The 55,274-nt window shown below is 71.9% G+C and carries 58 protein-coding genes, 1 tRNA gene and 1 pseudogene (1 of these 60 running past the window's edge); 28 read left to right on the top strand and 32 right to left on the bottom strand.

The window, feature by feature from the left end:
• Positions 1–572: the 3' end of an FAD-dependent monooxygenase gene (locus AB0M46_RS18350; RefSeq protein WP_363337354.1), read on the top strand. The gene continues 793 nt to the left of window position 1, outside the view; 572 of the gene's 1,365 nt are visible here — the last part of the coding sequence; its start codon lies beyond the left edge, outside the window; it ends in the stop codon at positions 570–572.
• Between the two features lie 190 nt (positions 573–762).
• Here the strand turns inward: AB0M46_RS18350 and AB0M46_RS18345 are convergent, their stop codons facing one another.
• Entirely contained in the window at positions 763–2,205 is a 1,443-nt protein-coding gene (locus AB0M46_RS18345) for a multicopper oxidase domain-containing protein (protein WP_363337352.1), read from the bottom strand.
• Positions 2,206–2,346: 141 nt separating this feature from the next.
• Between AB0M46_RS18345 and AB0M46_RS18340 the strand changes: the two genes are divergently transcribed.
• Positions 2,347–3,018, top strand: coding sequence for a permease prefix domain 1-containing protein (locus AB0M46_RS18340; RefSeq protein WP_363337350.1), 672 nt, complete (start codon positions 2,347–2,349; stop codon positions 3,016–3,018).
• An 8-nt stretch (positions 3,019–3,026) separates the two neighbouring features.
• Here AB0M46_RS18340 and yidD read toward each other — a convergent pair whose 3' ends face one another.
• Both yidD and AB0M46_RS18330 read right to left on the bottom strand, forming a co-directional pair.
• Positions 3,027–3,437, bottom strand: a complete 411-nt coding sequence (gene yidD, locus AB0M46_RS18335; protein WP_363337348.1) for a membrane protein insertion efficiency factor YidD — start codon at positions 3,435–3,437, stop codon at positions 3,027–3,029.
• 217 nt (positions 3,438–3,654) lie between these two features.
• Positions 3,655–4,074 (bottom strand): hypothetical protein, encoded by a 420-nt coding sequence (locus AB0M46_RS18330; RefSeq protein WP_363337347.1) that lies wholly within the window; start codon positions 4,072–4,074, stop codon positions 3,655–3,657.
• A 149-nt stretch (positions 4,075–4,223) separates the two neighbouring features.
• Here AB0M46_RS18330 and AB0M46_RS18325 point away from each other — a divergent pair, with 149 nt between their 5' ends.
• Positions 4,224–4,760 (top strand): DUF4240 domain-containing protein, encoded by a 537-nt coding sequence (locus AB0M46_RS18325; RefSeq protein ID WP_363337345.1) that lies wholly within the window; start codon positions 4,224–4,226, stop codon positions 4,758–4,760.
• On the opposite strand, the gene AB0M46_RS18320 is transcribed toward AB0M46_RS18325, so the two are convergent.
• The 6 genes from AB0M46_RS18320 to AB0M46_RS18295 are packed head-to-tail and all read right to left on the bottom strand — an operon-like array spanning position 4,728 to position 9,087.
• A complete protein-coding gene (locus AB0M46_RS18320) occupies positions 4,728–5,465 on the bottom strand; it encodes an urease accessory protein UreD (RefSeq protein ID WP_363337343.1) in 738 nt (245 codons plus the stop codon). The genes AB0M46_RS18325 and AB0M46_RS18320 overlap by 33 nt on opposite strands.
• Entirely contained in the window at positions 5,462–6,070 is a 609-nt protein-coding gene (ureG, locus tag AB0M46_RS18315) for an urease accessory protein UreG (protein ID WP_363337342.1), read from the bottom strand. The genes AB0M46_RS18320 and ureG overlap by 4 nt, the downstream gene beginning before the upstream one ends.
• Positions 6,071–6,116: 46 nt before the next feature.
• Positions 6,117–6,776 (bottom strand): urease accessory UreF family protein, encoded by a 660-nt coding sequence (locus AB0M46_RS18310; protein WP_363337341.1) that lies wholly within the window; start codon positions 6,774–6,776, stop codon positions 6,117–6,119.
• Positions 6,777–8,486 carry an urease subunit alpha gene (locus AB0M46_RS18305; protein WP_363337339.1) on the bottom strand — a complete coding sequence of 570 codons (1,710 nt, stop codon included), beginning with the start codon at positions 8,484–8,486 and terminating at the stop codon, positions 6,777–6,779. It lies immediately after the preceding gene.
• The gene (locus tag AB0M46_RS18300) at positions 8,483–8,788 is read right to left on the bottom strand and encodes an urease subunit beta (RefSeq protein ID WP_363337337.1); all 306 of its coding nucleotides are present in this window, start codon (positions 8,786–8,788) and stop codon (positions 8,483–8,485) included. Before AB0M46_RS18300 ends, AB0M46_RS18305 begins: the two co-directional genes overlap by 4 nt.
• Positions 8,785–9,087, bottom strand: coding sequence for an urease subunit gamma (locus tag AB0M46_RS18295; protein WP_344613498.1), 303 nt, complete (start codon positions 9,085–9,087; stop codon positions 8,785–8,787). Before AB0M46_RS18295 ends, AB0M46_RS18300 begins: the two co-directional genes overlap by 4 nt.
• 202 nt (positions 9,088–9,289) lie before the next feature.
• Here AB0M46_RS18295 and AB0M46_RS18290 point away from each other — a divergent pair, with 202 nt between their 5' ends.
• Complete coding sequence (locus AB0M46_RS18290) at positions 9,290–10,228, top strand: AAA family ATPase (protein WP_363337335.1); 939 nt, start codon at positions 9,290–9,292, stop codon at positions 10,226–10,228.
• A 47-nt stretch (positions 10,229–10,275) separates the two neighbouring features.
• Positions 10,276–10,560: a YiaA/YiaB family inner membrane protein gene (locus AB0M46_RS18285; RefSeq protein ID WP_363337334.1), complete on the top strand. Its 285-nt coding sequence runs from the start codon at positions 10,276–10,278 to the stop codon at positions 10,558–10,560.
• A 247-nt stretch (positions 10,561–10,807) separates the two neighbouring features.
• Here the strand turns inward: AB0M46_RS18285 and AB0M46_RS18280 are convergent, their stop codons facing one another.
• The 3 genes from AB0M46_RS18280 to AB0M46_RS18270 all read right to left on the bottom strand — a co-directional run bounded on the left by AB0M46_RS18280 (position 10,808) and on the right by AB0M46_RS18270 (position 13,522).
• Positions 10,808–11,539, bottom strand: a complete 732-nt coding sequence (locus AB0M46_RS18280; RefSeq protein WP_363337425.1) for a DedA family protein — start codon at positions 11,537–11,539, stop codon at positions 10,808–10,810.
• A 157-nt stretch (positions 11,540–11,696) separates the two neighbouring features.
• Complete coding sequence (locus AB0M46_RS18275; protein ID WP_363337333.1) at positions 11,697–11,954, bottom strand: UBP-type zinc finger domain-containing protein; 258 nt, start codon at positions 11,952–11,954, stop codon at positions 11,697–11,699.
• Positions 11,951–13,522: a Na+/H+ antiporter gene (locus AB0M46_RS18270; RefSeq protein WP_363337331.1), complete on the bottom strand. Its 1,572-nt coding sequence runs from the start codon at positions 13,520–13,522 to the stop codon at positions 11,951–11,953. Before AB0M46_RS18270 ends, AB0M46_RS18275 begins: the two co-directional genes overlap by 4 nt.
• Before the next feature lie 225 nt (positions 13,523–13,747).
• Here AB0M46_RS18270 and AB0M46_RS18265 point away from each other — a divergent pair, with 225 nt between their 5' ends.
• The 3 genes from AB0M46_RS18265 to AB0M46_RS18255 are packed head-to-tail and all read left to right on the top strand — an operon-like array spanning position 13,748 to position 16,988.
• Positions 13,748–14,944, top strand: a complete 1,197-nt coding sequence (locus AB0M46_RS18265; protein ID WP_363337329.1) for a fused response regulator/phosphatase — start codon at positions 13,748–13,750, stop codon at positions 14,942–14,944.
• Positions 14,941–16,539 carry an ATP-binding protein gene (locus AB0M46_RS18260; protein WP_363337327.1) on the top strand — a complete coding sequence of 533 codons (1,599 nt, stop codon included), beginning with the start codon at positions 14,941–14,943 and terminating at the stop codon, positions 16,537–16,539. Before AB0M46_RS18265 ends, AB0M46_RS18260 begins: the two co-directional genes overlap by 4 nt.
• Positions 16,536–16,988 (top strand): response regulator, encoded by a 453-nt coding sequence (locus AB0M46_RS18255; protein ID WP_363337325.1) that lies wholly within the window; start codon positions 16,536–16,538, stop codon positions 16,986–16,988. The genes AB0M46_RS18260 and AB0M46_RS18255 overlap by 4 nt, the downstream gene beginning before the upstream one ends.
• Before the next feature lie 63 nt (positions 16,989–17,051).
• Here the strand turns inward: AB0M46_RS18255 and AB0M46_RS18250 are convergent, their stop codons facing one another.
• The 4 genes from AB0M46_RS18250 to AB0M46_RS18235 all read right to left on the bottom strand — a co-directional run bounded on the left by AB0M46_RS18250 (position 17,052) and on the right by AB0M46_RS18235 (position 22,301).
• Positions 17,052–18,407 (bottom strand): dipeptidase, encoded by a 1,356-nt coding sequence (locus AB0M46_RS18250; RefSeq protein WP_363337323.1) that lies wholly within the window; start codon positions 18,405–18,407, stop codon positions 17,052–17,054.
• Positions 18,408–18,887: 480 nt separating this feature from the next.
• A complete protein-coding gene (locus tag AB0M46_RS18245) occupies positions 18,888–19,973 on the bottom strand; it encodes a M48 family metallopeptidase (protein ID WP_363337322.1) in 1,086 nt (361 codons plus the stop codon).
• Entirely contained in the window at positions 19,970–20,644 is a 675-nt protein-coding gene (locus AB0M46_RS18240) for a hypothetical protein (RefSeq protein WP_363337321.1), read from the bottom strand. The genes AB0M46_RS18245 and AB0M46_RS18240 overlap by 4 nt, the downstream gene beginning before the upstream one ends.
• A 121-nt stretch (positions 20,645–20,765) precedes the next feature.
• Entirely contained in the window at positions 20,766–22,301 is a 1,536-nt protein-coding gene (locus tag AB0M46_RS18235) for a cobyric acid synthase (RefSeq protein ID WP_363337319.1), read from the bottom strand.
• Positions 22,302–22,431: 130 nt separating this feature from the next.
• Between AB0M46_RS18235 and AB0M46_RS18230 the strand changes: the two genes are divergently transcribed.
• The 3 genes and pseudogenes from AB0M46_RS18230 to AB0M46_RS18220 form a co-directional block, all read left to right on the top strand.
• Positions 22,432–23,397: a cobalamin biosynthesis protein gene (locus AB0M46_RS18230; protein WP_363337317.1), complete on the top strand. Its 966-nt coding sequence runs from the start codon at positions 22,432–22,434 to the stop codon at positions 23,395–23,397.
• 252 nt (positions 23,398–23,649) lie between these two features.
• On the top strand, positions 23,650–24,114 hold the full coding sequence (locus tag AB0M46_RS18225; RefSeq protein ID WP_363337315.1) for a hypothetical protein: 465 nt from the start codon (positions 23,650–23,652) through the stop codon (positions 24,112–24,114).
• Positions 24,115–24,396: 282 nt separating this feature from the next.
• A pseudogene (locus AB0M46_RS18220) lies at positions 24,397–24,811 on the top strand (response regulator transcription factor); the annotation flags it as partial.
• 91 nt (positions 24,812–24,902) lie between these two features.
• Here AB0M46_RS18220 and AB0M46_RS18215 read toward each other — a convergent pair.
• Both AB0M46_RS18215 and AB0M46_RS18210 read right to left on the bottom strand, forming a co-directional pair.
• Entirely contained in the window at positions 24,903–25,163 is a 261-nt protein-coding gene (locus tag AB0M46_RS18215; RefSeq protein WP_363337313.1) for a hypothetical protein, read from the bottom strand.
• A 32-nt stretch (positions 25,164–25,195) separates the two neighbouring features.
• Positions 25,196–25,600, bottom strand: a complete 405-nt coding sequence (locus AB0M46_RS18210) for a hypothetical protein (protein WP_363337311.1) — start codon at positions 25,598–25,600, stop codon at positions 25,196–25,198.
• Positions 25,601–25,628: 28 nt separating this feature from the next.
• On the opposite strand from AB0M46_RS18210, the gene AB0M46_RS18205 reads away from it, so the two are divergent.
• Both AB0M46_RS18205 and AB0M46_RS18200 read left to right on the top strand, forming a co-directional pair.
• On the top strand, positions 25,629–25,922 hold the full coding sequence (locus tag AB0M46_RS18205) for a DUF4287 domain-containing protein (RefSeq protein ID WP_363337310.1): 294 nt from the start codon (positions 25,629–25,631) through the stop codon (positions 25,920–25,922).
• 211 nt (positions 25,923–26,133) lie between these two features.
• Positions 26,134–26,964, top strand: coding sequence for a hypothetical protein (locus AB0M46_RS18200; protein ID WP_363337308.1), 831 nt, complete (start codon positions 26,134–26,136; stop codon positions 26,962–26,964).
• A 149-nt stretch (positions 26,965–27,113) separates the two neighbouring features.
• On the opposite strand, the gene AB0M46_RS18195 is transcribed toward AB0M46_RS18200, so the two are convergent.
• The 3 genes from AB0M46_RS18195 to AB0M46_RS18185 form a co-directional block, all read right to left on the bottom strand.
• Positions 27,114–28,202, bottom strand: coding sequence for a hypothetical protein (locus AB0M46_RS18195; RefSeq protein WP_363337306.1), 1,089 nt, complete (start codon positions 28,200–28,202; stop codon positions 27,114–27,116).
• Between the two features lie 93 nt (positions 28,203–28,295).
• On the bottom strand, positions 28,296–28,937 hold the full coding sequence (locus tag AB0M46_RS18190) for a response regulator transcription factor (protein ID WP_363337304.1): 642 nt from the start codon (positions 28,935–28,937) through the stop codon (positions 28,296–28,298).
• A complete protein-coding gene (locus AB0M46_RS18185) occupies positions 28,925–30,079 on the bottom strand; it encodes a histidine kinase (RefSeq protein WP_363337302.1) in 1,155 nt (384 codons plus the stop codon). Before AB0M46_RS18185 ends, AB0M46_RS18190 begins: the two co-directional genes overlap by 13 nt.
• Positions 30,080–30,190: 111 nt before the next feature.
• On the opposite strand from AB0M46_RS18185, the gene AB0M46_RS18180 reads away from it, so the two are divergent.
• The gene (locus AB0M46_RS18180; RefSeq protein WP_363337300.1) at positions 30,191–31,372 is read left to right on the top strand and encodes a serine hydrolase domain-containing protein; all 1,182 of its coding nucleotides are present in this window, start codon (positions 30,191–30,193) and stop codon (positions 31,370–31,372) included.
• A gap of 54 nt (positions 31,373–31,426) precedes the next feature.
• On the opposite strand, the gene AB0M46_RS18175 is transcribed toward AB0M46_RS18180, so the two are convergent.
• Entirely contained in the window at positions 31,427–32,386 is a 960-nt protein-coding gene (locus AB0M46_RS18175) for a LysR family transcriptional regulator (protein ID WP_363337298.1), read from the bottom strand.
• Between the two features lie 57 nt (positions 32,387–32,443).
• On the opposite strand from AB0M46_RS18175, the gene AB0M46_RS18170 reads away from it, so the two are divergent.
• Positions 32,444–33,292 carry an oxidoreductase gene (locus tag AB0M46_RS18170; RefSeq protein WP_363337297.1) on the top strand — a complete coding sequence of 283 codons (849 nt, stop codon included), beginning with the start codon at positions 32,444–32,446 and terminating at the stop codon, positions 33,290–33,292.
• Positions 33,293–33,402: 110 nt separating this feature from the next.
• On the opposite strand, the gene AB0M46_RS18165 is transcribed toward AB0M46_RS18170, so the two are convergent.
• On the bottom strand, positions 33,403–33,942 hold the full coding sequence (locus AB0M46_RS18165) for a GNAT family N-acetyltransferase (RefSeq protein WP_363337295.1): 540 nt from the start codon (positions 33,940–33,942) through the stop codon (positions 33,403–33,405).
• A 145-nt stretch (positions 33,943–34,087) separates the two neighbouring features.
• Between AB0M46_RS18165 and AB0M46_RS18160 the strand changes: the two genes are divergently transcribed.
• Positions 34,088–34,669 (top strand): hypothetical protein, encoded by a 582-nt coding sequence (locus AB0M46_RS18160; RefSeq protein ID WP_363337293.1) that lies wholly within the window; start codon positions 34,088–34,090, stop codon positions 34,667–34,669.
• A gap of 7 nt (positions 34,670–34,676) precedes the next feature.
• On the opposite strand, the gene AB0M46_RS18155 is transcribed toward AB0M46_RS18160, so the two are convergent.
• Entirely contained in the window at positions 34,677–35,033 is a 357-nt protein-coding gene (locus tag AB0M46_RS18155; RefSeq protein WP_363337291.1) for a MerR family transcriptional regulator, read from the bottom strand.
• 59 nt (positions 35,034–35,092) lie between these two features.
• Here AB0M46_RS18155 and AB0M46_RS18150 point away from each other — a divergent pair, with 59 nt between their 5' ends.
• Positions 35,093–36,451, top strand: coding sequence for an MFS transporter (locus AB0M46_RS18150; RefSeq protein WP_363337290.1), 1,359 nt, complete (start codon positions 35,093–35,095; stop codon positions 36,449–36,451).
• Positions 36,452–36,941: 490 nt separating this feature from the next.
• Here AB0M46_RS18150 and AB0M46_RS18145 read toward each other — a convergent pair.
• The 3 genes from AB0M46_RS18145 to AB0M46_RS18135 form a co-directional block, all read right to left on the bottom strand.
• A tRNA-Arg gene (locus AB0M46_RS18145) sits at positions 36,942–37,017 on the bottom strand.
• Positions 37,018–37,172: 155 nt separating this feature from the next.
• Positions 37,173–37,913 (bottom strand): single-stranded DNA-binding protein, encoded by a 741-nt coding sequence (locus AB0M46_RS18140; protein WP_363337423.1) that lies wholly within the window; start codon positions 37,911–37,913, stop codon positions 37,173–37,175.
• A 321-nt stretch (positions 37,914–38,234) separates the two neighbouring features.
• Positions 38,235–39,227, bottom strand: a complete 993-nt coding sequence (locus AB0M46_RS18135) for a nitronate monooxygenase family protein (protein ID WP_363337288.1) — start codon at positions 39,225–39,227, stop codon at positions 38,235–38,237.
• Positions 39,228–39,329: 102 nt separating this feature from the next.
• Between AB0M46_RS18135 and AB0M46_RS18130 the strand changes: the two genes are divergently transcribed.
• The 9 genes from AB0M46_RS18130 (at position 39,330) to AB0M46_RS18090 (ending at position 48,677) form a co-directional block, all read left to right on the top strand.
• Positions 39,330–40,250: a helix-turn-helix domain-containing protein gene (locus tag AB0M46_RS18130; protein ID WP_363337286.1), complete on the top strand. Its 921-nt coding sequence runs from the start codon at positions 39,330–39,332 to the stop codon at positions 40,248–40,250.
• A gap of 57 nt (positions 40,251–40,307) precedes the next feature.
• On the top strand, positions 40,308–41,837 hold the full coding sequence (locus AB0M46_RS18125) for an alkaline phosphatase D family protein (RefSeq protein ID WP_363337284.1): 1,530 nt from the start codon (positions 40,308–40,310) through the stop codon (positions 41,835–41,837).
• Positions 41,838–41,848: 11 nt separating this feature from the next.
• On the top strand, positions 41,849–43,063 hold the full coding sequence (locus AB0M46_RS18120; RefSeq protein WP_363337282.1) for a hypothetical protein: 1,215 nt from the start codon (positions 41,849–41,851) through the stop codon (positions 43,061–43,063).
• Between the two features lie 163 nt (positions 43,064–43,226).
• Positions 43,227–43,907, top strand: coding sequence for a DsbA family oxidoreductase (locus tag AB0M46_RS18115; RefSeq protein ID WP_363337280.1), 681 nt, complete (start codon positions 43,227–43,229; stop codon positions 43,905–43,907).
• A 129-nt stretch (positions 43,908–44,036) separates the two neighbouring features.
• Complete coding sequence (locus AB0M46_RS18110; RefSeq protein WP_363337278.1) at positions 44,037–44,513, top strand: GNAT family N-acetyltransferase; 477 nt, start codon at positions 44,037–44,039, stop codon at positions 44,511–44,513.
• A gap of 485 nt (positions 44,514–44,998) precedes the next feature.
• Positions 44,999–46,378, top strand: a complete 1,380-nt coding sequence (locus AB0M46_RS18105) for a ferric reductase-like transmembrane domain-containing protein (RefSeq protein ID WP_363337276.1) — start codon at positions 44,999–45,001, stop codon at positions 46,376–46,378.
• Between the two features lie 318 nt (positions 46,379–46,696).
• The gene (locus tag AB0M46_RS18100; RefSeq protein WP_363337274.1) at positions 46,697–47,296 is read left to right on the top strand and encodes an FMN-binding protein; all 600 of its coding nucleotides are present in this window, start codon (positions 46,697–46,699) and stop codon (positions 47,294–47,296) included.
• An 11-nt stretch (positions 47,297–47,307) separates the two neighbouring features.
• The gene (locus AB0M46_RS18095) at positions 47,308–47,898 is read left to right on the top strand and encodes a hypothetical protein (RefSeq protein ID WP_363337273.1); all 591 of its coding nucleotides are present in this window, start codon (positions 47,308–47,310) and stop codon (positions 47,896–47,898) included.
• Complete coding sequence (locus tag AB0M46_RS18090) at positions 47,877–48,677, top strand: FAD:protein FMN transferase (RefSeq protein ID WP_363337271.1); 801 nt, start codon at positions 47,877–47,879, stop codon at positions 48,675–48,677. Before AB0M46_RS18095 ends, AB0M46_RS18090 begins: the two co-directional genes overlap by 22 nt.
• On the opposite strand, the gene AB0M46_RS18085 is transcribed toward AB0M46_RS18090, so the two are convergent.
• The 3 genes from AB0M46_RS18085 to AB0M46_RS18075 all read right to left on the bottom strand — a co-directional run bounded on the left by AB0M46_RS18085 (position 48,657) and on the right by AB0M46_RS18075 (position 51,231).
• Positions 48,657–48,950: a DUF1801 domain-containing protein gene (locus AB0M46_RS18085; protein ID WP_363337269.1), complete on the bottom strand. Its 294-nt coding sequence runs from the start codon at positions 48,948–48,950 to the stop codon at positions 48,657–48,659. The genes AB0M46_RS18090 and AB0M46_RS18085 overlap by 21 nt on opposite strands.
• A 127-nt stretch (positions 48,951–49,077) precedes the next feature.
• Positions 49,078–50,655 carry a protein kinase gene (locus AB0M46_RS18080; protein WP_363337267.1) on the bottom strand — a complete coding sequence of 526 codons (1,578 nt, stop codon included), beginning with the start codon at positions 50,653–50,655 and terminating at the stop codon, positions 49,078–49,080.
• A 90-nt stretch (positions 50,656–50,745) separates the two neighbouring features.
• On the bottom strand, positions 50,746–51,231 hold the full coding sequence (locus AB0M46_RS18075) for a GNAT family N-acetyltransferase (protein WP_363337266.1): 486 nt from the start codon (positions 51,229–51,231) through the stop codon (positions 50,746–50,748).
• A 21-nt stretch (positions 51,232–51,252) separates the two neighbouring features.
• Between AB0M46_RS18075 and AB0M46_RS18070 the strand changes: the two genes are divergently transcribed.
• Positions 51,253–51,987, top strand: a complete 735-nt coding sequence (locus tag AB0M46_RS18070) for a M50 family metallopeptidase (RefSeq protein ID WP_363337264.1) — start codon at positions 51,253–51,255, stop codon at positions 51,985–51,987.
• Positions 51,988–52,027: 40 nt separating this feature from the next.
• On the opposite strand, the gene AB0M46_RS18065 is transcribed toward AB0M46_RS18070, so the two are convergent.
• On the bottom strand, positions 52,028–53,092 hold the full coding sequence (locus AB0M46_RS18065) for an LLM class flavin-dependent oxidoreductase (RefSeq protein WP_363337262.1): 1,065 nt from the start codon (positions 53,090–53,092) through the stop codon (positions 52,028–52,030).
• Positions 53,093–53,192: 100 nt separating this feature from the next.
• Here AB0M46_RS18065 and AB0M46_RS18060 point away from each other — a divergent pair, with 100 nt between their 5' ends.
• The gene (locus AB0M46_RS18060) at positions 53,193–53,828 is read left to right on the top strand and encodes a hypothetical protein (RefSeq protein WP_363337261.1); all 636 of its coding nucleotides are present in this window, start codon (positions 53,193–53,195) and stop codon (positions 53,826–53,828) included.
• A gap of 71 nt (positions 53,829–53,899) precedes the next feature.
• Here AB0M46_RS18060 and AB0M46_RS18055 read toward each other — a convergent pair.
• A partial coding sequence (locus AB0M46_RS18055; RefSeq protein ID WP_363337259.1) for an EAL domain-containing protein occupies positions 53,900–55,274 on the bottom strand: 1,375 nt, incomplete at its 5' end.

The following is a 55,274-nucleotide window of genomic DNA, read 5'->3' as shown; positions in this document are numbered from 1 at the left end:
GCCGCGTCTTCCTGGCCGGCGACGCCGCCCACGTGCACTCGCCGGCCGGCGGGCAGGGCATGAACACGGGCCTGCAGGACGCGGCCAACCTGGGCTGGAAGCTCGCCGCCGCGGGCGCCGGCTGGGCGCCCGCCGGCCTGCTCGACTCCTACCAGGACGAGCGGCACTCGGTCGGCCGGCTCGTCCTGCGCACCAGCGGCGGCATCATCCGCCTGGCCCTGCTGCACTCCCGCGCCGCGCGGCTGGGCCGCGACGTGCTGGCCGGCCTGGCCCTGCACGTCCCGGCGGTGGCACACAAGGCCACCGGCACGATCTCCGGCCTCGGCATCGACTACCCGCACGCGCCCCGCCAGCCGGACGTGGACCTGGGCGGGACGCGCCTCTACGAGCTGCTGCGGGCCGGGCGGCACGTGCTGCTCGGGCCGGGGGCGCCGGACGGGTACGCGGACCGGTTGGTCTGTGCCCCGTCCGACCGTTACGTCCTGGTCCGGCCAGACGGCCACACCGCCTGGACGGGCACCGAGCGAGACGTCTCCGTCGCGCTCCGCGCGCATCTCGGCGCCCCCCGGTGATCCCCGACACCCTTCCCTTGACACGACAGCGCCGATCGATGTGTCATGCCGATCACGGAGCGGTTCTCGTTGGGTTGCCACCGCCCCGCAGACGACTTGGTTCGCTTGCGGACGGCGCACAACACGGGGACGACGGAACGCTTGCGAGACGTGCCGGGCCCCGCGCCGCCACGGGGGGCCCGGCACCCTCTCATGGCTTTTCCACCACGATGAACTGCCCCATCATGCCCTCGTCCTCGTGCCTGAGCACGTGGCAGTGGAACATGTAGGACGTGTTCGGGTCGGCGTAGTCGGCGAACCGGGCGATGATCCGGTACTGCTGCTTCGGGGCCAGGAACAGCGTGTCCTTCCACCCGCCCAGCTCCGGCGGCGGCGCGCCCCCATTCACGGCCAGCACCTGGAACTGCACGTCGTGGATGTGGAAGCTGTGCGGCGTGTCGTGCCCGTTGGCCACGTCCCACACCTCGACGGTGTCCTTGACGACGACGGCGTCGTTGCGGTGCATGTCCATCTTCCGTCCGTTGATCTTGCGCCCCTGGAACGTGAACGACCGGGTCTGCGCGGCACTGCCGGGGTCCAGCCGCGGCGTGGCGACCAGCGTCCCGGGCAGCGTGGCCGGCGTCAGGCGCGCCGCCGCCCGCAGCTGCAACACGTCGAACGCGTCCTGCCCGCCATTGAGCCTGCTGTCGAAGTCCCCGTCGATCGACCTGACGCTGCGCAGCGTGGCCCGCTCCCCCGGCCGCATCGAGACCACCACCTCGGCCCGCTCCCCGACCGACAGCCGGATGTGGTCGGTCGCGTGCGGCCGCTCGAGCAGCCCGCCGTCGGTCCCGACCAGCGCGAACTGCCGCTTGTCGGCGAACTGGAAGTTGTAGATGCGCGCCGTCGAGGCGTTCAGCAGGCGCAGGCGGACCAGCTCGGAGGGCACGTCGAGGTACGGCCCGGACGTCCCGTTCACCAGCAGCTCGTCCCCCAGCACCCCGATGTCGGAGCCGAACCGGCTGGACATGCTGAGCTGGTCGCCGTCGAACACCTTGTCCTGCACCATGACGGGCACGTCGTCGACGCCGTAGTCGTGCGGCAGGGCCCGCTGCGCCGGCTCGTCGTCGTCGACGATGAACATCCCGGCCAGCCCCCGGTAGACCTGGGTCTCCGTGCGTTCGCTCGGGTGGGGGTGGTACCACAGCGTCGCCGCCGGCTGGTCGACCGTCCACGCGGCCCGGTAGGACCCGCCGGCCGGGATCGGATGGTGCGGCCCGCCGTCCACCGCGGCCGGCAGGTGCATCCCGTGCCAGTGCACGGTCGTCGGCTCGGGCAGCGAGTTGTGCACGTCGACGACGACCTGCTCGCCGCGCGCGGCGCGCAGCGTCGGCCCGAGGTACGCCTCGTTGTACCCCCACGTGCGGGTGCCCGCCCCGTGCCCGAGATCGCTGTCCCCCGGCCGCGCCCGCAGCTCGAACACCCGCTTGCCGTCCCGGACCGTCGACGCCGCGAGCGGCGGCACCCGCAACGCCTGCCGGAAGTCCGCCGTCTTGTCCAGCGGCGGCCGCGCGAGGAACCACACGAGCGTCGCCACCCCGCCCCCGCAGCACAGCACGAGCAGCCCGAGCCCACCGAGCAGCCACTTACGCACGCCCCGACCTCCTACATGTAGTTCAGCTACATGTAGCCTCGCTGCCGCCACCCCGGCCCCGCCAGACCCGGCCGCCGAACCGGGGGAAACCTCAGGGTCTCCCCGGACCCCGCGCCCGCCGGGCCCGCCGATACTGGGGTGGTGGTAATCGCCGGCCCGATCGACGCCTATGTCACCTCGCTGCGCCGCGCCCTGCGCGGCCCCCGGTCCGCCAAGGCCGACCTGCTGGCCGAGGCCCGCGACGGCCTGACCGACGCCGCGGAGCACTACGAGTCCACGGGCCTGCCCCGCCTGGCCGCCGAACGCCTGGCCGTCTCGGACTTCGGCCCGGTGGCCGACCTCGCCCCGGAGTACCAGCGCGAGCTGGCCCTGACCCAGGCGCGGCGCACCGCCGTCCTGGTGGGCACCGCGGTCGCCGCCCAGTCCCTCGTCTCGGAGCTGGCCTGGCGCCGCGAGGCGACGTCGTGGACCTGGCAGCCGGACCACCTGTACACGCTGCTGGCCAACACGGTGGACTACGCGGCCTACGCGGTGGTGGCGGCCGCCCTGCTGGCCGCCCTGGCCTGCGGGATCGGCGCCCGCTACGTGACGGTGGGCCGCACCTTCGCCCGGGCGACGGGCATCGCGGCCATCTCCGTCGTGGCGTTCTTCATCGCGGGCAGCATCCTGTTGTCCGCTTTCAGCCCGGCGTGGACCTCCCACTCGGGCGCGGGCATCTCGGCCTGGCACGCGGTCGCCTCCGCGCTGACCATGACCCTGCCGGTGTGGATGACGGTGTCGGGGCTGCGCTGCGTGCGGGCGGCGGCCGCGTAACCGGGCCTTCAGGGCACCTGGTCCACGGTCCCGCGGGGCGTGGACGGGTTGCAGCGGCGGATGCGGGCCGCGGTCAGGCGGGAGCCCTCGACCAGGCCGTAGCGCTGGACCGCCTGCAGGCCGTAGTTGCTGCACGACGGCACCTGCCGGCACCTGGTGGGCAGATGCGGGGAGAGCCAGCGCTGGTAGCCGCGGATCGCCGCCATACCGGCCCGGCCCGGACCCGACGCGGCGCGCCTCGGCGGGCGGCTCGGGGCCGGCACGGCCATCAAGGACAGCAGCGAGGCGATCATGAACGGGCCGCAGTCGCAGGCGTTGCAGTCCCAGTCCGGGCCGCAGTCGCTGTCGCGACGGCGCCGATCGCTGCGGTTCTGCATTCGTCGCTGCCGCCGGTTCGCCAGCTTTTTCCCGATTCGCATGGCGGAAATTGTCGGCGCCGGGGCTCGCGGTGATCAAGGTTCCGGTCATGGTTCCGACCGACGGGTCGGTACGACAGAAACGCACCCGAATGGCCGACTTCGTGCGGGCGGCCGGGAACGTCCGGACGCTCCCGGACACCCGCACGAAGTCGAACAAACGAGTGCGTTGCCATGACCGTGCTTCGCGGGCCGGCGGGGCTGATCCGCCGGGCCGGGCTTACTTGGCCGCGATCTCCCCGGCGCCGCCGTGGAACTCGGTGCCCTGCGCGAACGCGGCGTCGAAACGCTGCGAGAGGGCGTCGAGCTGACCGAACTCGGCCTGGTGCGCGTTCTCGCTGCCCTCGGCGGCGAAGACGTGGTCGTCGACGCTGGCGTCGTGGCTGTAGTTGGTGAACTCGTCGGCCTCGTAGTGCACCGCGGGGGCCTGGGTGAACTCGACGTGCGTGCCGTGCTGGTAGTTCGTCGAGGTGTCAGCGTGGTGGTCGTTCTCGTACACGCCGAACTGGTTGTTGTAGTCGGCCTCGGAGCCGTTGGCCTGGTGCAGCTGGTCCAGCGCACCGTGCTCCTGACCCTCCGAGTACTGACCGTAGTCCACGTCGCCGTGCCCGCCGTCGTAACCCGCGTCGATGTCGCTCATGGTGTTCTCCTTGTGTGGGATCTGGTGTGTGGCCTTGCGATGCATCAAACGTTACGGGCGCGCCCGGGTCGCCGAATCCCGGAAACGTGCCACGCACCGATGCGGGCGTTCTGGCCGGAGGGTGCGCCGGGGTGCAAGACTTTCTTGCCGTGGACAGCGATACCTTCTGGTCGATCATCGACGGGTCCCGGGCCGCGGCCGGGGAGCAAGTCACGCCGGGCTTCGCCGAGCGGTTCACCGCCGCGCTGCGGGTGCGGCTGGCCACGCTCGGCAGGAGCGAGCTGCTGGACTTCGACGCGCACCGCACCCGGCTGCAGGCGCGGGCCAACTCCTCGGCGATGTGGGCGACGGGCCGGGTGGTGGCCCGCTACGCCGACGCCTTCGTCGACGGGCTGATCGCGCGGGGCCGGGAGCACTACGAGCGGGGGGTGCTGAGCCCGGACGACCTGGCCGACGACCCGGTGGTGCGGGCCGTGGCCGCGGGCGACCTCGCCGCGCACGAGCTCGCCCCGCGGGAGGTCGAGGACCTGGCCGAGGAGTTGTACGGCGACACCGACGACTATCCGATGCTGCTGCGCGCGCGGACCGGCCAGGTCGCCCCGCTGGTCGAGGACGACTGGGACGACGAGGACGACCAGGCCGTCCGCACCCACCTACCGAAGATCGCCGCGCTGTTCCTGCAGTGACCGGACGAGGTCCTCGATCCCGTTGGCCGTGATCTTCCTGGTCTGCTCGACCTCGTCCCCGAGCGCCTGGACGACGGTCCCGCCGCGGGCCAGCGGCATGGCGGCCCACGTGTCCGACCGCTCCGGCACGCCGGTCAGGTCGGCCGTCGTGATCAGCGTGGACAGCACGCGAGCGCCGTGCAGGATCGCGGGTCCGTCCGGGTGCGACGGGCCGACGGCGACGTCGGAGCGGTACCAGGGCCGGGTGTTTCGCACGATGCTCGTCGAGAGGCGCAGGTCGCCGCCGGGCTCGCCGTGGCGGCCGAGGACCGCCTCCTCGCGCCACGCGAGCGTGGCGCCGGCGGCGAGCGCGACCGTGGCCGCGTTGTGGTGCCGGCAGCGCGCGGCCGCCACGATCGGCTCGGGCAGGAACGCCAGGAACCCGCCCTCGGCCACCGTGGCGTGCACGGCCAGGCGCGACTGCGCCCCGTCGCGGCCGGGCAGGGCGATGCTCGCCGCGACCGTGCGCACCCACAGCTCGGCGCCCGGCCCGACCTCGATCTCCAGGCTCAGGTCGTCGCCGCCGAGCGGGCCGGCCGCCCCGCCGACGATGTGCACGCCGCACGGGCCGGTGCGCCGCGGCAGCAGCGGCGCCTCGCCCTTGAGCACGCGCAGCACCGACCGGTGCCCCTCCCGCTCGGCGACGATCCGGGCGGCCGCCCTCACGGGACCAGGCCGCGGATCCACTCCTGGACCGGCTTGGCCGCGCGGTCCTCGACCAGCGACAGGAACACCGTCGGCAGGTCGCCGCGGCGGGCCGCGGCGTCGCGCGCCATGACGCCGAGGTCGGCGCCGACCAGCGGGGCCAGGTCGGTCTTGTTGATCACGAGCAGGTCGGCGCCGGTGACGCCGGGACCGCCCTTGCGCGGCACCTTGTCGCCGCCGGCCACGTCGACCACGAAGATCTGCCGGTCGACCAGCCCGCGGCTGAACGTGGCGGTGAGGTTGTCCCCGCCGCTCTCGACCAGGATCACGTCGAGCGGGCCGAGGCTCTCCTCCAGCTCCTCGATCGCGTCGAGGTTGGCCGAGATGTCGTCGCGGATGGCGGTGTGCGGGCAGCAGCCGGTCTCCACCGCGCGGATGCGCTCGGCCGGCAGGACGCCGTTGCGCAGCAGGAAGTCAGCGTCCTCGGTGGTGTAGATGTCGTTGGTCACCACGGCCACCCGCAGGTCCTCGGACATGGCCCGGCACAGCGCCGCGACGAGCGCGGTCTTGCCCGACCCGACCGGGCCGCCGATGCCGATCCGCACCGCCCGCCGGGTGTCCGGCAAGGGGTTGTGGGGATCCTCGTGCGGATGGGGATGCGTGTGTTCGTGCTCAGCTTGCAAAGAGCCTTACCTCCCATGCGGCGTGGTCCTCGGCGGAGACGTCGAGCAGCGGCGCCGATGCCGCCGGCAGGTCCGCCGCGGGCCCACGGGCGTGTGTCGCGGCCTCCCGGGCCACCTCGTCGCACTCGTCGGCGAGCTCGGCGAGGAGGGCGTGGACGTGGTACGGGTCGAGGCCCAGCAGGCGGACCGCCGCGCTCGCCGGGCCGGAGATCGCGTGGTACGCGGCCAGCAGCGCCGCCTCCTCCGGGGTCAGCCCGGCCGCCCCGGCGGCGACGCCGAGCGCGATGGGCTGGCCGACCCGGGCGCGGGCGGCCCGGGCCACGTGCTCGCCCGGCCAGACCACCTGCGCGGCCCGGCACAGCGAGCGGCCCTGCCGGCGGGCGGCCAGGCGCAGCGCCGGCGAGGGGGTGCGGGCGTCGAGCTCCTCATCCAGCTCCTCGATCGCCTCGGGCCGGGCGCAGGCGGCGGCCGCGAACGCCGCCGCCACCAGGCCGCCGGTGCGCAGCCGGCCGCGCAGGAACGCGCGCAGCCCGTCGAGGTCGCGCACCCTGCCATGGGCGACGGCCGCCTCCAGGCCGGACGAGTGCGCGTGGCCGCCGGACGGGAACCGGCCGTCGGCCAGCAGCAGGAGTTGGGTAAAGGCTCGCATCTAGAACAGGAAGTACCGCTGGGCCATCGGCAGCTCGGTGACCGGGTCGGGCTCGACCACCTCACCGTCGATGCGGACCGTGAACGTGTCGGGCTCGACCTCGATGCGCGGCAGGGCGTCATTGCCGGGCATGTCGGCCTTGCCGCGGGAGCGGGTGCCGGCCACCGCGGCGAGGCGGCGGTGCAGGCCGAGCCGGTCGGCCAGTCCGTCGTCGATGGCGGCCTGGGCGACGAAGGCGAGGCTGGTGGCCGGGGCGGTCCTGCCGTACGCGCCGAACATCGGACGGGACAGGATCGGCTGCGGCGTGGGGATGGACGCGTTGGCGTCGCCCATCGCGCCCCACGCGATCGCCCCGCCCTTGACCACGACGTGCGGCCGCACCCCGAAGAACGCCGGGTCCCACAGCACCAGGTCGGCCAGCTTGCCGACGGCGACCGAGCCGACCTCGTGGTCGATGCCGGAGGCCACCGCCGGGCAGATGGTGTACTTCGCGACGTAGCGCTTCGCCCGCTCGTTGTCCGCCGGCCCGTCGCCGGGCAGCGGGCCCCGCCGCCGCTTCATGACGTGCGCGGTCTGCCAGGTGCGCAGTACGACCTCGCCCACCCGGCCCATCGCCTGGGAGTCCGAGCCGATGATCGAGATCGCGCCGAGGTCGTGCAGCAGGTCCTCCGCGGCCATCGTGGACGGCCGGATCCGGCTCTCCGCGAAGGCCAGGTCCTCGGGCACGCTCGGGTTGAGGTGGTGGCACACGATGAGCATGTCGAGGTGCTCACTGAGCGTGTTGCGGGTGTACGGCCGGGTCGGGTTGGTCGAGGACGGCAGCACGTTCGGGTGCGAGGCCACGGTGATGATGTCGGGGGCGTGGCCGCCGCCGGCGCCCTCGGTGTGGTACGCGTGGATGGACCGCCCGGCGATGGCGCGCAGGGTCTCCTCGACGAAGCCGGCCTCGTTGAGCGTGTCCGTGTGGATGTTCACCTGCACGCCCGAGGCGTCGGCGACCCGCAGGCAGGCGTCGATCGCCGCCGGGGTGGTCCCCCAGTCCTCGTGCAGCTTGAAGCCCCCGGCGCCCCCGCGCAGCTGCTCCCACATCGCCTCCTCGGAGACGGTGTTGCCCTTGCCCAGCAGCAGCACGTTGACCGGCCACGGGTCGAGCGCCTCGAGCATGCGGGCCAGGTGCCAGGCGCCCGGCGTGACGGTGGTCGCCTTGCTGCCCTCGGCCGGCCCGGTGCCGCCGCCGACGATCGTGGTGATGCCGCTGGCGAGCGCCTCCTCCAGGATCAGCGGGGCGATGAGGTGCACGTGGCAGTCGATGGCGCCGGCGGTGAGGATCCGGCCGTTGCCGGCGATGATCTCCGTGCCCGGGCCGATGACCAGCGCCGGGTCGACGCCGTCCATGATGTCGGGGTTGCCGGCCCGGCCGATGCCCACGATCCGCCCGTCGCGGATGCCGACGTCGGCCTTCACCACGCCCCAGTGGTCCAGGATGATCGCGCCGGTGATGACCGTGTCCGGTGCGCCCTCGGCCCGGGTGGCCCTCGACTGGCCCATCGACTCGCGGATCACCTTGCCGCCGCCGAAGACGGCCTCGTCGCCGCCCGCGCAGTGGTCCCGCTCGACCTCGATGAACAGGTCGGTGTCCGCGAGCCGGACCCGGTCGCCGGTGGTGGGGCCGTAGAGATTGGCGTACCGCCGCCGGTCGAGCTCGCTCACAACCGCCCTCCCGCCCTGCCGCGCAGGCCCGGCACGATGCGGTTGCCGGCCAGGGGCACCAGGGCGACCTCGCGGGCCACCCCGGGCTCGAACCGCACGGACGTGCCCGCGGGCACCCCGAGCCGGTGGCCCCAGGCGGCCTCGCGGTCGAAGTCGAGGGCCTCGTTGGCCTCGGCGAAGTGGTAGTGCGAGCCGACCTGCACCGGCCGGTCGCCGGTGTTGCGCACGGTCAGCGCCAGCTCCGGGCGGCCGGCGTTGATGAGCACCGGCCCGTCGCCGGGGATGATCTCGCCGGGGATCACGGGATCGGGTGGTGAACGGTCACGAGCTTGGTCCCGTCCGGGAACGTCGCCTCCACCTGCACCTCCGCCAGCATCTCGGGGACGCCCTCCAGGACGTCGTCGCGGCCGAGCACGTGCCGCCCGGCCTCCATCAGGTCCACCACGGTCCGCCCGTCGCGCGCGCCCTCCAGCAGGAACGCGGTGATGATCGCGACGGCCTCCGGATAGTTGAGCTTGAGCCCGCGGTCCTTGCGGCGTTGCGCCACGTCGGCGGCGACGTGGATCAGCAGGCGCTCCTGCTCATGGCGGGTGAGAAACAATGGTCACCTCATCGGGGGACGGTGAAGGCGGATGCTGCCACCTTGATGTTTCACTCCGATTACCGTGCTGCGCAGCCGATCCTTACCGTGCTGCACCTTGCTGCGCAGCCGATCGGAGGCGGCGCACGGCCGGTTGGCGGCCGGATCGGCCCGCAACACGCGCGTGTTAGGCTCGCGACGCCCACTACCTGGAGAGTTGCGCATGACCAATCACCGGTCCGTCGTCATCAACGGGGATCTCGGCAGCGGCAAGTCAACGGTCTCCGTCGAGCTGGCGAGCCGGCTCGGCCTGCGCCGCATCAGCGTCGGCGACATGTATCGGGAGATGGCCCAGCGCCGCGGCATGACCGCTCTGCAGCTGAATCTGCACGCTGAGCTCGACGACGCGATCGACAGCGCGGTGGACAACCTGCAGAGCGAGATCGCGAGCTCCGGCGAGCAGCTCATCGTCGACAGCCGCCTGGCCTGGTTCTTCTTCCACGAGGCCTTCAAGGTCCACCTCATCACCGAGCCGAACGAGGCCGCCCGCCGGGTGCTGGGCCGCCCGCACAGCGAGGTGGAGAACTACGCCTCGCTGGAGGAGGCGAGGAAGAACCTGCACAGCCGCAGCGAGAGCGAGCGGATGCGGTTCCTGACCCGCTACGGCGCGGACAAGTATCGGCTGCGCAACTACGACCTCGTCGCCGACAGCACCCGGGCCAACCCGACCCAGGTGGTCGACGCCGTCCAGGCCGCCTTCGAGGGCCGCCTCGGGGCCGAGATCCTGCGCGAGCGGGCGCCGCTGCTGCTGCTCGACCCGATGCGCATCTACCCGACCCGCACGATCGACTACGCCGACGAGACGCTCGCCCAGGAGTTGGCCGGGGCCGGCCCCGCGGACCTGGAGCCGCTCGCCATCGGCCACAGCGGCCAGGACTACTACGTGATCGACGGCCACCGCCGGCTGAGCGCGGCCGTGCAGAACGGCCTGCACCTCGTCCCGGGCCTGTTGCTCGCGGAGAGCGAGGAGCCGGTCACCAACCGGCTCAGCGCCAACGACTACTTCCGGGCCCACGTGACGCCCGAGGTGATCGAGGCGTGGGAGCGGGTCCACCACACCGAGCTACACAGCCCGTCTGAGGTGCACGCCGGTCAGCAGTGAGTAGCGGTACTCAGGCGGCCGGGCCCCGGCCGCCCGAGACTCTTCTCATGACCGCACCCGTGCCGCAGCAGAAGACCACCGGGGCCTTCTTCATCCAGTCCGCCCTGTCGTTCGGCATCTCCATCGTCGGCGTCGGGGCGGGCATCGCCTACCTGCCCGTCGACGCCTGGATGCGGGCGTTCCTGGGGCTGGGCCTGCTCTACACCGTGACGTCGGCGTTCACACTGGCCAAGGTCATCCGCGACCAGCAGGAGTCGGCGACGGTCGTGCAGCGCGTCGACCAGGCCCGCCTGGACCGCATCCTGACCGAGCACGACCCCTTCCGGGGCTAGCCTCCTGCCGGGCGGCCTCCGGCCTCCTACCTGGCCGCCTCCTGCCGGGCGACCCCTCGCCGGGCCGCCTCTTGCCTAGCGGTTCTCGCCGGGCGGTTCACACCGGGTCGCCTCCTGCCGGGCGTTCTTGCCGGCGGTTCTTGCAGGGTGTCGCTCGCCGCGTCGGCCCGTCGGGCGTGAAGTGGGCCGCCTCCTGCCGCGCGTTCTTGCCGGCGGTTCTTGCTGGGCGGCCTCCTGGCGGCGGCGCTTACTGGGCGGCTGACAGGCCGTTGACCTGCACGACGACGTGCTCGGCGGCGGCCACCGCCTCGGCCGCGACCATGACCTCGATCGCGGCCAGGGGCTCGGCCGCGGCGAGGGTCTCCATGGCGCTGCGCCGGCCGATCCGGGCGGGCCGGCGCTTCTTCGCCAGCCCGAGCAGGGGCGCCCCGGCCACGAAGAGCAGCGCTCCGGCGCCGATCAGGGCCAGCGGAAGCCAGGCCGAGTCGGCGATCGCCTCGCCGCCGAAGTGGCCCAGCAGCGCCCCGTAGGAGGCCCACAGCGTCGCCGCGAGCACGTCGTAGGTGGCGAAGCGGCGGGTCGAGATGCCGTTGCGGCCCGCATACACCGCGGTGATCATCCGCCCGGCCGGCACGAACCGGCAGAACAGCACGGCCAGGAAGATGTGCCGCTGCATCGCCTCGTTGAGCTTGGCGGCCACCTTCGCGGCCCGGCGGGGCAGCGTCCGCTGGGCCCGGTTGCGGCGGGCGAGCCGCCGGCCGACGAGGAACGCGAGCAGGTCGCCGGCGACCACACCGGCGACGCCCGAGAGCACGAGAAGGAGCAGTTGGGCGTGACCCGAGGCGGAGAGGATGCCGCCGCCGATCATGAGGGCCTGCGCGGGGACGACCGGGATGAAGGCGTCGATGGTGAGCAGCACGAGCACCGTGGCATAGAGCACAGCGGGCGCGGACACCAGGTCCAGCACCTCGCTCACCATCTCGGACACACCATGGTCCAGCCCCCAACCCTGCGAAACGGCTTTCCCCGCCGACCATGGCAACACGGTCGCACCGGATCGCATGCCCAACTCGCCACGATTGTGTCCCGCATCTCCCCCGAAATGCCTGAGAAACGCAGGGGTTAGCAGGCGAAGGTCACCCGACGATCTCGTGGAAGTAACACCAACGCCAGACCTCACCCGGTTCGATCGACTGCATCACCGGATGGTGGGTCACCAGGAAGTGTTGCGTGGCGTGCCGGCGCGGCGACGAGTCGCAACAGGCCACGTGGCCGCAGGTCAGGCACTGCCGCAGGTGTACCCAGTCGGTGAACCCGCCCTCCAGGCACTCCGGGCAGCCTTCCACCACCGGCGGCTCCAGCTTCTCGGCCGACTCCAGATGCGTGCAGGTCACAGATCCCCCCGCTCGAGCAGTGACTCTTCCAGGTCCATGTCGCGCTGCGCCTGCCGCAGCGTCTCCTCCGGGATGCGCCCGGTGTCGCGCGCCGTGCGGAACACCTCACGCTCGGCATTCAGCATCTCGCGGCGCAGCCGGGCGTAGGCGGCGGACGGCGTTTCCCGGTCCGCCCGGCCCAGCCGCTCCCACGCCAGGTTGGAGCGGCTCTGCGCCACCTGCCGCAGCCGCTCGACCACGCCCTCGGGGGCGTCTCCGGCCATCTCCTCCAGGCGCTCCTTGCCGGCCCGGGACGCCTCGTGCTGCACCGAGGCCTCGGCCAGCGCGTCCTCCTTCTCGTCGTCCGGCGGGACCTTCAGCCAGCGGGCGACGGTGGGGAGGGTGGCCCCCTGCAGTACCAACGTGGCCACAATGACCCCGAATGCCAGGATCACGAAGAGACCTCGCGGATACGACTCGTCGTCGGCGAGGCGCACGGGCAGCGAGAGCGCGGCGGCCAGGGTGACCGCGCCTCGCATGCCGGCCCACGAGATCACCGCCGGGGCAGCCAGCGGCGGGGATGGGTCGCGGCGGCGGACGCGCGGGATGAGCCGGGTGAGGTACGTCGTCGGGAACAGCCACGCGATCCGCGCCACGATCACCACGCCGACCACGGCGGCCAGGGCGCCCATGGTGAACGCGAACGAGCGCTCCACGTTCGCGACGAGGCTGCGCAGCTGCAGGCCCACCAGGAGGAAGACGACGCCCTCGAGCAGGAACTTCACCATCCGCCAGAAGGCGTCCATCTGCAGCCGGGAGCCGGCGGACATCAGGGTCGGCATCCGGTGCCCGAGCGACAGGCCGCAGACCACGACCGCGACGACCCCGGAGGCGTGCACCGCCTCGGCCGGCAGGAACACCACCCATGGCGTGAGCAAGGACACGGCGTTGTCGATGAGCGGGCTGCTGATCCGTTTGTGCACGAAGCCGATGAGCAGGCCGCCGGCCACGCCGAAGGCGACCCCGCCGACGACCGCGATCGACGCCTGGCTGGCGATCGACCAGCCGTCGACCGCCTCGCCGACCGCCGCGGCCACCGCGACCCGGAGCGTGACCAGGGCGCTCGCGTCGTTGATGAGGCTCTCGCCCTCCAGCACGGTGACCACGCGGCGCGGCAGGCCGATGCGGCGGGCGACCGCCGTGGCCGCCACCGCGTCGGGCGGGGCGACGACCGCGCCCAACGCGAGGCAGGCGGCCAGCGGTACCGCCGGGAGCAGCGCATGCAGCGTGAACCCCACGGCCGCCGTGGTGAACAGCACCAGCCCGACCGCCAGGAGCAGGATCGGGCGCAGGTTGAACTTGAACGCGGGCACCGAGGTCTCCAGCGCCGCGACGTAGAGGATCGGCGGCAGGATGCCGGTGAGCACCACCTCGGGGTCGAGCTCGATCTCCAGCAGCCCCGGCACGAACGAGACGACGATGCCGACGACGACCAGCAGGATCGGCGACAGCACACCGATGCGGCGGGCGGCCACCGAGGTGGCGACCACGACCGCGATCAGTCCGACGACGTTATCAAGCCCGTGCACGCGCGAAGCTTATCCACGCATTGTTTCGTGCGCGCGGGGCCTGCTGGCGGCCGGCCGGTCCGCCCCCGGGCGACCGGCACGTGCGAAAGCCGGGCCGAGCCTGAAAGACTGCAACCCGCACATGCACAGCGCCGTCAGGTAGGGGAGGATCGTCCTCATGTATGCCGCACGGCAAATACCTGGGCCCCATGGGCGGGTCTAGGCATGGCTGATATCAGCACGACCATGGATCTTCGCAGCCGACGGATCGGACCGTTCGCCGGCGAGCGGATCCGCGTGCTGCTGGTCGAGGACGATCCGGGCGACGCGTTCCTGGTCCGCGAGCTGCTCGCGGAGGCCGACGCCCCCTTCGACGTGGACATCGCGCAGACGATGCGGGAGGCCCGGCCGTACTTCCGCGACGTGCACTGCATCCTGCTCGACCTGGGCCTGCCCGACGCCAGCGGCCTGGACGGCCTGCGCCAGGTGCTGCAGCACGTGGCCGGCGCCGCCGTCTGCGTGCTCACCGGGCTGGAGGACGAGCACCTGGGCACCGCCGCGGTCGCCGAGGGCGCGCAGGACTACCTGGTCAAGGGCACCGTGGACGGGGCCGGGCTGTCGCGCGCGGTGCGGTACGCGGTCGAGCGCAAGCGCGCCGACGAGCAGGCCCGCCTGCTGCGCGAGTCCGAGCTGCGCCAGGCCGAGTCGGCCCGCCTGGAGCGCGGCCTGCTCCCCCAGCCGCTGATGCGCGACGTGGCCGCCGAGCTGTACTCCATCTACCGGCCCGGCCGCGACCGCGCCCTGCTCGGCGGGGACTTCTTCGATGCCATCGGGGTCGACGGCGCCCGCCTGCACCTGCTCATCGGCGACGTGTGCGGCCACGGCGTGGACGAGGCGCCGCTGGGCGTGGCCCTGCGGGTGGCCTGGCGGGCCCTGGTGCTGGCCGGCGTGCCCGAGGAGCAGGTGCTGGACTCCCTGGAGCAGGTGCTCGTCGCCGAGCGGCGCACCGACGAGCTCTTCGCGACCGTCGCGGTGGCCACCGTCGACCTGGCCGCCGGCACCGCCCGCATCCGCCTGGCCGGGCACCCGCCGCCGATCCTGATCCGCGGCGGCCGGGCCGAGCCGTGCATCGTCGACCCCGGGCTGGTGCTGGGCGTCGTGCCAGGCATGCCGCGACCGGCGGCCGAGATCAGGCTGGGCACCAACGACGACTGGGCGCTGCTGCTGTACACCGACGGGCTCATCGAGGGCGCGGCCGGCCCCGACGCCCGGGCCGGCGAGCGCCTCGGCATCGACGGGCTGTGCCGGGTGCTGCAGGAGCCCCACCGGACCGCGGCGCGGGACCTGCCCGGCTGGCTGGCGCTGCAGGCCGAGGCGCACAACGGCGGCCCGGTGCCCGACGACATCGCCGTGCTCCTGCTGACCCCGTCGAGGACGTCATGACCCCAGCCCCCTGGTCGCTGTGGCGGCGCATCATCGCGCTGTGCGCGATCGTCGCCGGTCTGCTCGGCCTCATCGCGGTGAGCGCCACGATCACCGCCGCGGCCAACCGCACCGACACCAACCAGGTGATGGACCGCTTCACGCCGGCCGTCGTCAATGCCGAGCGGCTGTACTCCCAGCTGTTGCGCCAGCAGTCCAGCGTCCGGACGTACGCGTTGACCGGCAAGGAGTCCGACCTCGATGGCTACCGCGACAGCCAGGCGCAGGAGGCGCAGATCCTGGCGGAGACCCAGCGGCTCGTCGGGGACGACCCGGCCCTCGCCGAGGCATTGCGGCAGGTGGCGGCGGGCACGGCGGCGTACCGCAGCCAGATCACGGAACCGCTGATCCAGCAGACGCGATCCAGCGGCGTGGACCCGGAGCTGGCCGCGCCCACGGACAGCTCGCGCGCCGTCTACACCGAAGCCGTCAACCGCATCAACCGCCTGTCGCAGCAGATCATCGTCCGCCGGGACGTGGTCGCCAGCGAAGTGCGCCAGACCGGCAACGTGCTCATCCTCCTGCTGGTCTTCGCCGCCGTGGTCGTGGTGGTGGCCGGCGCGATGCTCGCGCTGCTCATGCGCCGCCTCGTCACCCGGCCGGTGACCAGCCTGGCGGCCGAGGTGCGGCGGGTGGCGGCGGGCGACTACGACCACGAGATCCACAGCCTCGGCCCGCCGGAGCTGGCCGACCTCGCCGGCGACGTCGACACCATGCGCCGCCGGATCAACGCCGAGCTCACCGACGTCCAGGAGGCCCGCCGCCAGGTGGAGGAGGCCAACCGGATGCTCGAGCAGCAGGCGGCGGAGCTGACCCGCTCCAACCGGGACCTCGAGCAGTTCGCCTACGTGGCCAGCCACGACCTGCAGGAGCCGCTTCGCAAGGTCGCCAGTTTCTGCCAGCTCCTGCAGCGGCGGTACTCCGGGCAGCTCGACGACCGCGCGGACCAGTACATCGGCTTCGCCGTCGACGGGGCCCAGCGCATGCAGCGGCTCATCAACGACCTGCTCGCGTTCTCCCGCATCGGCCGGCTGACCAACGGCTTCACCGAGGTCGACCTCAACAAGGTGGTCCTCGACGCCGCCGCCCAGTTCGACGCCCAGCGCGAGGCCACCGGCGCCGAGATCATCTTCACCGACCTCCCGGCCGTGCGCGGCGAGGAACCCCTCCTCGGCGCCCTCTTCGGCAACCTCATCGGCAACGCCATCAAGTTCCGCCGCCCCGACGTCCCCCCGCGGATCGTCATCGACAGTCACCGCACGGACACCGACGAGGTCGAGGTCACCGTCGAGGACAACGGCATCGGCATCGAGCCCGAGTTCGCGGACAAGGTCTTCGTGATCTTCCAGCGGCTCCACGCCAAGGAGACGTACCCGGGCACCGGCATAGGCCTGGCCATCGCAAAGAAGATCGTCGAATACCATGGCGGCCGGATCTGGATCGACCCCGCGCAGCGCGAGGGTACGCTGTTCCGGTTTACGCTCCCCATTTTTACGCCCCCCGTTGTTGTCACGCCCCCTGTTCCAGCCGTCGTGTCAGAGGAGTCCGCTTCATGAGCGCACCCGTGGAAGCATCCCTGCCGATCGAGGTGCTGCTCGTCGAAGACGACCCGGGCGATGTCCTCATGACGCAGGAGGCGTTCGAGGAGCACAAGGTCCGCAACAAGCTCAACGTGGTGCAGGACGGCGAGGAGGCCCTGGCCTACCTGCGGCGCGAGGGCCGGTTCGCCGACGCCACCCGGCCGGACCTCATCCTGCTGGACCTCAACCTGCCGCGGGTGGACGGCCGGGAGGTGCTGCAGGTCATCAAGGAGGACCAGAACCTGCGCCGAATCCCGGTGGTGGTGCTGACCACCTCGCAGGCGGACGAGGACATCCTGCGCAGCTACTCGCTGCACGCGAACGCCTACGTGACCAAGCCGGTCGACTTCGACAGCTTCATCGCCGTGGTACGCCAGATCGACGAGTTCTTCGTGAGCGTCGTCAAGCTGCCGCCGCGCGGATAGATCCGGACACCGCTGGTCTCCGGATCTATCCGTCTCATCACGATTGAGCGCCGCAGACCGCCGCTACGCGGGCAGCTGGGCGACCTTCGCCAGCAGCAGCGCCTCGGCCGTGCACACCCGCTCGAACTCGCCGAGGTGCAGGCTCTCGTTCGGCCCGTGCGCCCCGGTCTCCGGGTCCTCGACCCCGGTGACGAGAATCGCCGCCTTCGGGAACAGGTCCTGGAACGTGGCGATGAAGGGAATCGAACCGCCGATGCCCATGTCCACCGGAACGGCACCGTTCCAGGCCGCCGTGAAGGCCTCCCGCGCCGCCTCGTACGCCGGCCCGGTGGCATCGATCTGACAGGGCTCCCCGAGCTGCTCGAGCTCGATGGTCACCTTGGCCCCCCAGGGCGCGTGCCGGTTCAGGTGCTCCACCAGCGCGTCGTACACCTGCTGCGCCGAGTCCCCGGGCGCGATCCGCACGCTGAACTTCGCCTTCGCCGCCGGCACCAGCGCATTGGGCGCCCCGGACGTCGGGGGCGCGTCGATGCCGAGAATCGAGATCGCGGGCCGCGTCCACAGCCGCTCGACCAGCCGCCCGCTGCCGATGAACTGCACCCCGTCGAGCATCCCGGCCTCTTCCCGGAACCGCTCCTCGGGATAGTCCAGCGGCGCCGAGGGCGTGCGGAGCAGCCCCTCCACGGCAACGTCCCCGTTGTCGTCGTGCAGGCTGGCAATGAGCCGCGAGAGCGTGATCAGCGCATCGGGGACCGCCCCGCCGAACATCCCGCTGTGCACGGCCTGCTCCAGCACCCGCACCTCGACGAACCCGTTCACGATCCCGCGCAGTCCGGTGGTGAGCGCCGGCTGCCCGATGTCCCAGTTCCCGGAGTCCGCGATGACGATGACGTCGGCCGCGAGATCGTCGCGGTACTCCCGCAGCAGATCCTCGAGCGACTCCGACCCGTACTCCTCTTCGCCCTCGATGAACACGACCACCCCGACCGGCAGGTCGTCCCCGAAGGCCCGCAGCGCCGCGATGTGCGCCATGACCCCGGCCTTGTCATCGGCCACGCCACGCCCGTACAGCCGCCCGTCCCGCTCGACGGCCACGAAGGGGTCACTCAGCCACTGCTGAAGATCCCCCACCGGCTGTACGTCATGATGCGCGTACAACAGCACGGTAGGCGCCCCGGGCGGCGCGGGCCGACGCCCGATAACCGCGGGCTGCCCACCCTGACGCACGATCCGCACGTCCGGCACCCCAGCCCCGCGCAGCAGCTCCGCCACGGCCTCGGCCGACCGCTCCACGTGACTGTGATCAAACCCGGCAAACGCAATCCCCGGGATCTGCACCAGCCGTTCCAGATCCGCACGCACGCCCGGCATCTCCCGCCGGATCGCGGCACGGAGTTCTTCCTCGGTTCGCACTGTCATACGCAGAACTTACTGCGCAGGCTCCCCGAACATACCGTCCGCCCCATTTCCGGCCGCAACGAGCGACAAGCCCCCGCCACCCCTTCGCCCCGGTCCACCCGCCCCCGGGTCACCCATTCTCGGGTCACCCACTCACAGATCGCCCGCTCCCGGGGTTTACCCGCCCTCGGAATTACCAGCTCCCGGATCGCCCGCGCTCCAAACTGCCCACTCTCATATCGCCGCTCTCGAAATTGCCCGCGTCCAGGTCGCCCGTTTCGGTTGCCTGTTTTCCAGTCGTCCGCTTTCGAGTCACTTGCTCTGGGTCGCCCGTTCCCGGGTCACCCAACGACAATCGCCCAACCGCGCGCGGACCCGGCGGGCGTCGCCGGCGCCCGGGCGCGCCCCCACAGCCGGGCTACTGGGCGGGCCCACAGCCGGGGTTACCGGGCGGGCCCAGCGATGGGCCCGTAGTCCCGGTTCCCTGAGGCCGGCCGGCTCCTACGACTCCGCGGTACGGCCTTCCTCTCCCTCCGATCCGTTGCCGCGCATCCAGCCGCGCATGCGACCGGCCCCGGCGCCGACCCAGCCCCCGACGTCCACGGCGCCGTCGCCGAGCTTGCGCAGCAGCGACACCAGCGGGTCCTGCGACCGGCTGAACGCCTCCCGGTACGAGGCCGCCGCCGCCTTGATCTCCTCGCTCACCGACGCGTTGCCGTCGTCGTCGCGCCGCGGGTAGTCGCCGGAGAGGATCCGCTGATACTCCCCGCTGTCGATCCAGGCCCGCACCTCGGCCGCCCGCGCCACGGGCATCGGGTGCGAGCGGGCCGTCACCATCCGGATCTTGATCAGGCTGTCGCGCAGGTCCCCGGCCCGGTCGAACTCGGCCGCCTGCTCCAGGAACGCGGTGGTGTCGACCTCGGACAGGTCACCGCCGCCGGCCAGCTTCATCGCGAGCCGCAGCGACGCCGCCGGGTCCTGGCATGCGAGCAGCCCGGCCCGGTCCGCCGACAGCTCGGCCTTGCGCCACCACTCCATCAGCGCCGCGACGATCGCCCGCAGGACTATCGAGCCGACCGGCAGCCAGGCCAGCCGCACCGCCCAGTCGGTCAGGATCATGACCATCGTCCGGTACACCGCGTGCCCGCTGATCAGGTGCCCGAGCTCGTGCCCGAGCAGGCACCGCAGCTCCTCGTCGTCGAGCAGCTCCACGGCTCCGGAGTTGACCACGATGAACGGCTTCGACATGCCGATGCACATGCCGTTGATCGACCGGTCCTGCTGCACGAACAGCTCGGGCAGCTCGGCCACGTCCAGCGAGGCGCCGACCTCCGCCAGCAGCCGATGGACCCGCGGGTACTGCCGGTGGTCGACGCGAATCGCGTTGCCGAGGAACTGCAGCCGCCAGGCGCGCTCGTTCCACAGCGCGTGCAGCGACTTCAGCACGTCGTCGAAGCCGCGCAGCTCCCGCAGCGCGACCAGTGCTCCCCGGTCGGCCGGATGCTCCCAGGCCCGCGAACTAATCCCCGTCAGCACGACCCGCCGCCGCACCGGAGAATTCCCGCTCTGCGCCTCGTCGGTGCTCATCCGCTCCGCTCCTCCCCGTCCGGGCCCTTCTCCGGATCGTCCTCCAGTGTCGCTCCGGCCGTCCACCCGCTCGGGCCGATGACGTACTCAATTTCCGGGTCATGCGGCTCCGCCGGATCCCCGTCCACCAGCACATCGACGGCGGCAGGGGTCCTGTCCTCGGCGAAGTGCCCGTCCTCGGACGCCATCCAGCGCATCCACTCCTCGCGCAGCGCCTCGCCGTCCCGCCCGACCCCGCGCCGCAACCGCAGCTCACGAGGCGCGTGGACCAGCACGCTGAGCGTCAGGTCGGGCCGCATCCCCACCGAGGCGCTGCCCACGCCCTCGACGACCAGCACGTCCGGCGGCTCGATGCTCGTCCACTCGTCTCCGAGTCGTTCCCGCGCCCAGTCGTACCGCCGATATGCCCCCGCCTCCCCGCGCCGGAACGGCTCGAACACCCACTCCCGCAGCCGCTGCTGCCAGATGAGCAGCTTCGACCACCCGTCGAGGTAGTCGTCCGTGTGCAGCACGGCCACCCGCCGGCGCGCGCCCAGCTCCGCCGCCAGCCGCCGGGCGAACGTCGTCTTCCCCGAACCGGCCCGCCCGTCGATCCCGACGAGCCGCACGGCGCCCAGTCGCGCCGGCCGCGCCAGCACCAGCTCTGCGAGCTCCCGATATGTCCCTTGCACCGTGCCCCCGTCTCTATACGTGCACCATCGCTGCACGGCGACCGTCCCGGCCCACGTCGTACCCCGCGGGTCGATCGGCGTCGCCGAACTCACCCGCAGTACGAATGGCTCATCATCTTCATCATCTCCCGACCGTGATCGTCGGCAGCCCTTCCGGAGCGCCCCCCTCGATGAGCCGCCACAGGGCGTCGGTATCGAGGTGCTCCTCCACCAGGTCGCCGAGCACGTCGACGGTCCGCTCCCGCAGGGCCGCGAACGAGGTGTCCGGCGCCACCTCGAAGCCCGTGCGCCCGGCGAGCCGGGCCGCCTCGGTCAGGAACGCCCGCCGGAACCGGTCCGACTCGAAGGCCCCGTGCCAGTGTGTGCCGAACACGTTGCCCGCGATCGCGCCCTCCCCGGTCCCGTCCGGCAGCCTGATCAGCGGCCGTTCGGCGCCGCGGACGACCTGGCCGTGATGGATCTCGTAGCCCTGGACGGGCACCCCGTCGAACGCCGTCCCCTTCGGCAGGGCCAGCGTCTTGCGCGCCGCGAACGCGATGTCCACCGGCAGCAACCCCAGCCCCGAGACCGTCCCGCGCCCGCTCTCCACCTCGTCGTCGATGCGCTCGGCCAGCATCTGGAACCCGCCGCAGATCCCCAGCAGCGGCCGCCCCGCCTTGGCGTGCCGGACGATCGCGTCGGCCAGGCCGCGCTCGCGCAACCACCCGAGGTCGTCCACGGTGGACTTGCTGCCGGGCACCACCACGAGGTCGACGTCGGCCAGGTCGGCGGGCTCCACCGTCAGCCGGACCTGCACGCCCGGCTCACACGCGAGTGCCTCGGCGTCGGTGGCGTTGGACAGCCGCGGCAGCCGGATCACGGCCACCCGCAGCCATTGACTGCCCCGCGCCGGCGCCGGCCGCCCCAGCACCCGCCCGTCGTAGGCGAGCGAGTCCTCGGCGTCCAGCCACAGGTCGTACGACCACGGCAGCACCCCGAACGTGGGCCTCCCCGTCAGCTGGGTGAGCGAATCCACCCCCGGCCGCAGCAGCCCCGCGTCGCCCCGGAACTTGTTGATGACGAACCCGCTGACCAGCGCCTGGTCCTCGGCGTCGAGCAGCGCCACCGTGCCGAACAGCGCCGCGAACACCCCGCCCCGGTCAATGTCCCCCACCACGATCACCGGAAGGTCGGCGGCCCGCGCCAGCCCCATGTTGGCCAGGTCCATCGCCCGCAGGTTGATCTCCGCCGGGCTGCCCGCCCCCTCGCAGATCACCACGTCGTGACGGCGCCGCAGCTCCTCGAGTGTGTCCAGCACCGTCGCCCGGAGCCGGTCCTTGATCTCGGCGTAGTTCGCCGCGCCGATGTGCCCGACCGCCTGCCCGAGGACGATGACCTGGCTGCGGCGGTCCGAGCCCGGCTTCAGCAGCACCGGGTTGAAGCGAACGCTCGGCGCCAGCCCGCATGCGACCGCCTGCAGCGCCTGCGCGCGCCCGATCTCGCCCCCGGTGCCGTCCGGCTCGATCGCGACGGCCGAGTTGTTCGACATGTTCTGCGCCTTGAACGGCGCGACGTTGACTCCTTGCCGGTGCAGCCACCGGCAGATGCCCGCCGTCAGCAGACTCTTGCCCGCATCCGACGTGGTTCCCGCGACGAGCAGACCACCCTTGCCTCTCACGCCGCCCATTTTGCCGCGGGGGTACGACACGAATTTCGGCCGACCCCGAAACGTGCTTGCAGCGCTACCCTCCGCAACTCAATCGCCACCCGCCCCGAAACTGTCACAACCCCCCCGGTACGTTCGCCGCATGAATCTCTCGGCTGGCACGCGAGCGGACGCCACCGGCATCCTGCTGGGTGCCGCACTCGACGCGATCTTCGGCGATCCGCGCAGGTGGCACCCGGTGGCCGGGTTCGGCCGGTTCGCCGGCGGCCTGGAGCGGCGCCTGTATGCCGACGACCGCCGGGCCGGCGCCCGGTTTGCCGCGGTCGCCGTCGGGGCGCCCGTGGCCGCGGCGGCCGCCTGCGCGTGGCTCACCCGGCGCCATCCCGTGGCCCGCACCGCCCTGATGGCCGCCGCGACCTGGTCCGCGCTGGGTGGCACGAGCCTCGCCCGCGAGGGACGCGTCATGGCCGGCCGCCTGGCCGCGGGCGACCTGCCCGGGGCCCGCGACCAGCTGCCCAACCTGTGCGGCCGCGACCCGGCCACGCTGGAGGCCCCCGAGCTGGCCCGCGCCACCGTGGAGTCGCTGGCCGAGAACACCTCCGACGCCGTTGTCGCCCCGCTGTTCTGGGCGGCCGTGGCGGGCGTGCCCGGCATCGTCGGATACCGCGCGATCAACACGCTCGACGCCATGGTCGGGCACAGATCGGATCGGTACCGCAGGTTCGGCACGGCCAGCGCCCGCCTCGACGACGCGGCCAACCTCGCCCCGTCGCGGTTCACCGCCGCACTCACGGTCGCCGCGGCCCCGCTCGTCGGCGGCCGCCCGTCCGAGGCGCTGCGGATCTGGCTGCGCGACGGTTCCCGTCACCCGAGCCCGAACTCGGGCCAGTGCGAGGCGGCCGCGGCCGGCGCGCTGGGCATCCGGCTCGGCGGTCGCAACGTCTACGGCTCGCGGGTCGAGGAGCGTCCGCACCTGGGTGACGGCGCTCCGCCGGCCCCGGCCGACGTGCGCCGCGCCGCCACGCTCTCGCTCGCGGTCGGCACCGCCGCGGCGGTGCTGGCCGCCGGCGCCCGCCTGCTCATCGCCCGGTGCCGCCGAAAACGGTAGGCCTGCCCCGGACAGGCGCCTTCACCACGCCGAGTAACGAACCCATCGACAGGACGAATCAGCAGGAAGGGAGGGCAGAACCATCGACGGCCTTTGGCATCGCCTAGCAAGCAGATGGCGCAAAAACAAGAGCTTGTCTCCTATCCGCCGCCGACTTAGTTTGCTGTCGTGCAGGTCACGCTCCTCCCCGTTCTGGCACCGCTTCGCGAGTTCCGTCGCGACGATGTGCATTCGCCTGTGCTCGATGAGTTCATGGGTGGGCTGGGAGTCGGCTACAGCTACGGGCCACCGTTCGGTCAGCGGCTCGTCACCTGGGCCGACCTGCAGCGCATGGAGCTTCCCCGCCGCATGCTGCGCCGACAGGCCGCCTACAACCTCGACGCACGACTCGGTGCCGTTGGCGTCCACGGCCAGCCACCGGCGCTCATGCTCACCTTCGAAGGCATCGCCTCCACCCTCCTACTGGCGGAGGGCCTCTGGGCCGGCCTGGAGCGCTCCGTCCCCGGCGAACTCGTCGTCGGGGTCCCGGCACGAGACGTCGTCATCGTCACCGGCTCCCACTCCCCGCCCGGCCTCGCCAAGGTCCGGCGCGCCGTGGAACGGATCTTCTTCGCCGGCGACCGCCACCTGCTGTCGCGGAAGCTGCTGGTGCGGCGCCGAGGCATCTGGGAGCCGTACACGCCGGCCCAGGCCCGCACCCCCGAGGCCACGTTCTGACCGACGCCCCGCCGGCCCAGCTGAACAGCCGGGCGGGCACGCAGCCGGGCGGGCACGCAGCCGGCCGCGCGCCCAGGCGGCGCCCGTCGCCCGCGGGCCATCCTGCTGGCCGGACCGCCGACGAGGCTCACGCCGGCAGCATCGACGCCGACCTGCACCCCAATCAGCCGGCCCGCGCCCCCGCCGCGCAGCGCAGAGCTGCCTCCGCGCCTTCTGGAGCAGGCCCTCGCACAGCCTGTAACTGACACCGCGCGGGCCGGGATCGACTCGGCGGCGCGCAGGACGAAGGTCGTGGTCGTCACGACGTTCGAGGCCGACGAGAACGTGTTCACGGCGCTGCAGGCCGGCGCCGCCGGGTTTGTGCTCAAGGACGCCGAGCCGGCCGAGCTGATCCGGGCCATCCGGGTCGTGGCGGGCGGTGAGGCACTGCTGTCCCCGTCCGTGACCCGGCGGGTCATCGCGCGGTTCGGTGGGGACGGCGGCGCGCCGGTCGCCGTCGGTCAGCTCACCGAGCGGGAGCGGGAGGTGGTCGCCTGGGTCGCTACCGGGCGGTCCAACGACGAGATCCGCCGCCGAGCTTGCGGTCAGCCCGGCGACGATCCGCACCCACGTCGGCCGGGCGATGCTCAAGCTCAACGCGCGGGACAGGGCCCAGCTCGCGGTCTTCGCCATCCGAGCCGGCCTCACCGTCGAGTAGCCGAACCCGCCGCACCATCGCATACCGCTGCACCACGTCGGACGGCCGGCAGCGGGCGGGTACCCAGATCTGCGTACGCCGGGGTACCCGATCAATCGCCCGCCAGCTCGGCCGCGATCCGTTGCAGCACCTCGACGGCCGGTTCGCCGGTGGTGCGGGCGTGGTCGAGCAGGATCAGGGCGGCCAGGTTCGTCATTCCGGTGAAGGCCCGGCCCACGTCCGCGACCGTGTCCTCCTCGCCGATCATCTGCTGCAGGTACCCGCTGCGCGTACCCGCGTCCTGCGGCGCCTGGAACAGCAGGGTCAGCACGCCGATGGCGTTGCGGGTGTCCTCGCGGCGACGAGCATCCATAACCACAAGAAATAGCATCAACCTCCTATCGTTCACGGCATGACGATCGACGAAGGCTCGGTCGCCGGCCGGAACTCACGAGCGGCGGACGTCTGTTTCGCGGAGTTCGGGTAGCGGCACGGTCGAGCAGACGCCGCGCCAGCCGCGGTCGAGCAGACATCATCCTGAACGACCGGAGCACCTTCGCCGACGACGGACCCGCGGCCCAGCACGATCAGCTGGACGCGCAAGGTCGACGTCCTCGACGCCGTGCGCAACATCAGCTTCGATGCCGGCCCCGACGCGGTCGACGTCGCGATCTGCGCCGACAGCCATCGGCTCGCCCCGCCGACATCGAGGCGCTGGCGATGGAGATCGAGCGGGTGGTCGTCGAGAACTTCTTCGGCGGGGGCTGTCGAAACGGCGGAGGGTCGTACGACGCAGGGGTGAAGGCGCACGCGCGCCCCTGACGAAGGAGATACCGCGATGTCGTTCCAGGCCTACCTCGACGCGCTGGAGACCAAGACCGGCAAGACCCCCCGTGAGCTGCTCGTGCTCGCCGCCGAGCGCGGCCTCGAAGGTCCCGCGACCAAGGCCGCCCCGGTGGTGGACTGGCTGCGCGACGACTACGGCGTCGGCCGCGGCCACGCGATGGCGCTGCTGCACGTCATCAAGCATGGCCCGCGGATCTCCGCCAAGCACGTCGGCGCGACCGGGACCCACCGCGACGAGTCCGACACGCTCTGGCTCGACGGCAAGAGCTCCAGGCCGAAGGCGTGACCGCAATCGCAGCGCCGGCGCCCGGCCAGGGTGGCGAGCGCCGGCCTCAATTGCATATTCAGAGCTACCGCGATGTCCGCCGTGGTCCAGACCGTAACTCCCGTGGCCTCACCGTCCGCGGACGGTCGCGGTCTCCCTGGCGGTTGCCGCACCGCCCGCCCCAGAGCTAGGTCTTGTCGGTGTTTGTCGATATGCCGGCCGCGAAGCTTTCGTGAATGCTGGATGGGTGCTGACCGCCGAGGGCCGCGAAGTGGCCGCCCGAGCCACCGCCGACCTGGAAGCCTTCTTCGGCCCGGGCTGGCGGGCCCGCGCCGAGGCCCGGCCGGCGTCCGAGCGCCCGGCCTGGCCGGCGACGTTCGTCGAGCTGGTCACGCTGTGGGCCAGCCTGCGCATCCTGATACAGCAAGGCGTCCAGGGCATCTCGAAGCTGCGGGCCAACCTGTCCCGCAACGCGACCCGCGACGAATACCGCCACGGCACCCTTCAGGCCCGCCTGGCCACCCAGGCGCTGCTGGCCGGGACCCGCCCGATCCTGGAACCCCCGATCGGCGACATCCGCCTGAACGACCTCCTGCTGGAGCTGCGAGGTCTGAACCCGGCCGGCCCGGCGACCACCCGCCGCCTGATCCGCGCCGTAGAGCTGAAGGCCAAGCAGACCCGCGACTCCACCGCGGTATGGGTCTGGATCGAGGACGCCGGCGCCCTGCCCGAATTCCCGCGGGTCGACATCCTGGCCGAGGACCTGGACCGAGTCTTCACCGCGTGGCCGCACCTGCTGGGCGTGGTCCTGTCGACCCTGACCCCGCACACCGCCGACACCACCGAACGCTTCGAGCGCGGCATCTCCTACACCAGACACCTGCCGGACACCCGCCACCGCCACACCGTCATCGCCCACCGCCCGGCCCTGCCGGAGCACCGCTTCGAGCTGATCCACCACCTCTGCGCCGAGGAACCGGCCTGGCTCGACGCCGCCCTCCCCCTCCTACAGGTCCCGGGCGGCCTGCCGTCGCTGCTGACGCGGCGGAACCCGGCCCGATAGACGCCCACGCCGCCAGGGGGACCGCGACCACAGGCGGAGGGTGAGGCCACGGGAGTTACGGTCCGGACCACGGCGGACATCGCGGTAGCTCTCAAAATTTTGCGGCGCCGCGGACCTTGCCTGGCCCGCGGCGCCTTGGTGGTGCGGGGTCAGACGCTGGAGGCGAACGCGATGCTGAAGTCGCTCTTGTCCGGGGCGCCCGTGTTGGTGAAGCAGGCGACCGGGACGACGGCGTCGCTGCCGGCGGCGAGCCACACGGCGGCGATCGTGCAGTAGGCGGGGCCGTCGCCGATGGCGGTCAGGTGGGACGTCGTCGCCTTCTGGTGCAGGACGGGGAACTTCACCGTGTACGTGCCGGTGCCGGACGGGCTCCAGCCGTTCGGGCCGACGCCGAGCGGGTACGAGTAGTTGGTCGGGGTGCCGGGGAACGGGGTGGCCAGGTAGCCGAAGTACTTCGGCGGGGCGAACGAGGCGTAGACCGAGCGCTCGCGGTGGTAGGACGCGGTGAAGTCGCTGGCGGTCGGGGCGCCGGTGGCAGGGTCGAAGCAGGCGACGTAGACGATCACGTCGGTGCCCGAGATGCCCCAGCGCAGGATCTTGCAGCGGCGGGCCATGGCGTTGGGCTGCTGGGCGGTCACCTGGACGTTGCCGGACAGCACGCCGGCGGTGCCCACGCCGGCGAAGCGGACGCTGTACACGCCGAGGGACAGGCCGGTGACGACGACCGGTGAGCCGGTGGAGTTGTACGACTGGGCGAGGGCGCCGGAGACGACCCGGACCGAGGAGTACGAGCCGACGCCGGCCGGCAGGACGCCCGAGCTCACCGTCCACAGCACCGTGAACGGCGTGTCGGCCGGGACGCCGCCCGGCTTGAAGCAGGCCACGTCGACAAGTTCGTCGAGGCCGGAACTGCCCCAGCCGACGCTCTCGCAGAAGCGGCCGTCGGCGGCGACCGCGGTGACGTGGACGTTGCCGGCGGTGCCCGAGGCGACGTTGGGGAAGCGGACCAGGAACCGTCCGGTGGCGACCTTGGCACCGGTGGCGACCGGGCCGGGGGCCCAGCTGCCGTACTGGTACCCCGGGTTCAGCGCCGTCCAGGCCGGCACCGTAGGGTTGTCGACCAGGGCGAACCCGAACCGGTCGGCGGTGGCGGCCGCGGCCGGCGAGCCGCTGGTCAGCAGCGTTGCCGCCACCATGGCGCTGGCGGCGGCAGCGAGCAGGCGGAGACGAAGCGTCATCGGCACTCCAATCGAGTTAGATCGATGAATGCCAATACTGTGCAACGCGCGGAGCCAAGGTCACAGTCACATTGGCGACGCCTCCTGGACGGGTCACGCGTTGCTGTTGAGGTACGCGAGGACGGCGAGGACGCGGCGATGCCCGCTGTCGGTGGGTGCCAGGCCGAGTTTGCTGAAGATGTTGCCGATGTGCTTGTGAACGGCGTTGTCGGTGATGACCAGCCGCGCGCCGATGGTGGCGTTGTCGTGCCCTTGCGCCATGAGGGCGAGGATCTCGCGCTCCCGGCGGGTGAGCGCGGCGATCGGGTCGCCACGGTGGGCCAGGAGTTGCGCGACGACCTCCGGGTCGAGCGAGGTGCCGCCGGAGGCGACCCGGGTGAGCGCCTCGGCGAACTCGTCGACCCGGCTGACCCGGTCCTTGAGCAGGTAGCCGACCCCATTCGGGGTGGCGAGCAGCTGCGAGGCGTAGACCGGCTCGACGTACTGCGACAGCACCAGCACCGGCAGGCCGGGATGGTCGCGGCGGGCCTGTAGCGCCGCGCGGATGCCCTCGTCGCGGAACGACGGCGGCAGCCGGACGTCGACGATCGTGACGTCGGGGCGGTGGGTCCGCACCGCGGCGAGGAACGACTCGACATCGGCGGCGACGGCCGCCACCTCGAATCCCTTGACGCGCAACAGCAGCTCCAGCCCGGTGGACAGCAGGACGTTGTCCTCGGCGATCACCACCCGCACGGCAGATCCACGGTGATCTCGGTCGGCCCGCCGGCCGGGCTGGCGACGGCGAGGGTGCCGTCGAGCGCCTCGGCGCGCCGGCGGATGCCGGTCAGCCCGGTGCCGTGGTGCTCGCCGGCGCCGCCGACCCCGTCGTCGCGGACCGCGATGGACAGCCGGTCGCCGGTCCGGCGCACCCGGACGGCGGCGCGGGCGGCGTGGCTGTGCTTGGCGACGTTGGTGAGCGCCTCGGTCACCGCGAAGTACGCCACCGCCTCCACCGCCGCCGGGACCTGGCCGAGCTCGCCCATGTCCACGTCGACCGGCACGCCTCCGCGGACGGCCATCATCTGCAGCGCCCCGGCCAGGCCGTGGTCGGCCAGGATCGGCGGATAGATGGTCCGGATCACCGCGCGCAGCTCGGTCATGGCCTCCTCGGCGCCCTCGTGTGCCTCCCGCAGCAGCTCGGAAACCGCGTCCGACCGGTCCAGCGGGTCCGGCCGGCCAGCCAGCTCTTGCCGTGCCACCGCCAGCCGCATGGCGATGGCCACCAGCCGCGCCTGCGTGCCGTCGTGCAGGTCGCGCTCGATGCGGCGCAGCTCCGCGCCGTGCGCCTCCAGCGCGTCGGCCCGGGTGCGGGTCAGCACCACGACCCGCTCGGCGAGCCGGTCGGCCGGCGCCGGTGCCAGCATGGCGAGCGTGACCCGGGCGTGTGCGTCGGCCAGCGGCGGGAAGAGGCTCCACGCCAGCGCCGCCAGGACCGTCACCTGTGCCAGGCCGAGTGCCACCGCCGTGCCCCATCCGTGCACCGGCACGTCGAGGAGCAGGCTCGGCGGGTCGTCTGCGGGGAACGCCCACCACAGCGCGACCACCGCGGCCGCGAAGACGAGGTTGCCCAGGCACAGCAGCGCGAATGCGCCGGCCGTCACCGCGACCGCCACGTGCACCGGCAGCCAGCCCAGCAGCCGCCGCAGCCGGGTCGGCTGCGTCTCGACCGGCGCCCCGCGCAGGCGGGCGGCACGGCGGCGATGCCACCGCGCCCACGACCCGCTCAGCGTGGGGTGGCACAGCAACGGCAATGCGACGACCGACGCCACGGCGGTGCACAACGCGCCGAGGAGATACGCCGCCCCGCGTCCCGCCAGCACCCACCGCCGCCTCATGCCTAGGTCATATCAGGCGGTACGGCACGGCAGCACTACAGTGCGCTGTACCGTTTCTCCGGCACTGAGCGGTATGGGGAACAGCCACCGCGCGTTCCTACCGTTTCCGCCATGAGATCTGCAACCCTGCGAGTCGCGTTCACGCTGACCGCTGTCGCGGCGGTCCTGACGTCCGTGACGGTGGCCTACGCCGGCAGCTCCCCGCGACCGGACACGCCCCTGCGGGAGGTCCCCCGTCTGCAACAGGACATCGACGCGATCCACACGCTCGGCATCACCGGCGCCCAGGCCCGCCTGGTCACGCCCGACGGCCGTGACCAGACCGCCACCAGCGGCGTCGCCGACCTGACCACCGGCGGCCCGGTGCCGGTGGACGGCCACTTCCGCATCGCCAGCGCCGGCAAGACGTTCGTGGCCACGGTCATCCTGCAGCTGATCGGCGAAGGCCGACTCGCCCTCGACGACACGGTGGAGCGCCGGCTGCCCGGCGTCGTGCGCGGCAACGGCAACGACGGGCGCCGCATCACCATCCGGCAGCTCCTGCAGCACACCAGCGGCATCCACGACGACTTCCCCGACATCTACTCCACCGAGGCCGACTTCTACCAGCACCGCTACGACGTCGACACGCCCGAGCAACTGGTCGCCCGGGCCATGCGGCACGAGCCGGACTTCGTCCCCGGCACGGCGTGGCGCTACAGCACCACCGGCTACATCCTGCTCGACATGATCATCGAGCGGACCACCGGGCAGCCGTGGTTCGAGGAGGTCCGCCGCCGCATCGTCCAGCCGCTCGGCCTCACCGAGACCTCGTGGCCGGGCCTCTCGCCGACGATGCCAAGCCCGTACGCCCACGCCTACCAGCCATTCGAGTCCGGCGCGCCGGTCGACGTCACCGACCATGTCGTGATCGACCCGGAGGGCGCGATCGTCTCCACCACCCGCGACCTCAACCGGTTCTTCCGCGGGTTGTTCGGCGGCCGGCTGCTACGGCCGGCACAGCTGGCCCAGATGACCCGGACCATCCCGGTCGACCCGGAGCTGGAGAAGATCATGCCCGGCGCCCGCTACGGCCTCGGCCTGTTCCAGCGCCCGCTGCCCTGCGGCGGCACCTACTGGAGCCACCCGGGCGGCGATGCCGGCTACATCACCGACAACGGCGTCACCACCGACGGCCGGCGCAGCGTGGTGCTGTCCGTGTCGAGCGTGCTCGGCAACGAGCAGGACGACTTCGTGCGGCAGCAGCGTGCGGCAGACACGCTGGTCGGCCACGCCCTGTGCCGGCGCGCCTGACCCGCGCAACCACCGATGGCGCCCGGCACCCGCCGGGCGCCATGCTTCGACGTTCTATCCGCCATCGGTGAGTTCTGTATGCGCGGCCAGCTCGGCGACCAGGGACTGTAGGCGCCGGTGGATCGGGTCGGTGCGCGCGGGATGCCATGCGATGACGGTGTCTGCGTGGTCGTCGGTGATCGGTACGAAGGCGACGCCGCTGCGGCGGATGCTCCTGGCGGAGCGCGCGAGCCGGGTCACTCCGACACCGGCGGCAACGAGGCCGAGGAGATTGGAGACGCCCGCCGCGCGTTGAACGACCCGCGGCGCGAAGCCGGCGGCGGCGAAGTCCTGGTCGTACTTCTGGTGCCAGGGCGGCCAGGATTCGCGCGGAGTGAGCACCCAGTCTTCGTCGGCCAGCTCCGCCAGGCGCAGGTCGCCCCGGGTGGCGAGCGGGTGGCCTGCCGGCAGCACGGCGCAGACGGGCTCGGTGGTGATCGTCGCGGTGAGGAGATCAGGGACGAGCGGCGGGCGGGTGAGGGCTGCGTCGTACCGCCCGTCGCGCAGGCCGGCCACCAGCTCAGCGATCGGCGTGTCATGGGTGGCCAGCGTGACGCCGGGCAGTTGTTGCCGGATGGCGCGCACGATGGGCGGCAGCATGTAGTTGGCGGTGGAGGACAGGAATGCCAGCTCGAGGTGGCCGGCTTCGCCGGTGGCGGCCCGGTGCGCCACCGCGATGGCGACCTCGGTGAGCGCCAGCACGTTGCGGGCCTCGGGAAGGAACGCTTTTCCTGCCGGGGTGAGGCGCGTGCCGCGGGTGTCGCGGTCGAGCAGCCGGATTCCGAGCCGGCGTTCCAGCGTGCCGATCTGCTGTGACAACGACTGCTGCGCGATGTGCAGGTGCGCGGCGGCGCGGGTGAAGCTCAAATGCTCCGCCACGGCCACGAAGTAGCGCAGTTGACGCAACTCAACTGTCACAGGCTGAAACTGTAGCCGCTGCCGGAAGGCTGTGTTGGCCGTCGCCGTACGCGTCACGAAAGGCTTGGCGAAGACCGGTCGTCACCGGTCGGACGGCACCGGAAGGGCAAAATCATGCGGCAGACGGCACGGGTGTGGTTGATCACGGGATGTTCGGCCGGCTTCGGCCGGGAACTGGCGCTGACGGCGTTGACCGCCGGGGACTCAGTGATGGCTACCGCCCGTGATCCCCATCGGCTGGACGAACTCGTCCGGGCCGGCGGCGACCGACTACGAACGGCGGCCCTGGACGTCACGGACGAACGACAGGTGGCCGGCGCAATAGCGCAGACAGTTGCGGAGTTCGGTCGTATCGACGTGGTCGTCAACAATGCCGGGCATGGCAGCGTCGGCGCCGTCGAAGAGCTGGAACTGGCCGAGCTTCGCGCGCTGATGGAGGTGATGTTCTTCGGCGCGGTCGCGGTGACCAAGGCGGCGCTGCCTCACCTTCGCGCCCAGGGCAGCGGAACGATCGTGCAGATGAGCTCAATGGGCGGGCAGCTGAGCATGCCCGGCTTCGGCGCGTACTGCGCGGCCAAGTTCGCGCTCGAAGGCCTATCCGAGGCGCTGGCGGCCGAGGTCAAGCCTTTCGGCATCCGAGTGTTGATAGTCGAGCCGGGCGCATTCCGCACCGAGTTCGGTGGCCGTCGGATGCACCGCTCCCGAATCATCGACGCCTACACCGGCTCCACCGGCCCCACCCGAGCGGCGGTCGATGCCATGCACGGAACCCAGCCGGGTGATCCCGGCAGAGCCGCCCGCGCCATCCTGGAGGTACTCGACCATCCTGAGCCGCCGCTGCGGCTTGCGCTTGGCAACGATGCCGTGGACCTCATCGCAGCCCACCATGAGCTGCTGCGCACCGATCTGGCCCGATGGGAAAAGCTCAGTCGGGCAACGGACCTGGAAGATGTCACGCACTGACCGGGCTGTGCGCGCAGCATGCACTCCGCGCCGGGCGTTCAAGCGCCTCGGCGCCCTCCCGGCGACTGGGTACCGCCGCGTGACTGCTGGTCGGGTGCGATGCGAGGGGCTTAGCGTGGGATGGCGAGCTCGACCTCACGTCCGGCCACGGACGACACGGTGACGCCGGTCCGCTTGAATCCGACCTTCTCGTACATCGCCTCGGCCCGCGCGTTGTCCTCGTGCACATAGAGCCGCACGCGCTCGATGTGCGGCTCCGGCAGCGCCCACGACCACTCCAGCGCGGCCCGGAAGAGCGCCTCGGCAAGCCCGCTGCCACGCGCCTCGGGCCGCACGAACACCGCCACGACATGCGTCTGCGCGACCTGCGGCGTGTCGCCGAAGAAGTCCTGTACGCCGGGCAGCTCGACCACCACGGTCACGGTTCCCAGCCACCGCGCGTCCGCGTCCTCGCCGACAAACTGCCGCACGGTCTTCCCCTCGGCCGCACCCGCCGCGCGCCCCTGCCAGAACTCGTCCGGCATCGCGGCGGCCCGCTCGTACGTCTCGAGAAAGGCGATCGACGCGGCCGGATCCCGCAGCGCGGCGAGCCGGATCTCCTTGGCCAACGGCCAGTCCTCGGCCCGAACGGCTCTGATGGTGTGCGTCATCGCGACATCCTGGCACCCGACCGGACGACGCTGTAACCGGATTTCCACGAGCTCGACACAAGATCCGCAAGCCCGAACCGCCGCGCCGCGCCTGCTCGACCGGCGTGGGGCCGCTCGACATTGACGGCGGACTTACTCTTTGGGCATGCCGGACCGCCTCGCTGGCCCATTGGCCGAGTTCGCTGCGCTGCGACGGGAGATCGACCGTCGCGCGGTCGCTCAGCAGCAGATCTTTGTCTTGCAGGTGCTGAGCGCCGGCGCCTTGTTCGTCATCGCGTTCTGGCACGTGTCGTGGGCGCCGTGGCTGCTGATAGTTCCGTTCAGCAGTTGCCTGCTGTGCACTGCATCCGCCGCGCAGGCCGCGGCGATCGCCACCATCATCGAGTACATCCGTGACGTGCTCGAACCCACGATCGAGGGGCTCGGGTGGGAGAGGTACCGGCAGCAGGTTCCGTACCCGTTCCCGTTTCCCCGATCGTCGCACCCCAACCTGCTGCTGTTCGGCGAGGTTCCCGGCCTGGCACTGGTCCTGGGCCTGAAACCGCTTTTCCTCGACGGGGGCGAGGTGCCGGTGCCCGGATACCTCGCGGCGTGGCTCGTCGGGGTGCTGGTCACGGTCTACAGCGGCAACCTGGCGTGGACCTCAACGACCGGGACGTTCGTCCCACGTCGTCGCACACCGCAGGCGGAGCCGGCCCCGGCATCGCAGGAACAGCCGGAAACCTGAACCTGGCTCAGGTTGAGCGACGTCGGAGGTCATCCGATACGGTGCGCAGCACCCGCCGGGTCTTCTCCAGTGCGGCGAGCTTCTCTTCTATTTCCCCCAGGCGGGTGTCGACCAACTGGCGCAGCGGCTCGCTCGGCTGGAGTTGGCCTTCGCTGCCGATGAAGGGAAGGATCTCCCTGACTTCTTCGAGGTTGAACCCTGCGTTGATCAGGCAGCGGATCCGCACGACCTCGCGGACGGCGCGGTCCGGGAAGTCGCGGTAGCGGTTCGGGCCTCGGATCGAGGTGAGCAGACCCGCTCGGTCGTAGTGCCGGAGCGACCAGGTGTTGACACCGGTACGTTGGGCAAGTTCACCAATGATCACGTCCGCTCCCGGTCCATTGGCTTGACCTTGATACTGGTGTCAAAGCTTACCGTCTGGACATGCCGACCAGATCCGCGAACCCGTCGCCGAGCGTCGTCACCCGAGTCTCGATCCTCGCCCTCAGCATCACGTTCGTCGTGGGTACTGACACCTTCCTCGTCGCTCCGCTGCTGCCTACGCTGTCGCACGAGTACCATGTCAGCACCGAGATGTCCGGGTGGCTGGTCAGTTCCTACTCCATCGGCTATGCGGCTTTCGCGCTGGTGGCCGGGCCAATCTCGGATCTGACGAACCGGAAGACCGTCATCATCGCGGGTCTCGCCGCTTTCGCGTTGTGTACTGCGGCCTGTGGGCTGGCGCCGAACTTCTGGACGATGGTCGCGCTCCGGGCGTTCGCCGGGATCGCGGCGTCACTCGTCGTGCCGCAGATCTGGGCGACGATTCCCGCCGTGGTGCCGGCCGAGCGGGTGCTGTCCGCAATGGGGTACGGGGCGGCCGGCTTGTCCATCGCCCAGGTGGTTGGCGTACCGACCGGCAGCATCCTGGCCGCGACGAGTTGGCGCCTACCCTTCGTTGTGCTCGGCGCCGTGTCGGTGGTCGTCACCGCGGCAGTGGTCGCTTGGTTCCCATCGGTACCGGCGGCCGCGGACGGTACCGGCGGCATCCTGTCCTCCTATCGTGGCGTCCTCGGCGTGCCGCGAGCGAGGTGGTACCTGGTCGGATACCTCGTATTCGGGGTCGGTCTCTACACCGTATTCACCTTCATCGGAACCTGGTACACCCTCGCCTTCGGACTCTCGGTGGCCCAGATCGGCCTCGCGATCATCGGGCTCGGTGCGGGCAACGCAATCGGATCGATCGTCGGCAGCCGCCTCGCCAAGCGGCTCGGACTGTCCCGCTCGGTACTCGTCGGTGGCTGCGCCCTTGCGGTGCTGTGTGTCATGCTGCCGTTCGCGCCGGACCTGGCCACGGCCGAGGTCATGCTCGTGCTGATCTTCCTGGTGGGCGGATTCGTGTTTCCCGTACTCATGACGGTCATGCAGTCGCTGACCACCACCGCGCGCGGCGCGGTCGCATCACTGACGAACGCGGCGCTGTACACAGCGGCGAGCATCGGCGGCGCCATCTCAGGCATCCTGTTCACCACGTTCCACGGGTTCTACGGCGTCGCCTTCCTCAGCGCGGTCGCGTACGCGACCGCGCTGCTGTTGTACCTCCGTGGCGGATTGCTCACAGCCTTCACGCAGACCCGGACAGCCGCCACGAGCGCGGAACCGTGGGGATCGATGGCGTCGCCGGCTCAACGGCAGATCGGCAGTACGGAACGACGAGGGCGCGGGGGCAGTCCATCACCCAGCTCGGCGGCCGCGGCGACGATTTACGACGACCAACCAGATGCCGACGATGACCGCCACTAACCCAACCCCCGCACCGATCGCTATCACTATGTCGGCGTAATGACCGTCTTTGGCCGTCTGGGCGAGCATCTCGGGAGTGGCATCCTGCGCTGGCATCCATGCATAACTGAGGCTGGCGCACAGCACACACGAGCCCAAGGTGCCCAGGCCGATCAAGGCCCAGCCCAACTCGCCTCGCCAGCCGACCCAGCCGGCCCGGGCGAGCCATCGCGGCGTATCCACGGGATCATGGTCGTGAACTCGCTTCCACCGGTCAAGCGTCCGAACACCGGACTCCCTCGATGCGAACGAGGCCAGCACAACCGTGGCGAGCACCTCCTGCCAGCGATGCAGCAGGAGGCTGCTGGCGAGATGGACCAGGCCCTCGGCGACCCCGACGAGGACGGCCCGGCGTGAACGCGTTGCTGTCTCGGTTGCTGTCACGCCTGTCCGGGCCTACGAACGGGCGGCGGGCGGCGGGCGGCGGGCGGCGCGAAACGCTGGTGGATTCTGGTGCGCCCGGTAGGACTCGAACCTACGACCTTGGGATTAGAAGTCCCCTGCTCTATCCACTGAGCTACGAGCGCGCACGTCGTCGCACAGGCTACCGCCATCCCGGGCCGAATTGGTTGCGGGGAGCCGGATTGCCGTGATGAAGGACAGCACGCCGTAGGGTGGGCAGGCAAGCGGGTTGGCGGCGGGCGGCCGTTGATCGCCCCGGACGGCCGGCCCGCCGCCGTCCTCAGACGCCCGCGGGGACGCGGCTACGCGGCCCCTTGCGGCCACGCGGAGGGCGCACGGTTCCCTCCTCCTCCGCGGGGTCCGAGGAGTCCTCGGCCTCCTCCGGCTCGTCCTGTTCCTGCCCGGCGGCCAGGGCCTCGAGCTCGGCCGCCAGCTCCTCGTCGGTGCGCTCGAACTCGGCCCCCGCCTCGTCCAGCGCGGCCAGCACGTCGCCGGCGAACGGGTCGTCCTCCTCGACGATCGTCACGTACCCGCCGAGGTCCTCGTCGTAGGCCCGCCGCCGCGGCAGCCCGTTGATCTCGTCGGCCGGCGCGGTCGGCGTCTCCCCGATGCGCGCCTCCGCCAGCTCGTCGTCGATCGCGCTCGTCAGCGTGTGGGGCTTGACCCGCGCGAACTTCGCCCGCCCGCGTGACAGGTCGTGCCCCACCGACTGCGCGTCGAGCTCGTAGCTGACCCGCCGCACGTGGTCCTCGGTCTCCCAGTCGCGGCTGTACAGCCGGCCGGTCACGATCACCGGATCCCCGACCTGCACGCTGCGTGCGACGTTCTCGGCCAGCTGCCGCCAGCAGTTCACCCGCACCCGCAGGCTGTCCCCGTCGATCCACCGCTCTCCGGCCCGGTCGTACCGCCGCGACGTCGACGCCACCTTGAAGTGCGCCACGAGCGCCTGGCTGTCCACGATCCGCCGACAGTCCGGCGCGTTGAGCACGTTCCCGACGATGGTCACCATGGTCTCGAACACCTGCTGCTCCCTCCACTGCTCGGTTTCGCTCGGCACGAAGCCTGCGCGAAACGGCGCTCCCGCCGCTCGGCCCGACCCCCGAACCTGTGGATAACTCGGTGCTTGTGGACGGGGTCGCGCGAACCCCGATGATCTGCTACGCCCAGGCCGATGACCTGCGACAACGCAAAAGCCCGCCGCGGGTGGAAAGAAAGATCAAGTTCAGAAATTTCCGAGCTACCGCGATGTCCGCGGTGGTCCGGGCCGTAACTCCCGTGGCCTCACCCTCCGCGTGCAGCCGCGGTCCCCCTGGCGGCGAGCCCCCGCCCACAAAAGCGCGGCCTAGGCGACGGCGAGCAGCTTCGAGGCCTCGCGGGTCATCGTCTCGACCACCTCGGCGGCGGGCAGGATCGACGTCACCAGGCCCACGCCCTGGCCGGCCAGCAGCGCCATCTCCTCCAGGTCGCCGGTGGTCGCCCCGCGCATCGGCACGAGGTCGGAGAAGCGGTGCATCGGCACCCGCCGGCCGCCGAGCACGGTCTCGCCGACGACCGGCAGCGGGGTGTCCGGGATGTCGGCCTCGCGCCCGGCCCACTCCCGCACGATCCGGTTGCGCAGCACGCGCATCGGGTTGAACTGCGGCGTGTCCAGGCCGAAGATCGACGTGCTGACCGTGTCCTCGGCGCCCGCCGCGACGAGACGGTCCTTGTACCCCTGGTGCGCCGCCGACTCGGCCGTGGCCACAAACCGGGTGCCGACCCAGACCCCGTCCGCGCCGAGCATCAGCGCGGCGGCCATTCCGCGGCCGTCGGCGATGCCGCCCGAGGCGAGCACGAGCGCCGGGGCGACCGCGTCGGCAACCAGCGGTACCAGGGCGAACAACGGAAGGGTCGAGGCGTTGTGGCCGCCGGCCTCCAGCCCCTGCGCCACCACGCCGTCGACGCCGTCCCCGATCGCGCGGCGGGCCGCGTCGACGGAGCCCACCTGCTCGAAGACCTTGACGCCGGCGGCGTGCAGGCGGTCGATCCAGGCCCGCGGCGGGTGGCCCCAGTGGAAGGAGGCGGCCGCGACGCCCGCCGCGCACACCGCGTCGATCTGCTCGTCGGTGGCGAAGATGGTGATGAGGTTGACGCTGAACGGCCGGTCGGTGCCCGCTCGGATCCCGGCGATGGTCTCGGTGAGCGCGGGGGCGGGCATCAGCCCGGCGCCGAGCGAGCCCAGGGCGCCGGCGTTGCTGACGGCGACGGCCAGGTCGCGGGTCATGCCGACGAACGCCATGCCGGCCTGGGCGATCGGCGTGGACAGGCCGAACGCGTCGGTGAAACGGGTCCTCATGCACCTCACGGTGTCGGAACCCCGATGAAACCATGTTGCCCGTAGCGCACCCGGACGTTGCATTGCGCGCAAGGACGCCAAGCCGACAGAAGGGGTGTAGCCGTGCACTGGTCGACGCGCGAGGCCGCACCCAGGGAGCAGTTCGCGTATTGGCGGGAGCTGATCTGCGCCGCCTTCCTCGCGCTGACGCCGGAGTCGGACCTGCGCGGCGGCTTCACCGGCGACGTGACCCAGTGGCCACTCGGCGCGCTGCACCTGGCCCGGATCACCTCCCAGCGGCAGACCGTGCGCCGGACCCGGGCCGACATCGAGCGCTCGCCGGTGCGCGGCTACTACGCCAACCTCCAGGTTCGTGGCACCAGCCTGATGGCGCAGGGCGACCGGGTGACCCTGCTGCACCCGGGCGAGCTCGGCCTGGTCGGCACCGACGCGCCCTTCCGGTTCGAGTTCGGCGGGGACTTCCAGCAGCTGTCCTTCTTCGTGCCGCTGGACCTGCTGCCCGGGCCGGTGCCGACCGCCGCGGCGCTGGACACGCGGGCCGGGGTCGGGGCGGCGGTGCGCCTGGCGCTGGAGTCGGTGCCCACGGCCCGGCGTCCCGAGCGGCTCGCCTTCCACGCGGCGGGCATGCTGGGCGTGGCATTGGAGCCAACGATCCTGGATCCGGTACGGGCACCAAGGACCCACCGGGCAGCAGTCCAAGACATCGAGGACCATCTCGCCGACGACGACCTGGCGCCCGCGGCCACGGCGAGGAGGCTCGGCGTGTCCGTGCGCCTCCTGCACGGCCTCTTCGCCGGCCGCCCGGAGTCGTACGCGGCCACCGTGCGCCGCCTGCGGCTGGCCAAGGCGGAGCGGGACCTGCGCGACCCGGCGCTGTCCCACCTGCGGGTCATCGACGTCGCCACCGAGGCCGGGTTCGTGAACGTGGCGAGCTTCCATCGTGCGTTCCGGCGGGCGTTCGGCCGCACTCCGAGCGAGCTGCGAAACCTCAACATATCCGCAAGAACGCAATTGCATCCGTAGACGTCTATACAGCGGGCGGCCACGCTGTGTTCATGCGCAAACCCGAAGGTATGCCCCATGAATAGGCTCAGCCGCCGCACGTTCGTCCTCGGTGGACTCGCCGCCGCCGGGGCCGTGGCAGCCCCCTTGACCAGTGCCTCCGCCGCCGTACCGTTCCCGTTCCAGCTCGGGGTGGCCTCGGGCGAGCCCGACGCCGGCAGCGTCGTGCTCTGGACCCGGCTCGCCCCCTCGCCGCTCAACGCCGATGGCCAGGGTGGCATGGCCAATGCCGACGTCGCCGTCGACTGGCAGGTCTCGGCCACCAGCAGCTTCGCCACGCTCGTCGCCTCCGGCACGGTCACCGCCCGCTACGCCGAGGCCCACTCGGTGCACGTGGTGGCCGGCGGGCTGCAGCCGGACGCGGAGTACTACTACCGCTTCCGCGCGCAGGGCCACATCTCGCCGGTCGGGCGCACCCGCACCGCGCCGGCGCTGGGCACTCTCGGCCGCGACTTCACCATGGCCTTCGCCTCGTGCGCGCACTACGAGTCGGGCTACTACAACGCGTACCGCAGCATGGCCAACGACACCCCGGACCTCATCCTGCACCTGGGCGACTACATCTACGAGGGCGGCGCGAACTCCGGTGCGCTGCGCCAGCACGCCGGCGCCTCGGAGATCGTCTCGCTGGCCGACTACCGGCGGCGCTACGCGCAGTACAAGTCGGATCCGGACCTGCAGGCGGCGCACCAGATCGCGCCGTGGCTGGTCGTCCCGGACGACCACGAGGTCGAGAACAACTACGCCAACATGACGCGGGCCGACAGCAGCCCGGCGCTGACCACCGCGCAGTGGACGGCCCGGCGCACCGCGGCCTACCAGGCGTACTACGAGAACATGCCACTGCGCCCGGAGAACAAGCCCAGCGGCAACAGCATCCCGCTGTACCGCCGGGTCCGCTGGGGCCAGCTGGCCACCTTCCACATGCTCGACACCCGCCAGTTCCGCAACGACCAGGCGTGCGGCGACGGCTGGAAGGTCTGCGCGGACGCCGACCTGGCCAGCCGCAGCCTGCCGGGCACCGCGCAGGAGGCCTGGCTGCTCGACGGCCTGGGCCAGCACCTGGCCAACTGGGACATCATCGGCCAGCAGGTGTTCTTCGCCCGCCAGTTCGACGCCTCCGGCGCCGGCAACATGGACGCCTGGGACGGCTACCGGGCCTCGCGCTCGCGCATCCAGCAGGGCTGGGTCGACCGCGGCGTGCGCAACCCGCTGGTGCTCACCGGCGACGTGCACGCCTCGTGGGGCAACAACCTCAAGGCCGACTACGCCAACACCGGCTCTGCCGTCATCGGCAGCGAGCTGGTCTGCACCTCGATCACCTCGGGCGGCAACGGCACCGCGGCCACGGCGATCCCCAACGGGGCGACCAACCCGCACATCAAGTTCTACTCCAACCGCCGCGGCTACGTGCGCACCCGCATCACGCAGGCGCAGGTCACCGCGGACTTCCGCGGCGTGAGCTCGGTGACCGAGCACGGCGTCGCGGCCACCACCCTGAAGTCGTTCGCCATCCTCGACGGCCAGCCCGGCCTCCAGGCCCTGTAGGAGGAGACCGAGTGCCAGCCATCACCTCCGCCGCGCTCGCCGCGGCGCTCGCCGCCACGTCCATGACGTGGACCACCGCCAACAGCGTGGCCACCGGGGACCAGGACACGGCGTCCATCGCCACCAACCGCAACGGGCAGGTCGCCGTGGTATGGGAGGACGACCGGGACACCACCGACCCCGACAACAACAGCCACTCGGACGTGTGGGTGCGGCTGTTCACCAACGGCACCGCCAAGTACGAGCTGAAGCTGTCGGCCGGCGGGACCAGCGGTACCAACTGGAGGCACCTCAGCCCCGACGTCGGGCTCGACGACAAGGGCAACGCCGTCGTGGTGTGGGCCGAGGACGCCGACGGCAACGGGTACTTCAACATTCAGTACCGGGTGATCTCCCCGGCGGGCACCGTCACCGCGTCCGGGCGGGCCAACGCCGACGCCACGGGCGACCAGATCCTGCCGAAGGTCGCGGTCGACCCGGACGGCGCCCCGAACGGCGGCGCGGTCGCGTTCACCGTCGTCTGGGAGGACGTCCAGAACACCGTGTACACGGTGAAGGCGGCGGGGTACACCGGCCCGGCCACCAAGGCCTACGAGGTCTACGCCTCGCAGCAGACCGGCCAGCACCACCGGCCGGACGTGGCGGTCTCCGCCTCCGGCGACGCGCTGGTGGTGTGGGACGAGGACGCCGACGCCAACGGCTACTACAACATCGGGCTGGTCGGCCTGGCCAAGGCCAACGGCGCGGTCAATCTGTCCCGGCGTACCGCGAACAGCCTCGGCGGCGGCCAGCAGCGCCACGCCGCGATCGCCGCCGACTTCACCGGCGACTTCGCGGTGACCTGGGAGTCCGACCACACCGGCACGCCCGGCGTGTGGACCCGATCCTTCGGTCCCGGCGCGGTCGCGAAGGGCACCGAGGTGCTCGTGGCGGACGGCGGCGTCAACCCGGCGATCGGCATCGACGGGCAGGCGAACACCGTCGTCGGCTGGTCGGTCGGCGGCACCAACCCCGACGTGTGGGCGCGCGGCTTCAACGCCGACGGCACCGGCACCGGCCGCCTGCCCGCTCAGGTGCTGAGCCAGACGGCCACCGGCCGCCAGGAGCAGATCGGCGTGGCGGTGTCCAACTGGGGCGAGGTCTCGGTGGCCTACACCGACGACAGCGACGGCAACGGGTTCGACCAGGTGATCCTCGGCACCGGGGCGACCAACTCGGACTGGTAGGTCATCCGGAACTGCAGCACGGCGCCGACGGGTCCCGCACGCGGCCTTGCAGCCAGCGGTGGGCCCCGTCGGCGCCTTCACGCCCGCGGACCCGGCATCCCGTGCGCTATCGTTGCTCCGTCAAACTTCTGTGAAGTAGCAGATACCGGTTGAAGGAGCGCGCATGATCCAGATCGACGTCTGGTCGGACATCGTCTGCCCGTGGTGCTACATCGGCAAGCGGCGCCTGGAGCGTGCGCTCGAGGGGTTCGACGGCGAGGTCAGCGTCCAGTGGCGCAGCTTCCAGCTCGACCCGTCGACCCCGGTCGGCGACTCCCGGCCCGTCGGCGAGTCCCTCTCCGCCCGCCACGGCCTGTCCGCGGCCCAGGTCGAGGGCATGTTCGCCCGGGTGACCGGGATCGCGGCCGAGGAGGGCCTCTCCTACGACTTCTCCCGGGCCCGCACCGCCAACACGCTCGACGCCCACCGGCTGCTGCACTTCGCCAAGGCCCACGGCCGGCAGGGCGAGCTCAAGGAGCGGCTGATGCACGCGTACTTCACCGAAGGCGCCGACGTGGCCGACCACGCGACGCTGGCCGGGCTGGCCGCGGCGGCCGGCCTGGACGAGGTGGCGGCGAAGCAGGCGCTCGCCGACGGCTCCCACGCCGAGGACATCGAGGCCGACATCGCGCTAGCCCGGGCGTACGGGGTCAGCGGCGTGCCCTTCTTCGTCTTCAACGAGCGGCTCGGCGTGTCCGGCGCCCAGCCGCTGGAGGTGTTCCAGCAGGCGCTGCGCCAGTCGTCGCTGACGGTGCTCGGCTCGCCCTCCGCGGACGCCTGCACCGACGACTCCTGCGCGATCTGACGCCCGTGCATGTGGGGGCGCAATATTAAGCCGTCCAGACGCACAGTCAAGTGCAGCGCCCGGCGGCGTGAACATGAGTGACAGCTTTCGGGCAGGCAAGGATCCGGCCCGCGGTTCTACAGTGCACTCATGACCGCTGACGTGCTGCACAGCTACCGGATGCAGGTCGCCCGAGGGGTGCGCCGGCTCGATCCGGACGACACCGAGCAGGTGGCCCGGCTGCTGGAGCGGGACGGTCATCCCCAGGGCGAGACGAACCTCGCGGGACGCCTGCAGCGATGGTGCGAGCACCCCGACGGGGCCGCGTTCGTGTGGGACGAGCGCGGCCGGCTGCTCGGGGTGATCGCGGCGCACATCATCCCGGCGTTCGAGACCGACGGGGCGTGGCTGCGCATCGTGGCCCTGGCCGTGGCCGAGTCGGCCCGCGGGCGGGGGATCGGGACGAGCCTGGTGGCGGCGGCGGAGTCCTTCGGGCTCGTGCGGGGGTGCTCGACCGTCGAGGCGACCGCGCTGCGCACGCGGGAGGGGGCGCAGGCCTTCTACCGGGCGCTGGGCTACCAGGACCGCACCGACGCGGCCGGCCGTTTCCTGCGTCAGCTCCCCTGAGCTTCAGGTTTTGCCGGGGCCGCGCGTCGGCCCCACCGTTTTTCCTGTACCGCGCTGACCTGCGCTTTCGGGCCACCCTTGGCGTGTCCGATTTGTGAGTTCAGGTGCGATGAGCGAAAGATAAGTGGGCGTTCAGGCACCCAACCCGGCGCCCAGAGCGGTCGCCGGGCGGCAGGTCTCCCCCGCCGAGGTTGACCACCGAGAGCACGACGATCAGGTTGCTCACCCGCATGCCGATCGCCCGGGTGCGCTGCCGGATCGCCTGCTCGCCGACGCCGCCGCGACGGCCGCCGAAATCGGGACAATTCGCCGGATCCGCTGCATCGCCGCAGTCTATGAGGTTCTGTCGTACCCCCGTGGCAGCATGTGCCCCGCAAGCGAGCTTTGCTCGGCCTGAAGTCCGCCTTAAGCCCGTGGCCGGGCAACCTCGGCCACTGGTATCACCAAGGGCAGTGGAACCACATGCACCGTACGCAGAGTCGACGATGACCGTCCCGAGACAGCGCCCCGCCGGACGCCTCGCCGCGCCCGCGGCGCGACCGGTCGAGCACAACACCGCCGGACGGTTCCTCCTGCGCACCCTCTTCTGGGGCGGCCTGGCGCTCGCCGTGCTGCCCTGGTGGCTGGGGACGAAGGCGGGCTCGATCGACACCGAGGCCGAGCTCTTCCAGGGCGCGGGCCGGGTGACCGGCCTGATTGCGGGCTATCTGCTGCTGGTGCAGGTCATCCTGATGAGCCGGCTGCGCTGGCTGGAGCGCTGGATCGGCGCCCGCCACCTGGGCCTGTGGCACCGCGAGCTGGGCGGCTCGGTGCTGGTCACGATCCTGGCCCACGCCGCGCTGATCACCGTCGGCTACGCCCATGCCGACCGCGTCGGGCTCGTCGCCGAGCTCGGCACGCTGCTGACCGAGTACCCGGACATGATCACGGCGTGCATCGCCGCCGGCATGCTGGTCTGCATCGGCCTGCTGAGCATCCGGGCGCTGCGCCGGGCCCTGCCCTACGAGATGTGGTACTTCCTGCATCTCACGGCCTACCTGACGCTGCTGCTCGGCTTCGCGCACCAGTTCTCCAACGGCCAGGAGCTGTTCCGCCCCGGCCTCGGCCGCACCGTGTGGATCGGCTTCTACGTGGTGATGATCGCCGCCGTGGTGCTGGGCCGCATCGTCGGCCCGCTGGCGCTGAACCTGCGCCACCGCCTGCGCGTCGCCGACGTGGTGCCCGAGTCCCCCGACATGGTCTCGATCTACATCACCGGCCACCGGCTCGACGACCTCGACGCCCGGGCCGGCCAGTTCTTCCGCTGGCGCTTCCTGGCCCGCGGCCTGTGGTGGCAGGCCCACCCGTTCTCGCTCTCCGCCGCCCCGAACGGGCGCTGGCTACGCCTCACGGTGAAGACGGTCGGCGACCACACCCAGCGCATGCGCGCGATGCAACCGGGCACCCGCATCTTCGTCGAGGGCCCGTGGGGCGACTTCACCGCGAGCCGCCGGGTGAAGCAGCGCGCCCTGCTCATCGCCGCCGGCTCCGGCATCGCCCCGATCCGCGCCCTGCTGGAGGAGCTCCCCCCGAGCGCCGTCGTCATCTACCGCGCCAGCGCCGTGCACGACCTGCACCTGCGCCACGAGCTGGAGGAACTCGCCCAGCTGCGCCACGCCCAGCTGTGGTTCGTGGTGGGCGACCGCCGCGACCCGGGCCCGCGCCGCCTCTTCACCGCGGCCGGCATGAGCGACCTGGTCCCGGACATCACGGAGCGCGACGTGTACCTGTGCGGCCCCGACGGCCTGGTCGAACAGTCCCTGCAGGTCCTGCGCCGGCTGCGCGTCCCGCGCCGCCAGGTCCACCTGGACCCCTTCGAGCTCTGACATGCCGCAGCCTCTCGCCACCGCCGCGCCCCTCCCCCGTCCCGCCGCGGCGCCCCTTGCGGGCAGAGCGCCCCTTGCGGTTGGGGGGCAGCTTGCTCGCGGGGCACGCCTGGCGGTTCGGGAGCGCTTCGCCGTCGCAGGGCTGCTCCGGGCCCGGGCCGGCGTGGTGCGTCCCGGCTGGTGCAGCACACGGTGTTCACCCTGCGCCACGCGGACCGGGCGCGCGGAGGCGGGAAGCGGCGCGTGCCCGGGGCGGGCGGCCGAGGCCGGGGACGCGTGCGTTGGGCGCGCGGGCGAGGACAAAGGAGTTGGTACGGCGTGCGACGCGCTCTGATGGCCCTGATGGGCACCGCGGCGGGCACGGTCCTGCTGGTCGGCGCCAAGGCGGGATTCAGCAGCCCGTCCAGCGACCAGGCGATGCAGCCGCAGTCCGCGAACAGCCCGGCGCCCGGGGCTTCGTCCTCGGCGGCCGGGGCGCTGCCGCCGGGCGCGGGGGCCGGGGCGAGCCCGCCGCCCGGTACGACGCCGGCGCCGGACACGACGAAGCCCACCGCGGCGACGCAGCCGGCCGGCACAAAGACGACGGCCCCGGCCGGCCGCCCGACGACGACCGCGCCGACGCGGCGCGGCACGCTGAAGGACGGGACGTTCAACGGGAACCCGATCTACGTCGAGTACGGCAGCGTCGAGCTCTCGATCGTCGTGGCCGGCGGGAAGATCACCGACGTCAAGGTGCTCGACTCGCCCAGCGACCACTCGCGGTCGGTGCAGATCAACAACAGCGCCCTGCCGAAGCTGCGGGCCGAGGCCCTTGCCGCCCAGAGCGCGAACATCGACACGGTGTCGGGCGCCACGGCGACCAGCGCGGGGTACCGCGCCTCCCTCCAGTCCGCCATCGACCGCGCCTACCAGGCCTGACCACGCCGCCCATGCCCACGCAGCGCATCGACACCTGGCCCCTCGGCCGCCCCCACGCCGCCGGGGCCTGCAGCGAGTGGCGGGCCGTCCACGCCGCGAGCCGACGCCCCGCCCCCGGCGCGGCATCCACCGGCGCCACGCACACGGCCACCACCCCCACCGGCTGCGCGCCGCCGGCCGATGCACCGTCGGCGGCGAACCGGGACGCACTGTCCGCCGTCGAAGGCACGTTCCCCGCCGTTGACGGCTCGTTCCCCGGTGTCGGCGGCGCGGCCTCGGTTGCCGGGTACGGGCCGCTCGCAGGCGGAGTCGGAATGCTCGCTGGGTTGATCTCGGTCGGCGGGCTCGTGGTCGACACGCGGCAAATCTGGTTCGCCGGGCGGCTGGGCCAAGGCGACAGAGGCGGTCAGCATGGCCGCGGCAGTCAGGGCGGCCAAGACGGTCAGGGCGGTCAGGGCGGTCAGAACGGCCGCGGTGGTCAGAATGGCCGGGGCGATGAGGGCGGCCGGGCCGGTCAGGACGGCCGCGGCGATCAGGACGGCCGGGGTGGTCAGGACAGTCGGGGTGGCAAGGGGTGCCGATGCGGGAACAACGGACCATGACCGGGCACAGCCTCGTGCGGGTCGAGCACGTCATGGGCATGCCGATCAGCCTCGACCTCGACGACGACCTGCCGATCGACGAGCTCGAGCGGCTCGCCGACGGGGTGTTCGACTGGCTACGGCTGGTGGACAGGATCTTCAGCACGTACAAGCCGGACAGCGAGATCAGCCGGCTCGGGCGCGGGGAGCTGCGGCGCGAGGACTGCTCGCCGGTCGTGGGCGAGGTGCTCGACCGGTGCGCGGAGCTCTGGGACGAGACCGGCGGATACTTCGACATCAACGTCGGCGGGCGGCTCGACCCCTCCGGGTACGTCAAGGGGTGGGCGGTCCAGCGGGCCTGCGACCAGCTGCTCGAGCAGGGCTCTCGCAACCACTGCCTCAACGCCGGCGGGGACGTCTTCGTCCGCGGTGGGCCGCACGGGCGGCAGCGCTGGCGGGTCGGCGTGCGGCACCCGTGGGAGGCGCTGGCGGTGGCCTGGGTGCTGGAGGTGAGCGACGCGGCGGTGGCGACCTCCGGCACGTACGAGCGCGGGCTGCACGTCCTGAACCCCTACACCGGCGCGCCGGCCACGCAACTGCGCTCGGTCACCGTGGTCGGGCCGGATCTGGGCACCGCGGACGCGTACGCGACGGCGGCGCTCGCCATGGGCCTCGCCGGCATCGACTGGCTCGCGACCCTGCAGGGCCACGAGAGCGCGGTGGTGACCGAGGACGGCCGCGCGCTGCGCTCGGACGGGCTGCCCGTCGTGCCGCCGAAGTCAGGCGGTGGCGAGGGCTAGGTATTCGACGAGGTGCTCGTGCGTCGGCGCGCTCTCGTCCGGCCGGAACCGCAGGTAGCGCAGCCGCTTGCCCGTCCCCTCCAGCAGCCCGTGCTGGTCGGGCAGGTCGGCCCCGTGCTCGAATCCGACCGAGACCGAGTCGGTGCCGGGGAACAGCGCCGCGATGTACCCCCGCTCCGGATGGTGAAAGCCGAGCCCGTGCCATCCGCGGTACACCCGCTCGGTCAGTTCCGGCCGGGCGCTGAGGATCACCTCGCGCAGATGCCGGGTCAACGCGCCGATGCTGGCGCAGTGATCTTCCAGTAGTTCATCGAACCCCGCTGGGGTGGCAACACCCGTCATGGGCACAGCTCACCACACGGGTACGACAATTTCGGGAGCCAATTCCCGCCCGCTGGAACTACCAGTCGAACTCGAGCCCGCGCACCTCGCCGCCGGGGAGGAGGGCGCGCCCGGTGTACACCCACTTCTGCACCAGGACGTAGCGGTGCCCGCGCGGGAGGCGAGCGTCGAACGGGCCGCAGTCGTACTTCGGGGCGGCGTCGGTGAACATGACCCCGTCGCATTCGTGCGGGCCGTCGGCGACGGCGCCGGTGCCGAGGTCGAGGACGGACATGCTCACGTCGGCCCGCACGCCCAGGATGCCCTGCATGTGGCCGACCATGCGGATCCGGTCGGGGGCGACGGCGTGGCAGGGCTGGGCGCGCACCGGGCGGCCGAGGCCCCAGGTGTACTCGTTGCCGCACAGCCACGGGCCGAACGCGTCCGACGCCTCGACGTGCGCGCCGGGCTGCAGCGAGGGCCCGGCGCTCCTGTCGTCCGCGCGCACGGGGCTGCGGCTGACCGCGGCGCGCGGGGACGGTGCCGAGCCGCCGGCCGAGGGCGGGACGGCCGGCGCGGCGGTGACGTGCGGGTCGGCGGCGGTTTCGGTGCCGTGCTGGCGGGTGATGTACAGCCACGCCGGATATGCCAGCACCCCGAGCACGATGAGCAAGGCCAGCAGGAAGCTCCGGGAGCGCGACGGCGAGGCGCGCGGCCTCGGCACCGGCGGCTGGGTGGTGGTGGTGAGCCGGTCGTGCACCGGCTGCGGTGCCAGGGCGGGCTCGCCGGCCACCCGGCGGGCCACCACCCGCAGCGTCACGGCGAGCTCACGGGCCGTGGGCCGGCGCCCCGGCCGTTTGTCCATGCACTCCTGGACGACCTTCCAGACCGCCTCGGGCATGCCGGACGCCGGGCGGGGGGACTCGTCCACGTGGCGGCGCAGGATCGCCCAGGCGGGGCCGCCGGCGTACGTCGGGCGCCCCGTCGTCAGCTCGAAGAGCACCACGCCGAGGGCATAGATGTCGGCCGCGGGAGTGGGGCTCCCGCCGTAGACCGCCTCGGGGGCGACGTAGTTCGCGGTACCGATGAGAGCACCCGGCGTCGTCATGCTCGGGGTGTCCAGGACCCGCGCGATGCCGAAGTCGGTGAGGCGGGTGTGCAGTTCGCCGTCGACCCGGTCCAGCAGGATGTTGTCGGGCTTGAGGTCGCGGTGCACGACCCCGCGGCGGTGGGCGGCCGAGAGCGCCTCGGCGACCTGGGCGAGCAGCAGGGCGGCCTCGGCCGGCGGCAGCGTGCCGTGTTCGTGCAGGTGGTCGCGCAGGCTCCCGCCCTCGACGAGGTCCATGACCAGCCCGAGCGAGGTGCCGACGGTCACCAGGTCGCGGACTCGCACGATGTGCGGGTGGCGCAGCATGAGCAGGATCGCGCGCTCCTGCACGAACCGGTTGACCGCCTTCGGCTCGGCCATCAGGTCCTCGCGCATCAGCTTGATCGCGACGAACTCATCGCCGCTGAGCGCGCGGGCCCGCCAGACGGTGCCGGTCCCGCCGCCGCCGATGGGTTCGATCAGCTCGTACGCGTCACCGATGCGGTAGCCGGTCAGGTCACCGCTGTAGTGACCATCCGTGTCGTAGCGCGCTTCGGGCGGAGTACGCATCGGGGTATTGGTACAGAATGCAAGACGAAAACCACAAGTTGTGCCAGGAACTACACCCCCTGCGGGGGAACGTCGGGGCGTTCAACGGCATCACAGGTAGCGATGCATGATATGCAGGTCGACCAACCCGTGCTTCGTGCTCTGGAACGCGTCGGGAACCGTGCCGACGATGGTGAAGCCAAGCGAGCGCCACAGCCGCACGGCCACCGTGTTGGTCGACACGACGGCGTTGAACTGCATGGCGGCGAAGCCCAGCTCCCGCGCCCGGTCGAGGCAGTGCTCGCCGAGCGTGCGCCCCAGGCCGCGGCCGCTGGCCCGGGAGGACACCATGAAGCTCGCGTTGGCCACGTGCGCGCCGAGCCGGCCGCGGTTCGGCCCGACCTTGTACATGCCGAGCACCTCGTCGCCGTCGACCGCGACCCACTGCTCCCAGGGCGCCGGTAACAGCCAGTGCTCGCGCGCCTGGTCCTCGGTCGAGTCGGGCGCGTTGTCGTAGCTCTCGCCGGCCGTGATGACCTCGCGCCAGATCGTCCAAGTGCCCGGCCAGTCACGTTCCGTGTAGCGCCTGATCTCCATGCTGTTCATTCAACACGCGAGATGGCAGGCTCTGCATTCGTGTTCGACGTGTTGCACGACGCTCTCGGCCGCCAACCGTCCCCGGACCGCTGGGTGGTCATCGCGACCGCCGTCGCCGCGCTGCTCGCGGTGCTGCTGCGCCCCGCGTGGAAGGTCATGCGCAACTTCGTGACCATCGCCCACGAGGGCGGCCACGCGCTCGCCGCGGTGCTCAGCGGTCGCCGCCTGTCGGGCATCCGCCTGCATTCCGACACCTCCGGCCTGACCCTGTCCAGGGGCCGCCCGAACGGCCCCGGCATGGTGATCACCGGCCTGGCCGGCTACATCACCCCCTCGCTGCTCGGCCTGGGCGCCGCGGCGATCCTCGGCGCCGGCCGGATCACGATCCTGCTCTGGCTCCTGCTGATCCTGCTGGTCCTGATGCTGATCATGATCCGCAACTTCTACGGCGTCATCTCCGTCGTCGCCGCCGGCGCGATCATCTTCGCCGTCTCGTGGTTCGCCGACCCGAAGATCCAGGGCGCCTTCGCGTACGCCTTCGCATGGTTCATGCTGCTCGGCGGCGTGCGCGCGGTCTTCGAGCTGCAGCAGTCGCGCTTCCGCCGCCAGGCACCCAACTCCGACGCCGATCAGATCGCCCGCCTGACCAGGGTGCCTGCCATCGTGTACGTCGGCCTCTTCGTCATCGTCGTGCTGGGCTGCGTGGCCTTCGGCGTCCGCCTGATGCTCGGCCCGGTCGGCCAGCTGATCGGCTGAACGCCACCGGCCGGCCCCGCGGCGCCAAGATCACGCCGCGTCAGGCCGGGATGCGACGGCCGGACAGAATGGCGTCGCCCACCCGCTCGGCCTCCTCCAGGTGCGGCCAGCCCGACAGGATGAACTCGTCGACCCCGGCCGCCTCGTACTCGGCCAGCCGCGCGTTCACCTCGGCCGGGCTGCCCACCAGCGCGGTTCCCGCCCCCTCGCGGACCAGCCCGATCCCGGCCCAGAGGTTGGGCCCGACGACGAGGTCGGTCCCGGTGTCGCCGCCGTTGAGGGCGGTCATGCGCGCCTGCCCGACCGAGTCCATCCGCCGAAACCGCTCCTGCGCGGCCCGGATGCGCGCCGGATCCATGCCCCGCAGCAGCCGCTCTGCCTCGCCCCAGGCCCGGTCGGCGTCGTCGCGCACGATCACGTGCACCCGCAGGCCGATCCGGATGCCCGGATTGAGTGCCCGGATCTGTGTGATCCGCTTGTGTACCGCGGGCAGCGGCTCCCCCCACAGCAGGTACACGTCGGCATGCGCGGCCGCGACCCGGACGGCGGCCTCCGAGGCGCCCCCGAAGTAGATCGGCGGCACCCGCTCCAGCGGGCGGGCCAGGCCCCCGCACTCGACGTGGTAATACTCGCCGCGGAAGTCGAACGGCCCGCCCGCCCAGGTGCGCCGCATGACCTCGATGTACTCCGCGGTCCGGGCGTAGCGGGCGTCCTTGGGCACGAAGTCGCCGTAGGCCTGCTGCTCGGCCTGGTCCCCGCCGGTGACCACGTTGAGCGCGAGCCGTCCGTCGGAGATCCACTGGAACGCCTCGGCCTGCTGGGCCAGCAGCGTCGGCAGCGTGAAGCCGGCCCGGAAGGCGACGAGCAGGCGCAGCGTCGTCGTGTGCTGGGCGATCGCCGTACACATCACGAGAGGGTCCAGGCAGCCGGCGCCGACCGGGGTGAGCGCGGACTCGAAGCCGGCCCGCTCGGCCGCCCGCGCGACCTCCGACAGATACCCGACGGTGGGCTCCCGGTCGTGCCGCGCGGCACCCGCGGTGACGGTCGCCGCCCCGACCTGGTCACTGTCGCCGGTAGTGGGTAGGAACCAGTGGAACGTCGTCATGAAGCCTACTTTACCCACCGGTTCACTGGGTGGGAATCCTTGCCCGGATCGATTAGAATGTGTGTACGAAAGACGCTCTTGACCTGGGAGGAGAGCGCCAGTGACCGCGCCTGTGAACACCCCCCAAACCGTCCCCTACGCGACCCTGCTCAGCTTCACGCGGTATATCGGCCGGACCGGGCCGCGCAAGGCGACCTTCGTCGGCGGGCTGCGCCGGCAGCGCGAGTCCGGGCACGGGTTCAACCCGCACGGGCAGCTCGTGAAGGCGCTCAAGGCGGACATCCGGTTCCGCACCGGCGGGACCTACCTCAACACCGTCGTCGAGCAGGTCAGCGCGCGATGGAAGCCGCTGTACGAGGCGCTGGTGCCCGGGGCGCTGCAATACCTGGAGTCGCTGGCCATGCCGGTCGAGGTGGCGCCCACCCGGGATGCGCTGTGCATGATCGGGGCGCTGCCGGTGAAGATCAACCCGCACTTCGGGCTGCGCTATCCGGATGGGCACGGGGAGGCCGTGCGGCTGCACTTCGACGAGGACCCGCCGCTGGACCTGGCCGCGGTGGCGACGCTGCACCTGATGGGCCGTCACATGGATCAGGTGCTGCCCAACGCGACGCCGGTCATGGTGGACGTGCGGCGGGGCGAGGTGCTGCGGCCCGATCCCTCGGTGAAGGCGGACGAGGTGGAGCGCTGGCTGGCCGGCGAGGCGGCCGCGTTCGCGGCCATGTGGGCGGCGTGATGCGCCGTCCGGTGACCTCGGCCGCGACATCGAGCGCAGCGCCGAACTCACCCTAGAGCTTTACTCGTCCCCTAAAACGCGGAGGCGGGCGTGGCCTCGCCAGCCCCCCGGTGGGCCACGTCCGCCTCCGCGGCAATCGCGGCCGTCACCGCCTCCGGCGGCAGGGGACGGTGGAAGTAGAAGCCCTGAGCCAGCCGGTAGCCGAGTTCCAGCAGGCGGCCGGCCTGGGCTTCCGTCTCCACGCCCTCCGCCACCGCCTCGAGGCGCAGGGCCTGGGCGATCTCGCTGATGGACGTGACGATGGCCTCCTGCTCCACCGTCCCGGTCACGCCGTCCACGAACGATTTGTCCACCTTCAGCACGTCTACCGGGCAGGTTCGCAGCAGGCCGAGCGACGAGTGACCGGTGCCGAAGTCGTCCAGGGCGATCTTGACGCCCAGGGCGTGCAGGGACCGGACCGTGTCCAGGGCTCGGCCGCCGCCGAAGACCGCGGTCTCCGTGATCTCGATGGTCAGGCGGGCCGGGGGCAGGGCGCAGTCGTCCAGGATGGCGGCCACCGTGTCCACGAAGGACGGCTCCAGGAGCTGCCTGGCCGAGGCGTTGACGCTCATCTTCCACGGGGCGGCGGCGCCCAGTGCCGAGATCCACGCCGCGGCCTGTTCGCAGGATTCGCGCAGGACCCAGGCGCCGATCTGGACGATCAGGCCCGTTCGCTCCGCGACCGGGATGAACACCGCCGGGGAGACCTGACCCCTCACCGGATGGTGCCAGCGGACCAGGGCCTCCACGCCCCGGATCTCGCCTCCGGGCAGGGCGACGATCGGCTGGTAGTGCACCGTCAGCTCGGCGCGGTCCAGGGCCTGGCTCAGGTCGGCGGCCAGCTGGGCGTGCTCGACGGCGTGGGCGTCGAGCTCCGGGCCGTACTCGACCCAGCGGCTCTTGCCGGACTCCTTCGCGGCGTACATGGCCATGTCCGCCCGGCGGAGCAGGTCGCTGGCGTCGCAGTCCGGGGTGTGCCTCGCCACGCCGATGCTGGCCTGGATCAGCAGCTCGTAGCCGGCGGCCCGGACCGGGGCGGCCAGGGTGTCGATGAAGGCGTCGGCGATGTCGGTGCTGGCCTCGCGCGTGGACTCCGGCAGCAGCACCGCGAACTCGTCGCCGCCCAGGCGGGCCACCACGTCGCCCGGGCGGACGGTGGCGCGAAGGCGCTCGGCCACCTCGATCAGGAGGGCGTCGCCGACCGCGTGGCCCAGGCGGTCGTTGATGGCCTTGAAGTCGTCCAGGTCGATCAGGGCCAGGGCGAGGCCGCCCGGCAGGTTGCCGCCCCTCGACGAGGCCACGGCCTCGGCGGTGCGGGCGGCGAAGAGGGAGCGGTTGGCCAGGCCGGTCAGGCCGTCGTGGGAGGCCTGGTAGGTCAGCTGGTCCTGGTAGCGGCGCGACTCGGTG

Source organism: Dactylosporangium sp. NPDC051485 (genome assembly GCF_040682015.1).
Taxonomy (GTDB): Bacteria; Actinomycetota; Actinomycetes; order Mycobacteriales; family Micromonosporaceae; genus Dactylosporangium.
Note: the sequence above shows the minus strand (reverse complement) of the source record. Positions and strands in the feature narration are given on the sequence as shown.

Excerpts from the sequence above, each read along its gene's own strand:
- AB0M46_RS18090 (WP_363337271.1), top strand. The coding sequence starts at position 47,877 with ATGCGGGAACAACGGACCATGACCGGGCACAGCCTCGTGCGGGTCGAG.
- AB0M46_RS18065 (WP_363337262.1), bottom strand. The coding sequence starts at position 53,092 with ATGACGACGTTCCACTGGTTCCTACCCACTACCGGCGACAGTGACCAG.
- AB0M46_RS18125 (WP_363337284.1), top strand. The coding sequence starts at position 40,308 with ATGAATAGGCTCAGCCGCCGCACGTTCGTCCTCGGTGGACTCGCCGCC.
- AB0M46_RS18205 (WP_363337310.1), top strand. The coding sequence starts at position 25,629 with ATGTCGTTCCAGGCCTACCTCGACGCGCTGGAGACCAAGACCGGCAAG.
- AB0M46_RS18310 (WP_363337341.1), bottom strand. The coding sequence starts at position 6,776 with ATGCGAGCCTTTACCCAACTCCTGCTGCTGGCCGACGGCCGGTTCCCG.
- AB0M46_RS18165 (WP_363337295.1), bottom strand. The coding sequence starts at position 33,942 with ATGACGCACACCATCAGAGCCGTTCGGGCCGAGGACTGGCCGTTGGCC.
- AB0M46_RS18080 (WP_363337267.1), bottom strand. The coding sequence starts at position 50,655 with ATGCGTACTCCGCCCGAAGCGCGCTACGACACGGATGGTCACTACAGC.
- AB0M46_RS18225 (WP_363337315.1), top strand. The coding sequence starts at position 23,650 with ATGGGTGGGCTGGGAGTCGGCTACAGCTACGGGCCACCGTTCGGTCAG.
- AB0M46_RS18180 (WP_363337300.1), top strand. The coding sequence starts at position 30,191 with ATGAGATCTGCAACCCTGCGAGTCGCGTTCACGCTGACCGCTGTCGCG.
- AB0M46_RS18290 (WP_363337335.1), top strand. The coding sequence starts at position 9,290 with ATGACCAATCACCGGTCCGTCGTCATCAACGGGGATCTCGGCAGCGGC.
- AB0M46_RS18160 (WP_363337293.1), top strand. The coding sequence starts at position 34,088 with ATGCCGGACCGCCTCGCTGGCCCATTGGCCGAGTTCGCTGCGCTGCGA.
- AB0M46_RS18215 (WP_363337313.1), bottom strand. The coding sequence starts at position 25,163 with ATGGATGCTCGTCGCCGCGAGGACACCCGCAACGCCATCGGCGTGCTG.
- AB0M46_RS18095 (WP_363337273.1), top strand. The coding sequence starts at position 47,308 with ATGCCCACGCAGCGCATCGACACCTGGCCCCTCGGCCGCCCCCACGCC.
- AB0M46_RS18185 (WP_363337302.1), bottom strand. The coding sequence starts at position 30,079 with ATGAGGCGGCGGTGGGTGCTGGCGGGACGCGGGGCGGCGTATCTCCTC.
- AB0M46_RS18265 (WP_363337329.1), top strand. The coding sequence starts at position 13,748 with ATGGATCTTCGCAGCCGACGGATCGGACCGTTCGCCGGCGAGCGGATC.
- AB0M46_RS18245 (WP_363337322.1), bottom strand. The coding sequence starts at position 19,973 with ATGAGCACCGACGAGGCGCAGAGCGGGAATTCTCCGGTGCGGCGGCGG.
- AB0M46_RS18230 (WP_363337317.1), top strand. The coding sequence starts at position 22,432 with ATGAATCTCTCGGCTGGCACGCGAGCGGACGCCACCGGCATCCTGCTG.
- AB0M46_RS18135 (WP_363337288.1), bottom strand. The coding sequence starts at position 39,227 with ATGAGGACCCGTTTCACCGACGCGTTCGGCCTGTCCACGCCGATCGCC.
- AB0M46_RS18250 (WP_363337323.1), bottom strand. The coding sequence starts at position 18,407 with ATGACAGTGCGAACCGAGGAAGAACTCCGTGCCGCGATCCGGCGGGAG.
- yidD (WP_363337348.1), bottom strand. The coding sequence starts at position 3,437 with ATGCGAATCGGGAAAAAGCTGGCGAACCGGCGGCAGCGACGAATGCAG.
- AB0M46_RS18255 (WP_363337325.1), top strand. The coding sequence starts at position 16,536 with ATGAGCGCACCCGTGGAAGCATCCCTGCCGATCGAGGTGCTGCTCGTC.
- AB0M46_RS18110 (WP_363337278.1), top strand. The coding sequence starts at position 44,037 with ATGACCGCTGACGTGCTGCACAGCTACCGGATGCAGGTCGCCCGAGGG.
- AB0M46_RS18070 (WP_363337264.1), top strand. The coding sequence starts at position 51,253 with ATGGCAGGCTCTGCATTCGTGTTCGACGTGTTGCACGACGCTCTCGGC.
- AB0M46_RS18330 (WP_363337347.1), bottom strand. The coding sequence starts at position 4,074 with ATGAGCGACATCGACGCGGGTTACGACGGCGGGCACGGCGACGTGGAC.
- AB0M46_RS18195 (WP_363337306.1), bottom strand. The coding sequence starts at position 28,202 with ATGACGCTTCGTCTCCGCCTGCTCGCTGCCGCCGCCAGCGCCATGGTG.
- AB0M46_RS18260 (WP_363337327.1), top strand. The coding sequence starts at position 14,941 with ATGACCCCAGCCCCCTGGTCGCTGTGGCGGCGCATCATCGCGCTGTGC.
- AB0M46_RS18285 (WP_363337334.1), top strand. The coding sequence starts at position 10,276 with ATGACCGCACCCGTGCCGCAGCAGAAGACCACCGGGGCCTTCTTCATC.
- AB0M46_RS18115 (WP_363337280.1), top strand. The coding sequence starts at position 43,227 with ATGATCCAGATCGACGTCTGGTCGGACATCGTCTGCCCGTGGTGCTAC.
- AB0M46_RS18170 (WP_363337297.1), top strand. The coding sequence starts at position 32,444 with ATGCGGCAGACGGCACGGGTGTGGTTGATCACGGGATGTTCGGCCGGC.
- AB0M46_RS18150 (WP_363337290.1), top strand. The coding sequence starts at position 35,093 with ATGCCGACCAGATCCGCGAACCCGTCGCCGAGCGTCGTCACCCGAGTC.
- AB0M46_RS18280 (WP_363337425.1), bottom strand. The coding sequence starts at position 11,539 with ATGGTGAGCGAGGTGCTGGACCTGGTGTCCGCGCCCGCTGTGCTCTAT.
- AB0M46_RS18105 (WP_363337276.1), top strand. The coding sequence starts at position 44,999 with ATGACCGTCCCGAGACAGCGCCCCGCCGGACGCCTCGCCGCGCCCGCG.
- AB0M46_RS18075 (WP_363337266.1), bottom strand. The coding sequence starts at position 51,231 with ATGGAGATCAGGCGCTACACGGAACGTGACTGGCCGGGCACTTGGACG.